Genomic DNA, 57,671 nt, shown 5'->3' with positions numbered 1-57,671 from the left:
CGCGAGCTTCTGGACGAGCAGGGCGATCTATACATCCAGTTCGGTCTGCACGCCACGAGCATCCAGGACCGCTTCGGCGATCTGGCGGACCTGGATCACCGCGTCACGATCGTCTGGGAAGACGCCGGCGCCCTGCCATATACCTACGGCGCGGAGGTGAACCCCGACGCTGTGGACGAGCCCGGCTTCCCGCGCACCCCGGAGGGCACCATCGAGTACAGCCGCAAGCTGGCGACGTTTCGCCCCGGCACGGAGTTCGCCCTGGTGCCCAAGGGCTGGACCGCCCTGCGATGGGACTGCGAGTTCGAGCACCACGGCCCGTTCATCCTGGGCCAGCGCGACGAGACGTTCGTGGCGTCGCGGCTCCAGCGCCGCCAGCGCTGGTGGGACGCCGCCAACTCGGCGTGGCTGCGGAATTATCCGCTGGCCGCGCGCTTCTACCGCGAGATGCTCGCGTGCAAACCGCCGAAGATCACAGCCACCGCACTGATCGAGGACGGCGTCTTCGAGGCCAGGATCCAATCCAGCGCTGCGCTGCTGGGACAGATCCTGTGGGACCCCCGCCGCGACGACGGCGAGATCCTCAGGCAGGCGATGAGTCCGTATTATCGATAGCTCCCAGAGGGGGAAACAACCGACGACGAGGACGAGGACGACGACGAGGACGATAGGACGCGTCGCCAGATCGTGTTGCGCCGCATTACCGGTCGAGCCCGCCACGGCGGATCTTCGACTTGCTCGACGCGGTTTCTTCCCCGAACGCGCGGGGCAAGCCCCGCCGCTAACGAGTGATGAACGACATTCTCGTCCTCGTCGTCGTCCTCGTCCTCGTCGTCGGTTTCTTCTTTCTCCCAGCGGTCACTCTTTCTTTCGAATAATCAACACCAGCAACCACAGCCCCATCACCGCGGCGGTGAGATATCCCAGCACGCCCAGCGTCTGCAAGTTGATGATGCCCAGGACCGTTCCCTCCCGCTGCGTCACCAGCAGGCTCGACCCCACCAGCAGCCCGGCGATGATCAGGGCGAAGCTGATCCGGTCCGAGCTGGTATGAACCGTGCGTACGAGTTGCTCCAGGTGCTCGTGTTGCACGTGGACCTGCAGGCGGCCGTGCTTGAGATGGCGCACGATGGCGGCCAGGTCGCTGGGCAGATCGGTGGCGAGGTTCATTGCATCGAGGGCGGCCCGGCGGGCGCGTCGCCAGAGGGACGCGCCGCTGACCTGTTCGAGCGAGACCCGCCGCGCGTACGGGCGCAAATGCTCTTCGAGGCCGAACTCGCTGTCGAGCGAGGTGGCCATCGACTCGATGGCCATAACGGCCTTGAGCATGAGCGTGAACTCGGCGGGCGGGCGCAGGCGGTGGCGGCGGAAGAGGTCGAAGGTCTGCATCATCATTTCGCCGAAGGGGATTTCTTTGACCGGCAGGGCGTGGTACATGCCCAGCATTTCGCCGGCGTCGCGGGCCAGCTCGCGCACGTCGGTGCTCTCGTCGATCATCTCGAAGCGTTCGAAGTCGTGGATGAGCCCGCTGGGGTCGTTGTCGAGGATCGACTGGACGAACTGCCCGAACAGCACGCGCTCCTGGTCGCCCAGGTGGGCGACCTGGCCGAAATCCAGCGGGGCCAGGACGTTGCCAGCCAGGATGAAGAAGTTGCCCGGGTGCGGGTCGGTATGGAAGAAGCTGAAGTCGAAGATCTGCCGCAGCACGAAGTCCACCCCGCGCTGGGCGATCACCCGCGCGTCCAGCCCCGCCTGGCGCAGCGCCGCGGCGTCGGTGGGCTTGATCCCGTCGACGTACTCCATCGTCAGGACGGCCTTGGTGCAGTACGCCGGGTAGGTTCGCAGAATGTGAACCGTCGGGTCGCTCTTGAAGAGCCGCGCGAAGCGGTCGATGTTGAGGCGCTCGCTGGCCAGGTCCACCTCGCGAGAAACCGCCCGCGTGAACTCCCGCACGATCCGAACGGGGTCGGCCCCGGCGCTGCGCCCCCAACGCGAGCGGAACATCACGGCGATCTTCTCCAGCACCTCGCACTCGCTGCGCAGGGCCGCCGCCACGCCCGGGCGGCGCACCTTGACGGCCACCACGTCCCCCTCGACCGTCACGGCGCGATGCACCTGGGCGATGCTCCCGGCGGCGATGGGCGAGCGGTCGAACTGGCGGAAGTAGTCGCCCAGGGGCTTGCCCAGCTCGCGCTCGACCTCGATGCGAATGGTCTCGAAATCCACCGCCGCCACCTGGTCCTGGAGGCGTTCGAACTCGACGGCGTACTCGACGGGGATCAGGTCCGGCCGCCCGCTGAGCAGTTGCCCCAGCTTGATGAAGGTCGGACCCAGCTCTTCCAGCGCCAGGCGGGCCCGCTGGGGGCGCGAGAGGCTGTGCGCGGTTGGCTTGCGGCGTCGCAGGCGGTCGCCGGCGGTGGAGATCTCACCCAGCCCATACTTGGCCAGCACCGCCAGGATGTGGCGGTACAGCCGCAGGTGCTCGACCGTGCGGGTCAGGCTGAAGGAGAATAATGCCATACACGTTTATCGCGCGAGGGCGGTCTTTCGGCGTCGCGGGGCGGCGGTTTTCCGTGCCGATTGCGGCGAGTGGTTCTGCCGCAGGTTCAGTTGGTCGATCTTGCGCTCGATGCGGGCCAGGTCCTTGCGGGTGGCCAGGTCGAGGCGCTCGGCGGCGGCGTCCACCTGCCGCTGCACCATCGTGCTCAGGTCTCTTCGGGCGTCATCGGCGGCGTTCACCATCGTGTTGACAAATCCCTCGCGGCTGCTTTTGGCCGCTTCGCCGCGCCGGACGAGGTCGTCGAAGACCTCCTCGGCTTTCTCGCGAGTCATGGATAACATCCCCAGCCCCGCCGCCATCAGTTTCTCCACCGATTCGAGCATGGTCACTCTCCCTTTGTTGTGAGAACGGACCGTCTGGTCTACTGGTGAAGTATAGAGGGGGTGGCCATGTGAGAATAACGGGAGCCCCTTGTTCGGCGTCCCAGAGGGACGCCGGGACTCTAGCCGGGGGCAAGTCCTGAGCGAGCGGAGCGAGTCGAAGGCGCAGCCCCCGGTCGGCTTTTCTCTGCTATGCCGCCCCAACGGGGCGGCGGGGCTTATCTCGCGCTACAGCCCGCCCGCCGCTTCGCGGCGGGATCGAAAGAAACCGACCTGCTCCGGGTGCTTCGCCCCCGGCTAGACCCCAAGCGTCCCGTTGGGACGCAGCCGAACTTGTGCCCGGTAGACGGTGGGCAGCGCGGAGCAGCGTTGTTTTGACGGGCTACCGGGTACTGGCTACTGTTTCAAGGCACGGCGCGTTGCACTTGGGAGCGCGTTGGGCGCGGCCGCAGCGGAAGGGTTTGTTGCTCAGGAATATCATCGAGCAGACCAGGCCCAGCAGCAGAAACGAGCCGGCGATGATGTAGGAATACCACGAGGCCGAGGCTCGTCCGGCCGCGTCGTCGCTGAAGCTGTCTTTGACGGCCGCGAAGAGCATCGGTCCGACGATGCCGGCGGCAGACCAGGCCGTCAGGATCACGCCGTAGACGACGGCCATCATTTTGGGTCCGAAGACGTCGGTCACGAAGGAGGGCATCGTGCCGAATCCGCCGCCGTAGCAGAGCAGCACGTAGCAGATCAAGGCCCCGAAGATCCAGGGGTTGCCGGTGAACATCAGGGCGGCGAAGGCGGCAATCTGCGTGACGAGCATGATGCGGAAGGTCTGCACGCGCCCGATGCGGTCGGACAGCCCACCCCAGAAAAACCGCCCGGCGCCGTTGAAGAGCGAACTGATCGCCACCAGCGTGGCGCCGTACCCGGCCAGGAGCGTGGTGGCGTCCGCCTCGGCCAGCCCCGCCAGCGTCGAGGCCATCGTCTTGCGATACAGGTCCTGGATCAGCGGCGATTGCAGGCTGATGATCGAGATGCCCGCGGCGATGTTGCAGAAGAACACCGCCCACATGGCGCCGAACCGCCCCGAAAAGACGCACCACAGAGATTCGTGCTTGATGTCCGAAAGCGAGTTGGCCGCCGAAGCCGAGGCCGACGGCGCATAACCGGCCGGCACATATCCGGCCGGCGGATTCTTCAGGAACGACGCCACGATCAGCGTCACGACCAGGAAGATTCCGCCCAGCATCGCAAAGAGCAGGTCGTAGTGCCCGGCAGAGTCGCCGGTGATCTTGACGGTCAACTCAAACAGCGCCGGCGCCAGAACCTTGCTCATCAGCAACGCGCCCAGACCGAAACCCATGATCACCATTCCGGTGATGAGCCCCTTCTTGTCGGGGAACCACTTGGCAGCCGTGGCCACGGGCGTGACGTATCCCAGGCCAAGGCCCGCGCCACCGATGGCGCCGTAACCGATCCAGAGAATCCACAGGCTATGCCAGTACAGCCCGGCGGCGCCCAGGAGATATCCCAGGCCGAACAGCGCCCCGCCGATCATCGCCAGCTTGCGCGGGCCGTACTTGGCCAGGTTGATCCCGCCCCAGGCCGCCGCCAGTCCCAAAAAGCAGATCGCCACGCTGAAGGCGATCATGACCTCGGTGTTGCTCCATCCGTAAGCCTTGGCCAGGGGCTTCTGAAAATAGCTCCAGGCGTAGACGGTGCCCAGGCACAATTGCAGAAGCGTACCCATGATGGCGATCAGCCAGCGGTTGCCCACAGGGGGCGCAATACGTGCATCACTCATCAAAGCAGACCTCCTTTTAGGCGCGTCACGCGCCAGGTCCTTTTGAGAAACTTCAGCTTAGAACTGCCCGCGGGAGATTTCCAGCAGATTATGCGCCGCCTGCTGTATCAGCGCAGTCGAACATGAACCTTCGGCCGATACATAAGCCGCTGAGGTCGCAGAGGACGCTGAGGATGTTGGAAGATAAAACACACTCTTGCCTCAGCGACCTCAGCGACCTCAGCGGCTGATAGGATCCCTGGACCAACTGGTGCAAAGGCCTGCGCCTCAAAACGCGTTTCGCTGCCAGGACCAGTTGGCCACCTCGGGAAGGTCCACGCCGTTGTCGAGGATGTACTGCTGATGCTCGCGCAGCTTGTTGTCGTACTTGCGGATGAGCGCATCGGCCAGCGCCGCCGTGCCGGGGTGGGCGGCAGCGATCTTGCGGGCCGTCTGCACCACCAGGTGGTAGCGGCTGGTGCGGTTATGCACGTGCATGTCGAAGGGCGTGGTCGTGGTGCCCTCCTCGCGATAGCCGTTGATGTCGAAGCGGTCGTTGCCGGGGCGCTCCCAGAGCAGTTGCTTGAGACCGGCGGTGTACCCGTGATAGTTGATGATCGTCGGGCACCCGATCGGGAAGAGCCGCTGGAAGGACTGCTCGTCGATCCCGGGCGGGTATTTCTGCGGAATGCCTAGCACCATCAGGCGCGTGACGTTGACCACGCGGATGCGCCACTGCGGCGCCTCCTCGCGCAGGAGCTGCGCCGCGGCCATCACTTCCATCGTGAGGTTGTCGCCGATCCCGCACAGCAGCACCTGGGGGTCTTCGCCGTCGTTGGCCGAGGCCCACCGCCAGATCGACGCGCCGGCGCGGCAGTGGTCGATGGCGTCGTCCATCGACAGCCACTGCGGCATCGGCTGTTTTCCGGCGATGATCAGGTGGATCTCGTCGCACTTGCCCAGGCAGTGGTCGACGGTGCTGATGGTGCAGTTGGCGTCGGGGGGCAGGTGGATGCGGTAGATGTGCCCCTTCTTGGTCAGCACGTTGTTGATGAACCCGGGCCCCTGGTGCGAATAGCCGTTGTGGTCCTGGCGCCACGTCTCGCTGGTCAGGATGTAGATCAGCGAGGAGATCGGCTTGCGCCAGGGCACCTCCAGCGCGCCTTTGAGGAACTTGGCGTACTGATTCATCATCCCGTCGACGATGGGCAGAAAGGCCTCGTAGCACGGGAACAACCCGTGGCGCCCCGTCAGAAGGTACCCCTGCAGCCAGCCCTGGCAGTTGTGCTCGCTGAGGACCTCCATCACGCGCCCGTCGCGGGCGATGTGGTCGGCGGGCCCGCTGATCGGCCAGGTGTACTGGCGGTCGGTGGCGTCGAGGACGGCGCCGAGGCGGTTAGACTCCAGCTCGTCGGGGCAGACGATGCGGAAATTGCGCTGGTCCCGATTGAGCTCGATGACGTCGCGCAGGTAGCCGCCCAGGCGGATCATCGAACTGTCTTTGGCCGCTCCGGCGTCGTCGACGTTCACGGCATGGTCGTGGATATCGGGGCGCTTAAGTGCCACGCGCAGGCGCCCGCCGAAGGCGTGGGGGTTCATGCTCATGCGCAGGTCGCCGTGCGGGCACAGCGACAGGATGTCGCACGCCACGCAGCCGTTCTTGTCGAACAGCTCCTGCGGACGATACGAGCGCAGCCACTGCTCGAGCTCTCTCAGGTGCATCGGGTTGGTCTTGGCGTCCTTGGAGGGCACCTGGTGCGAGCGGAAGGAGCCTTCGACGGCGTGGCCGTCCTGCTCCTTGATGCCGCCCATGCCCTTGGGCGTGCGCAGGATGATCATCGGCCAGGCGGGGCGGACGGGCGGGCGGCCCGCGCGGGCCTGGTCCTGGATCGAGCGGATCGTCTCGTAAGCCCAGTCCATCGCCTCCTGGACGTCCCGGTCGAGGCTCGGGCCGTAATCGACCAGGCGCGGATGGTATCCGTAGCCGCGGAACAGGGCGTGGAGTTCGTCGTCGGTCATCGTGGCGAAGATCGTCGCTTGGGCGATCTTGAACCCGTTGAGGTGCAGGATCGGAAGGACTGCCCCGTCGGTGGCGGGGTTGAGAAACTTCGTCGAGTGCCACGCCCCGGCCGTGGGGCCGGTCTCGGCTTCGCCGTCGCCGACGATGCAGACGGTGATGAGGCCGGGATTGTCCAGCACGCTGCCAAAGGCCGTCGCCAGGGCGTAACCCAACTCCCCGCCTTCATGGATGACGCCCGGATAGCCCGGGAACAGATGGCTGGGGAAGCGGTCGGGCCAACTGAACCACCGCACGAACGTCGCCAGACCCTGGCGGTCCCGCGTCAGTTCCGGAAAGAACTCGCTCAGCGCGCCCTCGAGGTACATGTTGGCCAGGTTCGCCGCCGCGCCGTGCCCGGGGCCGGTGATCAACAGGATGCTCGCCGACGTGCGGGTGATCAGCATGTTGAGGTGCGCGTAGATCAGGTTGATGCCCGGGGCGGTGCCCCAGTGCCCCAGCAGGCGGTCCTTGATGTGCTCGCTGCGCAGCGGCTTTTCCAGCAGCACGTTGTCCTTGAGGTAGATCTGGGCCGCGGCCAGGTAGTCCACCGCGCGGCGATAGCGCTCGACGGCCTGGGGCGAAAGCAGTTCGGGCGCGGAGGCTTTGGTTTCAGGTTTTCCAGTCAACGTGCTCATGATGTCTCCCATCTGATGGTTGAGGTCTATAATTCTACCGCTCTGACCGGGGCGAGTTCAGCCGGCACGGCCGATTTGTGATGGCGGACGCCGGAGGTCTGTACAACCAGGGGCCGCGAAGATGGATCATGTATCCCGTCGTATGTTTCTTCACATGGCTGGCGGCGCTGCCGCCGGCGGAGCGGCGGCCTGGGGTCTCAAGTCCTTCGACCACCTGCTCTCGCCGGCTGAGCCGATCCCCCACAGCCGCCCGGGAGAAGTCACCGTCTACGCCACCACCTGCCGCGAGTGCCCCGCCGGGTGCGGAATGCACATCTGGCACCGCGAGGGGCGCATCAACAAGGCCGAAGGCAATCCCGATCACCCCGTCAACCGCGGCGGTCTCTGCGCGCGGGGGCAGTCGTCGCTCCAGGGGCACTACGACCCGGACCGCGTGCGGCAGGTTATTCAGCGCGGCGGCGCTGGTCAGCCGCAGTGGACCGACGCCCTGGCCGACATCGCCGCCCGACTCCGCGGCGGCGCCAAGGTGCTGCTCATCAGCGACCTGCAGACCGGAACGCTGTCCGCTACGATGAACTCCTTCGCCCGGGCCTTCGGCGGGCGGGCGATGTTCTACGAAGCCGTACACTATCACCCCCTGGCGGCGGCCTGCACGTCGCTGGGCCTGGGCGGTATCCCGCGATACCGCCTGGACCGGGCCGACTTCATCATCAGCTTCGCCGTGGACTTTCTGGAGACGTGGCTCTCGCCGGTGGAGTTCACGCATGACTTCGCCCAGATGCGGGCCCTTCGCGACGGTCGCATGGGCGGGTTTGTCTACGTCGGCCCTCGCCAGTCGATGACCGCCGCCAACGCCGACTCGCTGCTGCTGACGCCGCCGGGCGCCGAGGCCGGCGTGGCCTGGGCGATGTTGCACGAGCTGATCCGCACCGGCCGCGCCAAGGGGGACGTTGCGCAGCTTCGTGCGCTGGCGGAGCAGCGCCCCCGCCAGGCCGCCGGCGTCAGCGCCGATCAGATCGCCGTCCTGGCGCGGCGCTTCGCCGACGCCCAAGGCAGCCTCGCGCTGGGCGGAGCGGCCGCCAACGAAAGCCCCGCCGCCGGCGACGCCGCCCTGGCGGCGATGCTGCTTAACATAGCCGCGGGCCGGCTGGGGCAGACCGTCGACACGTCCCGCCGCCATGCCCTCAGCGATTGCGCCGCCCCCAGTGCGGTGCTGGCGGCATTGGAGGACCTCACGCCCAAGGACGTGCTGATCATTCACAGCACCAACCCCGCCTTCAGCCTCGTCGGCGCTCAGGCGGCGATCGCCCGTGCGGGCCTGGTGGTTTGCCTGGGAACGATGATGGACGAGACGGCCAGCCTGGCGCACTGGGTTCTGCCGATCGACTCGCCGCTGGAAACCTGGGGCGACTACGAGCCCTGGTCGGGCATCACCGGACTGCTCCAGCCGACGATGGGCCGCCTCTTCGACACGCGCGCCGCCGGCGAGGTGCTCAGGGAGATCGCCCAACAGGCGGGACGGGAACTTCAGGATGGCCCCGCGGCAACGCAGGCCTCCGCACCCGCCCCGGCAACGCAGAGCGCCGCCGACCACGCCGACCCGCTCGTGCGAGGATTCATCGTCAGGGACGGCGCCGGGGAAACGCCTGTCGATGTCTCGAAGGTTCGCCTGGCGCCCCAGGCCCCCGCCGCCTCGGCGCCGCAGGGGCAGGCGCTGTTGTGGCTGTACCCCTCGATCATGCTCTTCGACGGCCGCACCGCTAACCGCGGCTGGCTCCAGGAGTCGCCCGACCCCATCAGCTACGCGACGTGGAGCAGTTGGGTCGACATGCACCCGACGCTGGCGGGGCGTTTGGGGCTGGGCAATAACGACGTGGTCGAGCTTTCGACCCCCGCCGGCAAGGCCGCCGCGCCCGTGCGGCTGACGGAGGAGATCGATCCGCAGACGGTGGCCATTGCGTTTGGGCAAGGGCATACCGCCCTGGGCGTCAACGCCGCCGGTCTGGGCGCCAACGCCTTTGGGTTGCTGGCGGCGTCGCCGCAGGCGGGGCTTTTCGGCATCGCGGCGATCGCCGGCACGGGGCGCAGCGAAGAGCCCACGTACACCTCGCCCACGCAGGACCAGCACCATCGCGAGATCCTGCAGTGGGTCGAGCGTTCGACGGTGGCGGCCATGCGCCCGGGCCAGGGCGACGATCTGATCCTGCCCCTGCCGGAGGGGTACGACCCCAAGCGCGACATGTACCCGCCGCACGCGCACGTCAAGCACCGCTGGGCAATGGTGGCCGATCTGCATCGCTGCATCGGCTGCGGCGCCTGCGCGGTGGCGTGCTACGCCGAGAATAATATCCCCGTGATGGGCAAGGCCCGCGTCGCGCGCGGCCGCGAGATGGCCTGGCTCAAAGTGGTGCCCTACCGCCATGAGAGCGACCGCCGCCGACTGGGGTGGCTGCCCATGCTCTGCCAGCACTGCGACGCCGCCCCGTGCGAACCGGTCTGCCCGGTGTACGCGGCTGTACACAACGAGGAAGGGCTCAACGCCCAGGTCTACAATCGCTGTATCGGCACGCGGTACTGCTCGAACAACTGCCCGTACAAAGTGCGGCGGTTCGGGTGGTTTGACCCGAAGTGGCCTTACCCGCTGGACCTCCAGCTCAACCCCGACGTCACCGTGCGCTGCCGCGGCGTGATGGAAAAATGCACCTTCTGCATCCAGCGCATCAAGTCGGTCGAGCTGCGGGCGACGCGCGAGGGGCGGGCGGTGCGCGACGGGGAGATTCAGCCCGCCTGCGTGCAGTCGTGCCCGGCGGGGGTGTACACCTTCGGCGACCTGCTCGATCCGGACTCTCGGGTCTCGAACCTGACGCGGCGAGACCCGCGGCGCTACCACGTGCTGGAAGAGCTCAACACCAAGCCCGCCGTCACATACCTGCGGCGCGTCAGTCAGGAAGGGCCTGCTTGACATGGCGGACACTGAAGCGGCCAACCTGACCTATGCCCAGATCGACGACGATGTGCTGGGGGCGATGAAGAAACCGCCGGCGGCGTACTTCGCCTTCCTGGCGGTGCTGGCGACGGGTGTCGGCGTGTTCTTCATCACTTGGCAATACCAGATCCAGGTGGGCATGGGGGTGGCCGGCGTGAGCCATCCTGTCGGCTGGGGGGCGTACATCGGCAATTTCGTCTTCTGGGTGGGGATCGCCCACAGCGGGACGTTCATCTCGGCGATCCTGCACCTGCTGCGCAGCAAGTGGCGCGACGCGGTCAGTCGCGCCAGCGAGGCGATGACGATCTTCGCGGTCATGACGGCGGGGCTTTTCCCCCTGATCCACCTGGGGCGGTTCTGGACGTTCTATTACATCCTGCCCTATCCTTCGCAGAGGCAGATCTGGCCGGACTTCCTCAGTCCGCTGGTGCTGGACGTGCTGGCCATCACCACGTACCTGATCGTCAGCATGATCTTCTTCTACGTGGGGATGATCCCCGATCTGGCGTCGGCGCGCGATCGGATCGCCGCCACGTCCGGGGCCAACCACTGGCGGGCGCGTCTCTACCGGATCATGGCGCTGGGCTGGTGCGGGGCCGCCAGCCAGTGGAACCACTACGGCAGGGCGTATCTGTATTTCGCCGCCTTGGCCACGCCGCTGGTGATCTCGGTACACTCGGTGGTGTCGTGGGATTTCGCCGTGGGAATTCTGCCCGGCTGGCACGAGACGATCTTCCCGCCGTACTTCGTCGCCGGGGCCATCCATTCGGGCCTGGCGATGGTCCTGACGCTGATGATCCCGCTGCGGCGGCTGCTCAGGCTGGGGCGCCTCGTGAAGGTCGAGCACTTTGAGTCCGTAGCCAAAACCATGATCGTTACGACGCTGATCGTCGGCTACGCGTACGTCATCGAGCCGTTCATCGCCTGGTACGGCGGCAACGTGTTCGAGAAGCAGTGGTTCTGGTGGGTGTCCACGGGGGAGCGGGCGCCGCTGTATTACCTGATGATCGCCCTGAACGTGCTGGCGCCGCTGACGCTGGTGTTTCGCGCCGCGCGGCGGAACGTCCTGTGGCTGTTCATCCTCTCGCTGCTGGTCAACGCCGGCATGTGGATCGAGCGCTACCAGATCATCTCCGCCGCCACGGCGCACGACTTTCTGCCGCACAACTGGGGCTGGTACTCGATGACCTGGGTCGAGATCGCCATCACCGCCGGCGCCTTCACGCTGTTCCTGCTGTTCTTCACGGCCTTCGCCAAGCTGCTTCCGGTGCTGCCGATGACTGAACTCAAGGAGAGCGTCGGCCATCACAAGGACCGTGCTCTCGGTCAACCGCTGCCGCGCGACCCGGGCGGCAGAATCGCCGCCTCGGCCTGCGGCGTGATGGCGGTCTTCAGCCGCCCCGACGCGCTGCTCGAGGCCCTCAAGCACGTGCGGCGAAACTCCACCCTCAAAGAGCTGGAGGTCTTTTCGCCGCTCAAGCTGGGCGAACTCTCGCACGCGCTGGGCCTGCCGCACGGGCCGGTGCGCTTCTGGACGCTCGCCGGAGCGCTGCTGGGCCTGGGCGGCGGGTTCGCCCTGGCGATGGGTTCGGCGGCCGTCAATAACCTCATCGCCGGCGGCAAACCGCCGGTGATGTCGATCGTGCCGTATTGCGTCGTGGCCTTCGAGGGCATGATTCTCTTGGGGGCGATCTTCAATCTCCTGGGCATGCTCTTTCACGCGCGGCTCAAGCCCGGCGGCCGCCTGCCGCAGGTCTACGACGCCCGGTTCAGCCGCGACAGGTTCGGCCTGTTCATCGCCTGCGAGCTGGAGCGCATCAACCAGGCGCGGTCGGATCTGGCCGCCACGGCGCCGGAGGAACTCCATGTCATCCGATGACGCCCATCCTTCGCCGCCGCGGCCGGTCCAGCGCCACCTGCTGCGCCAAGCTATCTGGCTGGCGGTGCTGATCGCTGGCGTTATCGTGTGGCTGATCAGTTTCGGCGGCGGCGGCGGCGCGGCGCGGGCGTGGCGCGGGCTGCTGATCAGCTTCATATTTTTCACGCCGCTGTCGGCGGGTCTGGTGGTCTGGTCGGCGGCGGTGCTGCTGTCCAACGGGCGGTGGATCGGGCGGCTGGAACGGGCGGCGTTGTCGGGGTTTTCCTTTGCGGTTCCCTCTCTGGTGGTGCTGGCGCTGCTGTGGATGGGCAGCGGCACGTGGCTGCCCTGGTCGGGCAAGGAGCTTTCGCAGGGCGTCTGGCTCAACCGCCATTTCGTTTTCGCCCGCGACCTGGGGGCGCTGATTGTGCTGTGGGCGCTGGCGGCATGGTACGTGCGGCGCCGCACAAGCGGCGACGGGCGCGTCGCCGGCGGATGGCTCATCGTGACGTATTGCCTGGTCATGTCGCTGCTGGGGTTCGACCTGGTGATGGCGCTGGACCCCAAGTGGTACAGCACGCTCTGGGGCGGGTACTTCTTCATCTCGGGCCTGTACGCCGCGGTGACGGTCTGGACGCTGCTGGCGATCTGGTCGCCCGGCGGCACGCGCGACCGCATGCACGACCTGGCCAAGCTGATCGTGGCGTTTTCGATTTTGACGGCCTACCTGGCATACGCGCATGTGCTGGTGCAGTGGTACGGCAACATTCCGCACGAGACGCGGTTCCTCGTGCCGCGGATGAACTTCGAGCCCTGGCGGTCGGTCAGCGTGGCGATCGTGGCGGCGGCGTACCTGGGACCGCTGGTGCTGCTGCTGACGATCCGGGCCAAGCGCACGCGGTGGTTTCTGGCGGCCGTGGCGCTGCTGGTGCTGTCGGCGATGTGGCTTGAACGATGCTGGCTGGTGACGCCCACGGTCCAGTGGACCGCTCCGCCGGCGATGCAGCCGGACCAACTGCGCCTGGCGATCGGGCTGGCTGAACTGGGTCCGCTGGCGGCCCTGGGGGGGGTGTTGGCGCTGGGGATCGAGGTTTTCACCGCCCTGGTGCCGCCGCGCATCGGACAGGGGGCCCAAGACCTGTGAACGCGTATCCCGAGGACATCCCGGCCCGTCCGCAAGAGAAGCACTCCGGCCGCCCGGGGGCGCTGATCAGCCTGGCGCTGGCGACGGCGGCCATCGCGGCGATGATGTTCATCGGGGTCTATTTTGCCCTGACGGCCCAGGCGCCCGGTCCGGAGCAGCCGGTGTCGTTCAGCCATCACGTCCACGCCGCGGTCAAGGGGATCAGTTGCTATGTCTGCCACGAGGGCGCCCAGGACACGGCGCGGGCGGGCATGCCCCCGCTGCAGACGTGCATGCTCTGCCACGAGCACATCATCATTACGCACCCGCAGGTTCTCCGCGTGCGCCAGGCGCATGCGGCCAGCCGGCCCATCGCCTGGGAGCGGGTGACCAATCTGCCCGAGTACGTGCAGTTCAACCACCAGGCGCACCTGAGGCGCGGGGTCGACTGCAGCCGCTGCCATGGAGACGTCAAGAGCATGGACCGCGTGTTCATGCCCTGGGACCTGAAGATGGGTTTTTGCGTCCAGTGCCACCGCGACAACAACGCCACGATCGATTGCATGGTCTGCCACCACTGAGGAGCACATGATCGCGTTTATCCGAAAACCTTCCAGCGCCGCGTTGGTCTTCCTGGTCGCCGGGGCCGGTTGGTTCGTCCTGGGCACGCTGTACGGCATGACCTCTGCGATCCATCTGGTCTGGCCCGAGGCGTTCAACAACATCCCGGCGCTGGTATTCGGGCGCACCCGGCCCATCCACGTCAACGCGGTGTTGTTCGGGTTCGCCACCACCACGCTGATCGGGGCGGGCCTGTATTACGTGCCGGCCGTCCTGCGCACGCGGTTGTGGTCCGAACCGCTGGGGCACCTCAGCGCGGTGCTGTGGAACGTGGCGCTGCTGAGCGGGCCGGTCTTCTTTTCCGTCGGCGTCAGCCAGGGGCGCGAGTACTGCGAGTTCCCCTGGTGGGCCGACGTGGCGCTGACGGCGTCGGTGGCGGTGATGGCCGTCAACCTGGTGATGACCATCGCCGTGCGGCGCGAGCGGCAGTTGTACATCTCGGTGTGGTATTTCATGGGCACGTTTTTGTGGACGGCGACGTTTTACCCCATCGGCAACGTCATGTGGCGCCCGTCCACCGGGGCCATGCCCGGGCTGATCGACTCGCTGTTCCTGTGGTTCTACGGGCACAACCTGCCCGGACTGCTGCTGACGCCGCTGTCGTCGGGGGCGGCGTTCTTCGTCATCCCGCGTGTGACGCGCACGCCGCTGTACTCGCATACGCTGTCGCTGATAGGGTTCTGGACGCTGGTGACGCTGTACTCCCACATCGGCGGGCACCACCTGCTCCAGGCCCCGATCCCCGCATGGCTCAAGGCCATCTCGGTGGTCGACTCGATGGCGATGCTGATCCCGGTCTTCACGGTGATCGCCAACCTGTGGTTGACGTCGCGCGGGCGGGGTGGGCGCCTGCTGGCCGACCCGGCGGGGCGTCTGGTCGCAGTCGGCATCATCTGGTATCTGCTGGTGACGGTGCAGGGGTCGATCCAGTCGCTGCCGATGATCCAGCGCGTGACGCACTTCAACAACTGGACGATCGGCCACTCGCACATCGCGGTGCTGGGCTTTTCGGGCTTCATCGCCCTGGGGGCGCTGTGGCACGTGTTGCCATACGTGACGCGGCGGCAGGTGTGGTCGCAGCGCCTGGTGAACCTGCAGTTCCTGCTGGTGACCTTCGGCCTGACGGGCTTCCTGATCGTGCTGACCATCGCCGGGCTGATCCAGGGGCAGGGATGGAACAACGGCGAGACGGTCTACCGCATGCTGCCGACGATCACCTCGTACATGGTGTTGCGGGCGGTGCTGGGCGTGCTGATCGTCACCGGGGCGATCGTCGGATTCGTCAACCTCATCCTGACCCTGACGCGCGGGCAACGCTTCACGCCCAGGCCCATCGAAGAACCCGACCTGGAGGAACTCGAATGAAGATGACCCCCGCGCTGCTGATCGTCGGCGGGCTGCTGGTCTTCTGGTCGGCCGTCTTCGTCATGGTTATCCTGCCCATCGCCACGATGCCCCAGACGCCCTCGGAGATCTGGCGCCCCTGGACGACGCAGGAACAGGAAGGCAACGACTTGTGGGTCAGCAACGGCTGTCACTACTGCCACAGCCTCTTCATCCGCGTCAACGACTGGGGCCTGGGCGCCGAACGCATTGCCCAGGCCGGCGACTACCACCAGCAGCGCGTGGCGATCCTGGGCACCGAACGCACCGGACCGGACCTCTCGCAGGCCGGCGGCGAGCACCCCGACGACTGGCACATCGCCCACTTCAACAACCCCCGCTGGACGCGCCCCCTGTCGCTGATGCCCTCGTGGGCGTTCCTGGGCGAAAGCGACCTGCGCAAGCTCACCGCGTTCATCCAGGCTCAGGGCCTCAAGGCCGCCGACGAGCGAATGCAGCGGCAACTGCGCTACGGCCCGGAGGCCCGGGCGGCGTATCGCCGCGGGTTCGACGCCAACGTCGAGTGGCTCCACGCGCAGGTTCCGCCGGTCTGGCGGGCCATGCCCAATCCCTACCCGCCCCTGGAGGCGGCGCTGCTGCGCGGGCACAAGATCTACCAGGACAACTGCCTGGGCTGCCACGGGGCCATCGGTGACGGGCAAGGTCCGGCCGTACCCTACCTCGACCCGCCGCCGCTGAACTTCACGATCCTCCGCAAGCACCTCGTCGAGGGGCGGTACATCGGAGGGCTGCTCTACTACCAGATCATGAACGGCGTCACCGGCACGTCCATGCCGTACTTCAAGCGCGACCTCGAGAGCGAGAAGATCTGGGACGTGTCCAACTATATCGCCGTCTACTTCATCGGATACACCGACGCCAACAAGGAACCGCGCGGGATCGATGCGGCTTTCGAGCCGCCGTGGCCTCACACCGACACGCCGCCGACGACCCAAAGGAGCCGCCCATGATCGCCGTGTCGCTGCTGTACATCTGGATCGTGATGGCCGCACTGGCGCTGATAGCAATCGCGGCGGCGCTGGTCTGGGCCATCCGTCACAAGCAGTTTTCGCGTCAGGACCGGGCGGCGCGCCTGCCCCTGCGCAGCGGAATTCCCGACGACGACGAACCCGCGCCCCGCCCCAAGGAAGACAAACCATGATTCCCCAGATGACCCGATACGCCCAGTGGCTGATCATCGCCGTGGCCGCCGGCCTGGGCCTGGTGGCGGTGACGTGCCTGACGTTCTACATGCTCAAGCACCCGCGCGTGAAGCGCCAGGGCCGGGTCGAGACGCAGGTCGGCTGGCGCAACGTGATCGGCTACATGCCCTGGGTGCTGATCCTGACGTATGTGGGCATGCTCGTCTACGGGCTGATCTACGCCGTGGTGCGGTTCATCGACCCGCCCAACTGGTGAGGGACCCATGCTCAACAAATACGAACAATATCATCATACCCGGCCGGTCTGGGGATGGCTGCTGGCGGCGGGGCTGACGCTGGGCGTGGTGACCTGGTGCATGATCTTCCACATGTTCATGCCCGACGTCCCCCGCCTGTGGGACTTCGGCGCCATGCCCGATGTGCCCGCTCAGTCGGTCTATTCTTCCAGCCGCCCCAGCAATGAGCAAAACCGTCACGCCCCGCGGCAGATCGAGACGCTGCCCGCGGCTCACGATATCGCTGACAAAGGAACGCCGCCATGAAATGGCTGATCCGAACTCTGGCTGGCGCCGTCCTGGCGGGCATGTTCACCTGGGGCGTTCTGGCATTTCTGCCAGGCCCACGGATGCGAACCCAGCCCGCCGTGCAGGCCTTCCAGGCGCAGATGCCGCCCATGCCCGCCGCCGCGCGACCCCAGCACGAGGCCTTCGCGCCGGCCCCGACCACGCAAGAGGCGGCCACCCAGCGCAACCCTCTGCCCGCGACGGGCGAGCAGCTCCGACGCGGAAGAACGTACTACGACTACTACTGCACGTTCTGCCACGGGAGCGACGGCGGCGGGTCCGGACCCGTCGGCGAAAGTTACGTGCCCACCCCGGCGGACCTTCGCCGCCCGTCCGTGCAGCAACTCGGCGATGGCGAACTCCTGCGCCGCATGCTTACAGGAACTGGTCACCAGCCCGTGCTCGAACGCGTCGTGCCGGCCGAGCACCGCTGGCCGCTGGTCCTGTACGTTCGCAGCTTCGCTACCGCCACGAGACCCGCGAGGGAACCGAATCCCGGGCGGTGACTATAATTTCACGCCCATGAAAGGAGCATCGCACATGACCGAGACTGCCGCAGCCCCGCGGACGCTGGACCTGGTCGTCGCCACCCGCGCGACGGTCGTCCATCAGCTCAAGCTGGCGCTGACGCCGCTGGCGGCTGAGGCCAACTGGCAGTGCCTCCTGCCGGGCAAGATGCTCCGCACGCGCCTGGTGGCGCGGCTGAGTGAAACGCTCGACACCGCTTCAGCGGCGCTTCAGCCGGCCTGCGCGGCGGTGGAACTCGTCCACACCGCCAGCCTCTGCCACGACGACGTGATCGACGCCGGCGTGATCCGCCGCTCCATGCCCACGCTGTGGCAGCAGAGCGGCTGCTCTGCCGCCGTGCTCATCGGCGACCTGCTGCTGTGCCGGGCGATCGCCCTGATCGCCGCCATCGACGGCGGGCGGCTGGTCGGACCCTTCATTGACGCGGTGGCCGAAACCTGCGCCGCCGAAGCCCGGCAGGAACTGCTCTGCCGCAATAGATCCGGCGACGTGCAGACGTGCCTGCACCTGGCCCGGGGCAAGAGCGGGGCGTTCTTCGCTTTTGCCGCCTCGCTCGCCGGCGGCGGCGACCCTGCGCTCTCGGCGGCGCTGACCGAAGTGGGCTACTGCCTGGGCACCGCCTATCAGCTCGGCGACGACCTGCTGGACATCACCGGCAGCGAGCGGCAATGCGGCAAGACCCTGGGCACCGACGCCGCACGCAAGAAACCCACCCTGGCCGCCATCGATCCCGGCCTGGCCCGGCGCTATCTCGACCAGACGCTGCGCGATGCATTTGCGGCTGTCGCTCCATGGCCGGCCGCTGCAGTGGCCCTGGCCGAGTTCCTGGAAAAAGACATCGCCCCGCTGATAAGCGGTCAGGGCGCGTCTCACGGCCGCCCCTCCGGGGCTCATTGAACCTTTGCATCATCCCCAGGGCTTGGGCTCGCTTCGCTCCCCCCGCGCCCTTGGCTAAGCACGAAGGCCCCTCCGGGGCCAAAACTCCTGAAGGATGAATAGTGCAAATTGTTCAGACACAGGGCTCACAGAGTCGGGAGAAGTTAAGGGCACCATCAACTTCTTTGACGTATCTTTGCCGCTTGGTGCCATCGCCGTCAATTGAAGTCGAACTGCAATCGCCGCCCATCGTAAGAAACCTATGCCCGGCCGCCGCTGCTGATGGGGATGCACAATGCCGCGTCAATATCCCAAGCAGGTGCATAGAATGCCTTCAGTTGCCGATAAGAAGGGAGGCAAGGCGGGTGGTTTGTGTGTACAATGACTATGTATAGGAGAATTCGGGGCCTCAACGGCGCCGGAAACATACGAAATGTTTGAACGGTTCACTGAACGCGCAAGAAAAGTGATGGCCTTGGCCAACCAGGAAGCCCAGCGCTTCAACCACGAGTACATCGGCACCGAGCACATCCTGCTGGGCTTGGTCAAGGAAGGCCAGGGCGTCGGGGCTAACGTGCTCAAGAACCTCGGCGTCGACTTGGCCAAGGTCCGCATGGAAGTCGAGAAGCTCGTCAAGACCGGGCCGGACATGGTCACCATGGGCAAGCTCCCCCAGACGCCCAAGGCCAAGAAGGTCATCGAGTACGCCATTGAAGAGGCCCACAACCTCAACCATAACTACGTCGGCACCGAGCACGTGCTGCTGGGCCTCCTGCGAGAGCAGGAAGGCGTGGCCGCCCAGGTGCTGCTGAACCTCGGGCTCAAGCTCGAGGAAGTGCGCGACGAAGTGCTGCACCTGCTGGGCGCGGGCATGGAGCCCGAAGAGGAAGCTCAGGCCCAGGCGCCCCAGGGCGCCGCCGGCGAGGGCGGAACACGCCCCCGCGGCGGAAAGAGCAAAACCCCCGCGCTGGACAGCTTCGGCCGCGACCTGACCGAACTGGCCGTCGAGGGCAAGCTCGACCCGGTCATTGGGCGCAGCGATGAGATCGAACGCGTCATCCAGGTGCTCTGCCGCCGCACCAAGAATAACCCCGTGCTGCTGGGCGAAGCGGGCGTGGGCAAAACCGCCATCGTCGAAGGACTCGCCCAGCGCATCGTCAGCCGCGACATCCCGGACATCCTGGCCGACCGACGCATCGTCGCCCTCGACCTGGCGATGATGGTCGCTGGCACCAAGTACCGCGGGCAGTTCGAGGAGCGCATCAAGGCTGTCATGAACGAGGTGCGCCGCGCGCACAACGTCATCCTGTTCATCGACGAGATGCACACGCTCGTCGGGGCCGGCGGCGCCGAAGGCGCCATCGACGCGGCCAACGTGCTCAAGCCCTCCCTGTCGCGCGGCGAGATCCAGTGCGTCGGGGCCACCACGATGGACGAGTACCGCAAGCATATCGAGAAGGACGGCGCTCTCGAGCGGCGGTTCCAGACCATCATCGTCAACCCGCCGAATAAGGACCAGACCCTCGAGATCCTCAAGGGCCTGCGCGACCGATACCAGAAGCACCACCGCGTCGAGTTCACCACCCGCGCGCTCGAGCAGGCCGTCGAACTGTCCGGCCGCTATATCACCGGACGCGTCCAGCCCGACAAGGCCATCGACGTCATCGACGAGGCCGGCGCCCGCGTGCGACTCAAGACCATGACCAAGCCGCCGGATCTCAAGGGTCTCGAAGAGCAGATCGGCAACCTGCAGCGCGCCAAAGACGAGGCCGTCAAGAGCGCCGACTATGAGCGGGCGGCTGAACTGCGCGACGAGGCCGAAAAGCTCCGCGAGACCGTCGAACGCACGCAGAGCGAATGGGAACACCGCGCCAGCCAGACGGCCGGCGTCGTCGACGAAGAAGTCGTCGCCGAGGTTGTCTCGAAAATGACCGGCGTGCCCCTGACGCGCCTGGAAAAAGAAGAGGCCCAGCGCCTGCTCGAACTGGAAAACGAACTGCACAAGCGCGTCGTCAGCCAGGACGAGGCCATCAAGATCGTTTCCAAGAGCATCCGCCGCGCCCGCTCGGGCATGAAAGACCCGCGCCGGCCGATGGGCAGCTTTATCTTCGCCGGACCCTCCGGCGTGGGCAAAACGCTGCTGTCCAAGGCGCTGGCCGAGTTCATGTTCGGCGACGACGAGGCGATTGTGCAGATCGACATGTCCGAGTACATGGAGAAGCACAATATCTCGCGCCTGATCGGCGCCCCGCCCGGATACGTCGGTTACGAAGAAGGCGGGCAGCTCACCGAGCGCATCCGCCGCCGCCCGTACTCGGTGGTGCTGCTCGATGAGATCGAGAAGGCCCACCCCGACGTGTTCAACATGCTCCTGCAGATCATGGAAGAAGGCCAGCTCACCGACTCGTTCGGGCGGCGGGTCGACTTCCGCAACACGGTGCTGATCCTGACGACCAACATCGGCGCCGAGATGATCAAGAACCGCGGCGGCTTCGGCTTTGCCAAGCGCGACGAGGAAACGACGTACGAGAAGATGAAGGACATGCTCCACAAGGAAGTGGAACGCCACTTCCGCCCGGAGTTCCTCAACCGCCTCGACGACATCATCGTCTTCAAGAGCCTCAGCCGCGTGGACCTCGAGACGATCGTCGAGTACGAATTGCGCAAGGTGCGCGACCGCCTGGGCGAGCGCGGGCTCGAACTCGAGCTGACCGAGCAGGCCAAGGAGTTCCTCATCGAGAAGGGCTACAACCCCGACTTCGGCGCCCGCCCGCTGCGGCGGAGCATCGAGCAGTTCGTCGAGGACCCCATCAGCGAGGACATCCTCCGAGGCGTTTACGGTGAGAAGACCAAGATCCTCGTCACGGTGGCCGAGGGCGAAAAGCCCGAAGACAAACACCTGTACTTCGAAGGCGCCGGCCAGCGCGAGCCACAGGAAAAGCCGGTCGAGCAGCCCGCCGCTAAGTAGATCGTCCTGATTGCACAAAAGGCACGGGCCCCAGAAGCCCGTGCCTTTTTTATGGAGTGCGGCAGCCTTAGCTGGCGCTATTTGAGTTGTTGGGTTTAGAGTAACTCTTAAAGCGGCAGCTAAGGCTGCCGCACTCCATATGGCCTCCTTGCGCGGGGCGCGGTATCATGGGGCCTTGGGAGACCGCTGCATTTTCTTCGGGCGGTCCATAAGATTCCGGGAACATTGTGGCAGATCACGCGTCGGACATATTGGCCGGAAAGATTTCCGCCGAACCTCTCGCCGCGGCGAGCGACGAGGCGATCTCTTTCGAGGATGCGGACCTGGTGGCCCGCAGCCGCAAGGGCGACATGGAAGCCTTCGGCTTGCTGGTGACGAAGTACCAGCACCGTGTTTTTAACGTGATCTTTCGCATGGTTGGCCGGAGGGCCGATGCCGAGGAACTGGCCCAGGATGTGTTCCTCAAGGCGATGGAACGGCTGAGCCAATTTCGAGGGCAAAGCAAATTTTATACCTGGCTGTTTCGTATCGCGGCGAACCTGGCGATCTCCCATCGACGCCGAGACGGGCGGGTGAAGTTTCAGTCGCTGACGCGGCGAGACGATGACGGAGAGGCCGCCCAGGCCGAGGAGCTGACGGCCGCCATCGCCGGGCGGCGCGTGCTGGACCCGCACGACGGGGCCGCCGGCGACGAGATCCACCGCATCGTGGCGGCGGCGGTGGACGAGTTGGAAGACGAGTACCGCGTGGTCGTGGTGCTGCGAGATGTTGAAGACCTGGATTACGCGCAGATAGCCGAGGTGCTGGAGCTGCCGGTGGGCACGATCAAGAGCCGCCTGCACCGGGCCCGCTGCCTGCTGCGGAACCGGTTGACCTGGCTGATAGAACCATCATGAACAAGCGTGATGAAATCTCGAACGAATTGTCGGCGTACCTCGACGGCGAACTGAGCCCCTCGCGGGTGCGGCAGATCGACGAAGTGCTGGCGTACGACAAGGACCTTGCCGGCGAGCTCGAACGCCTCAAGGCCACGCGAAACCTGCTGCGGCAACTGCCCCGCGAGCGGACGGCGGACGACTTCGTCCGCCACGTGCTGGCCCGCACTGAACGCACCCACCTGCTGCCGGCGCCGGCGGCACGAGCCTACCGCTCGATGCGCTGGATCTCCTATGCCGCCGCCGCGGTGGTGCTGCTGGCCGTCGGGGCGGCCGGGGTGATGATGGTCAATGCCGTCAAATATGCCACACCGCAAGGCCCGCACAAGCTGGGCGAACTGGCCCGCGCGCCGGAACAGGCGCCGGAGAAACCCGGCGCCCCCGCGGCCACGCCGGACACAGAGCATGCCCAAACCCCTGACGGCAAAGCCCGCCGCGAGACAGAACTGGCCGGCAAGGACGGAACCGTCGAAGCCCTCAAAGCGCCTCAGGCCGCCCCCGCGCTTCCCGCTCAGGGCGGGCAGGTGAAGAACGATCTGAACCGCGATGTGGCCCATGCACGCGCCTCGGGCGAAGACAGTTCGGGCCTCCGCAAGAAGAGCGTTTCAGACGGGTACGCCGCCGCCGAATCCGCGCGACCGGCGCCCAAGAGCGTGGAGAAGGCTTCCAAAGACATGCAGCCCATCGCCAAGGCTCCCGCGCCCGCGGACACCGCGGCCGGCGCGGCGCCCGCCGGACCGGCGCGGGCCCAGGCCAAGGGCGGTCCGCGGGAAACTCCGCCGCGGCGCGCGGGCGAGAAAGCTCAAGAGCAGCAGGTCGCCGTGCTGGAAAAAAAGTCCCAGCCCCGCAGCGGCGAGAACTGGCAGGACGAGCCCTCTGTCGCCCCGCCGCAGACCGTTGCCCAGCGACATGGCGATGATGAACGCACCGCCCCCGCGCCGGGCGCCCCCGCCGAGCAGGGCGACGCCCTGACGGCCAGCAACGTTGTCATCAATACCTCGAGCCTGGCCGTGGCCCAGCGCGACATCGAGAACGCCATGGTCCGCAACGGCGTGCGGCCGCTGGTGGTCAAGGAGCAGCGCAGCCTCGGCGCCGCCACCATCGGCAACTACTACCTCACCAACGTCAACAACGACAGCCAGGTGCAATATGAGGCCTTCGTCACCGCAGACCAGCTCGGGCGCCTGCGCGGCGAGTTGAGCGTCATCCGCGCCCAGCAGGACGTGGCGCAGGTGCCCGTTGAAGCCGCCCCCGCCGCGGCCCGGGCGGCCCAGGCGTCCCAGCTGCGGCAGGATTTCAACGACCGGAACTCTTACGACTACTGGAACAACGACGCCGCGCGCGCCGCCGCCAACCGCCTCAACTCGCTCAACAACAGCGCCCAGACGCAGGCGGCCCAGGCGAAAGCCCCGGCTGGCGAACCCATCGCCGACGCCCCGCCCATGCCCCTGACGCAGGTGGCTGAGGCACAGCCGCAAGAGGATTTGAAAAAGAAAGAGCCCTCCGCGACGCAACCGGCCCCGCGCGACGCCGTCACCAAACAGCTCGACAAGATCGCCGCCCAGGAAGCCCGCGTTCTCAACCCGCTCAATCAGGCTGTCTTCAACAACGAAAAGAGCGAGCAGACCAACCTGTTCCGCCTGGTCGTGACGCTCAACGGCAAAATGCCCGCCGGCCAGGCCCAGTTCGAAGACGCCCGCGCCGCCCGACGCCAGGCCCCCGCCACCGGCGCGGCCCAGGCCGAGATGTACAAGAGCCTCAACCCCGAGATGCCCAAGACCCCTCCGCAGACGAACAAGTAGGCGGGAATCAGCCCTTGATTCTTTGCGACAGCCGCTGTCGTATCAGGGGCGAGGATCGAGGGCCTGCTGTTCTCCCCCCGGCAAGGTCATTCGGATCGTGAAGATACCGTCGTCTTCGTTGATGATCGCTTTGACGGACCCGCCTTGGGCTTCGATGCTGCGCTGGACGAGCGAGAGACCCAGGCCCGCGTGTACGCCGGTCATCGCGCGCGACTGGTCGCCGCGCCAGAACGGGACGAAGACCTGCTCGGCGGCCTCGGCGGGCAGCGTGCATCCGGTATTCGAGACGCTGATATGCACGTGACCGTTTTCGGCCAGGGCGTCGGTCCAGACGCGCCCGCCGGGGCGGTTGTACGTGATGGCGTTGTTCAGCAGGTTGGTGAAGACCATGCCCATGCAGTCGGCGTCGGCGATGCATCGCAGTTCGCCCAAGCGGTTTTCAAAAACCGGCGGCGCCGCGTCGGCCGGGGCCGATAGCAGCTTCCAGCAGTTGTCAGCCACGCCGGCCAGATCCACCTCCTGCCGCTGGAGGGCGAGGCTGCCGCTGGAGAGCCTCGCGAGCATGAGAAGGCTTTCGACCATGGCCTGCATCTGGGCGGCGATGGTCATGCAGTCTTCCATCGCCTGGACGTAGTCCTTGCCCGTGCGGCTGCGCGAGAGGGTGACTTCGAGGGTCGCGAGCATTCCCGCCAGCGGCGTTCGCAATTCGTGGGCGACATCGGAGGTGAATCCGCGTTCGCGTTTGAAGGCATCCTCCAGGCGCGACAGCAGATCGTTGAGCTTGTGCGCCACGGGCGTCATTTCGGCGGGCATGCCCGCGGCGGAGATGCGATACGTCAGGTCGTCGCTGGTGACGGCGGAGATCTCGTGGGCGATCGTGTTCAGCGGCGCCAGCCCGCGCCGCACCACGATGAGCATCACCGCCATGGCGGCCGCCAGCGTGGCGCCCCCGCCGGCCGACAGCAGCACCGCCAGCAGCGCCAGTCGGGCCTGCATGGCGGCGGTGCCTTGGGCCAGCACCAGCGTGATCATGGGAAGCGGCTTCTTCTTGGGGGCCGGGCGGCGCTGCCCGCCCAGGCGCGACTCGTCGGCCAGGGCGACGGCGCGTCCGGGTCGACCGCTGGGCAGGACGATGTTCTCGAAGATCGCTTCGCCGCTGCCGGCGTGGATGATCGGCAGGTCGCCGCTGCCCAGCGACGGCGAGCGGATCAGGGACTTGCCGTCGGTCAGCCAGGCCTGAAAATAAGCGTCTTCCTGGCCGGGGGCGAACTGGGGCAGTTTCTTGAGGTCCAGCTCCAGTTCGGTCTTCTTGCCTTCGGTTTCGATCGCCGCCATCAGCGTGCGGGCGGTACTCAGCAGCGACTGGTCGAACTCGGCCAGCAGGGCGCGGCGGAACGACTCGTACACGCCCAGGCCAAACAGCGTCAGCAGGCAGGCGACGGCCAGCAGCACTCCCACCAGCAGACGGGTTCTGAGCGATCGGATCATTCCGGATCTTCCAGGATATAGCCGGCCCCGCGGACGGTGCGGATGAGCGAGGCGCCGCCGGGATCGTCGAGTTTGCGGCGCAGATATCCGACGTAGACGTCGACGACGTTGCTGGTGGCGTCGTCGTTGAACTCGTAGAGGTGCTCCCAGATCTCGCTGCGAGAGACGACCTGTCCGGTCCGCATGGCCAGGTATTCCAGCAGGGCGAACTCGCGGGCGGTCAGGGGCACGTCCTGCCCGCGGCAGCGAACGCTGCGGGCGGTGGTGTCGATCGCCAGCGGTCCGATCTCCAGCCGCGGGTTCTTCTCCTGGTACCCGCGGCGCACCAGCGACCGCAGGCGGGCCAGCAGCTCGTCGAAGGCGAAGGGTTTGACGAGATAATCGTCGGCCCCGAGGTCCAGCCCGCGCACTCTGTCGCCCAGGCCGTCCTTGGCCGTCAGGATCAGCACGTGGGTCTTCTTGCCCGCCGCCCGCAGGCGCGTCAGCAGGCTCAGCCCGTCCAGGCCCGGCAGCATCAGGTCCAGGATGATGACGTCGTAGTCGTTGCTCGTGGCTAGCCAGAGCCCTTCCTTACCGTCGCCGGAGACGTCCAGGGCATAGCCGGCTTCGCGCAGACCCCGGGCCAGCGATTTCTGCAGCGGGGCGTAGTCTTCGATCAGGAGCAACTTCATATCCGGCGATTATACCCGCCGCGCATGAGAGTAGCATGAGAGTCCCAGTGGCATGGGCGAGACGCTCGTGCCACAGGGCAGGGAGCACGAGGCGGCTGCGCGTAAAAACCGCCGGCCGGGACATGCTCTGTCCCAGCCGGCGATGATGGTTCAAGCACTACGAGCGCGCGTTATTCTCCAGCGGCCGCGGGAGCGGCTTCTTCGGTCTTCTTGCCGGCCTTGCCCTTTTTGCCAGCCTTGGCGGGCTTGTCATCCTTCTTGATCTCTTCCTTCTTGATCACGGTTCCGTCGGCAGAGAGCTCGATCTCAGTGACCTTGCCGGCGGCGCGAACCTTCACTTCATACTCGGTCTTGGGGGCATCGAGCTTGGTGACCTTGCCCTCTTTGATCTCGGCGTGAACTTCTTCCTTTTCGGCCTTGATGATCTTGCCGTCCTTGATTTCCTTGGCGACGGCGTCCTTGACGGCCTGGGGCAGGTCGGCTTCCTTGACGACGCTTTCGATCTCGATCAGCGTGCCGTCGGCGGCGACGGAGACTTCGCACTTGGCGCCGTCCTTGGTGATGACGGCTTCGTAGACGTCCACGCCGTCTTCAGTCTCTTTCTCGACCTTGCCGACTTTGCCGCCTTCGACGGCCTTGTCCATGGTCGCCTTGACGGCTTCGGGCACTTCGACCTTGGCCTTGCCCGCCTTGGCTTTGGGGGCGGCCATCGCGTCGACGCCGAGTCCGAGCACCACCACCGCACACAGGGCCGCCGCAAACTTCAGTACGCTGTTCATAGTTCCGATTCCTTTTCCGGCGCCCGCGTATTGCCCGCCGCCTGCATCGGCAGCGGGATCGGCGTCTCGGGGCACCGCATGAGACGCCTGAATGAGAAGGAGCATACATTTCGCCATGTGAGAGAACTGTGAGAGAGACGGTTTTTCTGTCGCCACACAGGTTGAGTCCTTATTCGCCGGCAGCGGCGGGCTGCTTCCGGGCGGCCTTGCTCTTCTTGGCGGCGTTGGCGGGCTTCTGGGTCTGCTTGGACTGTTCCTTTTTGATCAGCGTGCCGTCCGGAGCGATTTCAAGAGCGATCGCCGCGCCGGCTGTAGGCCTGACTTCTGCCTCGTACCGGGTCTTTGGCTTGTCGAGCACGGTCACCTTTGCGTCTTTGATTTCGGCTGAGATTTCTGCCTTGGCGGTCTCGAGCAAGACCGCGTCCTTGGCCTGGGCGGCCAGAGTATCCTTGACCGGCTGGGGCAGGTCGGCTTCCTTGACAGGGGTCACAACGGCAATGAGTGTGCCGTCGGCGGCGACAGCTACGCGGCATTCGGCGGGGCTCTTGGTAAGCAGGGCGTGATAGACTTCAACGCCGTCACGGGTTTGCAGAGTGATACGGGTGATAGCGCTACCGGGGATGACGTTGTTCATCGAGGCCCTGACGGCGTCGGGCAACTCGATGCGCGGCGACTTGCCCTTCTTGCCTTTGGGGGCGGCCATCGCACCTGCGCCCAACGCCAAAACCGCCACCGCGCAGAATACAGCCGCTATCTTCACCATGCCGTTCATGTCCATGCTCCTGGTTATGTCGGCGAACATTCCAGCGCAGGAACGATAGCCTCTTCCCCATGAGAGGATTATGAGAACGGCGAATTTTGCTATCAAGCCCCGTCTTTTCGAATGAGCGTGCCGTCGGCGTCGATCAGCAGCACGGTGACGCCCAGGTCGCTCTGGACCATCGCCTCGTACTGCAATCGCGGCGCGTCGAGTTTCACGGTCCGCCCGTTAAGGGCCTCATGTGTCGTGCGGTACTTCAGCGCGTCCAGAACGGCGCCGGCAGGAACCTCCTTCTGGATGCAACGCTTGACCGCCTCGGGCATGGCGTCGGGCGAGATGCGCCGAGCCTCGGCCAGCATCGTCCCGTCCTCGCCGGCGACGGCCTTTATCTTCTCCCCTTCTTGGGTTGCGAAAATGATCGTGTAGACCTCAACGCCGTTACGCAGTTCCCTCTTGACGTCCACGATGACGTTGCCGGGATACGCCTTGTCGATAGCCGCCCTGACGGGCGCGGGCAACTCCTGCCGGGGCGACTGGTCGGCCTGGGCAAGTGCCCATCCTGCGCAGAAAAGGACCGTGATAACCGCAGCGCCCAAGGTCATCTTGGTATTCATGTAACTGCCCCCTTCCCTCTCAAATCATGGTAGGCGCGGGAACTGGCGGATGGGACAGGCGTATCGGCCGCTTGCGCCCCGCCAAGGGGGCCATGTTGTGTGGCATGGCCGTCTCGGCCATGCAGGAGATCGGGGAACTGGGCGCGGGACAGGTGCCACGCACAACTCCGTTGTGCGTGTCCCTGACCGTAAAGTCGGGGAGCATGGGCGAGACGCCCATGCCACACGGCAAGAGCATGGGCGGGACGCCCATGCCACACAGCGGGAGCATGGGCGGGACGCCCGTGCCACACAGCAAGAGCATGGGCGGGATGCCCATGCCACTCACGGGCGGGACGCCCGTGCTACTCTTGGACTTCCGTAGCGGGTTCTTCCGCGGCGCCTGCGGTCTGGGGCTTGAACGTGGGTGAGAGGGGCTGGCCGGCCATATCGGTGATGATCTTCTGCGGGTGGGCTTTTTCGTGCTCGACCAAGGCGGCTTCGAGGCGCTTGGCCAGGGCGGGGTCGAGGTCGGCCCAGGGGAACCGCCCGCGGCACTTGGGAAATGCCGAGCACGCCAGCCAAGGTCCGCGTTTTCCGCGGCGAAGGTTCAGCGGCGCCGAACACTTGGGGCATTTGACCTCTTCAACCACCAGCGCCGGCGGCGAAGGCTGCTTGACCAGCCCCTTGCGGTCGAGGTTCACGATGCCCTTGCAGTCGGGATAGCCCGAGCAGCTCAGGAAAGGACCGAACCGCCCCTTGCGGAACTGCATCTCCTTGCCGCACTGCGGGCAGGCCACGTCGACCATCTTCGGCCGGGCGATCTGCCCGTTCTCGTCGACGGGGTGCGTGGCTTTGCACTCGGGGTAGCCCGTGCATGCCAGGTACCGCCCGGTCTTGCTGAAGCGGTAGACCATGCCCTTGCCGCACTGATCGCAGGTGTAGTCGCTGGGCTGCGATTCGGCCTTGGCATGGACCATGCCGTCGAAGGCCTTCTTCAGCTCGCGCTGGAAGGGCTTGTAGAAATCGCGCAGGACGCGCACCCAGTCGACCTGGGCCTCTTCGACTTTGTCCAGGCGGTCTTCCATCGCCGCGGTGAATCGCACGTCGAAGATATCGGTGAAGGCCTGCACGAGCTTGTCGGTCACGACCACGCCCAGGTGCGTCGGGTAGAAGCTCCGGTCGCGCAGCTCGACGTACTGGCGGTCCTGGATGGTCCCGATGATCGCCGCGTACGTGCTGGGGCGGCCGATGCCGTCGGCTTCGAGGGCCTTGACCAGCGAGGCTTCGGTGTACCGCGGCGGACCCTGCGTGAAGTGCTGCGTCGGCAGCAGCTCGACCGGCCAGGCGCGGTTGCCCGTCTGCAGCGGGGGCAGGATCTGGTCTCCGCTCTTGGGCAGGCCGGCCACGCGCAGATATCCGTCGAAGCCCAGCCGCCGCCCCATCGCTTTGAAGACCGCCTCGCCGGCGGGCGTGGCGGCCGAGATGGCCGCCTCGGTCACCAGCCACTCCGCGGCCGACATTTGGCAGGCGACGAATCGCCGCCAGATGAGTTGATACAGGCGGTACTGCTCGGGCGTGAGACAGCCCTGCAGGTCTTCGGGGCGGCGGTTGGCGTCGGTGGGGCGGATGGCCTCGTGGGCCTCCTGCGTGCGCTTGGTCGAGCCGTAGAAGTTGGGCTTGTCGGGCAGATACCTGGGGCCGAACTTCTCGCCGACGAACTTTCGCACGTTGTCCAGCGCCTCGGCAGAGAGACTGGTGCTGTCGGTGCGCATGTAGGTGATGAGTCCGACCGAGCCCTCGCCGGGGACCTCGACGCCCTCATACAGGCCCTGGGCGATTCGCATGGTGCGGGCGGCGCCGAAGCGAAGCTGCACGCTGGCGGCCTGCTGCAGCGAGGCGGTGGTGAAGGGCCCCGGCGGTCGCGAGCGCGTCTGTCGCTGCTGGATCTCGCCGACGGTGAAGACCGGACCCTTGGCGTCGGGGGCGCCGACAACCTCCACGCGGCTGCTCGCGGGGCCTTTGCCCTGCGGGTCGGTGCTGCGGAGGATGTCTCTGACCGCCAGGCCCATCGCCCGGGCCGCTTCCAGAGCCTGCTGCTCGTTGTCGGCCGAGAATTTCTTGCCCTTCCAGGTCGCCAGTTCGGCGCGGAAGCCGCCGCGTTTGGTCAGGAACTCCTGCTGGGCGTCGCGCGTGGGGGCGTTGCCCTTTTCATCGCGCTGGGCCATGAACGCCTGCCAGTCGCGCGTCAGGGCGGCGGCCTTGGCGCCGTCGAGGCAGAAGATCGCCCCGACGCGCCAGTACTCCTCGGGCGTGAAGGCCTCGATCTGGCGCTCGCGCTCGACGATCAGCCGCACGGCCACCGTCTGCACGCGCCCGGCGGAAAGACCGGGCGAAACTTTCTTCCACAGCAGCGGCGAGACTTCGTAGCCCACCAGGCGGTCGAGGATGCGCCGGGCCTGCTGGGCGTTGACCTTGTTGATGTTGACCTCGCGCGGGTGCTCAAAGGCCGCACGAATCGCCGAGGCGGTGATCTCGTTGAATACCACGCGGCGCACCCGCTCGGGGGGCAGGTGGAACAGTTCCGACAGGTGCCAGGCGATCGCCTCGCCCTCGCGGTCTAAGTCCGTCGCCAGGTAAACCGTCGGGGCGGCCTTGACGAACTTGCGCAGTTCGGTGATGGCACGTTCCTTGCCGGCTACCGGTTCGTACGCGGGCGCGAAATCGTGGTCGACGTCGACGCCGATGTTCTTCTTGGGCAGGTCTCGGACATGGCCCATCGAGGCCTTGACCACGTACCCCGGGCCCAGATATTTGCTGATGGACTTGATCTTGGCGGGGGACTCGACGACCACCAGGTTCTTGCCCACGCCCGCGCTGCCGCCACCGGTGGACCGCGGGGCGGCCTTGCGTGGGGTTCGTTTAGTTGTCTTTTTTTGTGTCGCCATGAATACCTGAAGCACCGCTGTCATCGGCACGCCGGCCGGAGAACCTGAACCTTTATACCCTCCCGCCCCGATGCACTGTCAAGCCTCACTTGTTCCCATCATCATATACAGCCTCCCTACGGCGGCGCCGGCCTCGGTGTTCGGGGGATGTGAAATTAGCCGCTGAGGTCGCTGAGGACGCTGAGAAAATTTGAGTAAAAATCAACGGAGGCAATGTTAGCGGTCGAGCTTGCTCGACGCGGTTGTTTCCCTGATCGAACAGGCGTATCATCGTCGCCGTCGTGATATAATCCGCCCCAGACGAAGGAGCAGCAATGAAACGTACCATGCTTATCTGTATCGCCGCCGCCGTGACGCTGGGCGCCTGGGCGTGCGTGCTGACCGCCAGCGATACCGCAAAGGAAAAATCCATGCCCCAAACCCAACCCGCCGCCTCCAAACCCGCGATCGGCATCGACCCCAAGCCCGCAGTGCGAAAACTGCTGACGCACGTGATCCACCGGCCCAAGGGACCGGTCAAGATCGACGCCGACTGGAACAAGGACGTCTGGAAAGACGTCCCAGCCGTCACGCTGGAATACTACATGGGCGACAAGCCCGCCTTCGCCCCGCGCGTGCAGGCCAAGATGCTCTGGGACGACAAGAACCTCTACATCATCTGGCTCGTCGAAGACCACTACGTGCTGGCCAAGCGCGCCAAGCATCAGGAGCCCGTCTGCCTCGATAGCTGCGCCGAGTTCTTCTTCACCCCCGGCGAGGACTGGCAGCAGTACGGCTATTACAACCTGGAGATGAGCGCCACCGGCGTGATGTGGCTCTCCGCGCACCCAGCCGGCAAACCTGCAGTGATGCTGGCGGCCGACGACTTGGCGACGGTGGAGATCGCCTCGTCGCTCAAAGGCCCCATCGAAAAGGAAATGGTCGGCCCCACCGTCTGGACGCTGGAGTATCGCCTGCCCATCGAGACGATGGCTAAACACAGCAACGGGAAATTTCTGCGCCCGGCCAAGGGCGTCACCTGGCGGGCCAACTTCTACAAGTGCGCCGACGAGACCAGCCGCCCGCACTGGCTGACCTGGTCGCCGATCGTCTGGAAGGCCCCGGCGTTCCACATCCCGCGGCAGTTTGGGATATTGAAGTTCGAGGACTAACAGTTTTGTTAGCGGCGGGGCTTGCCCCGCGCGGTTGTTGGGTCAGGGAAACGCTCATGTTCGAAAACCTGGTCAACAAGGTGAAGGATCTGATCCAGCAGGCGAACCAGCCGCGCGTGGCGCCGGCGGAATTATTCAACGACCCCCTGGCCGCTCAGATCGACTGGACGCCCGCCAAAGGCGGCGGGACGAACTTCCGCACGCACAAGCTCCGGGCTGCCGGGCCTCATCGGCTGGAGTTCCGCCTGACGGCCGGGGCCAAGCTGTTCGGCGGGCTCTTCGTCACCATCGGCGCCGCCACGATGATCGGAGGAATTGCCGCTTTACTCGCGGGAGCGTTTCAAAAAGACGGAGGCACCGACTGGGCGCCGATGATCATGCTGCCGCTGTTTGGGTTGGTCTTCGGCGGCGTCGGCGGAGGCATGCTGTATTTCATGTCCATCCCGCGCGTGTTCGACAAGGACAGCGGCTTCTACTGGAAGGGCCGCATCTCGCCGTCGAACATGCTTGCCGGCGAGATGGAGATCCAGGCCGACAAGTTCACCAAGCTGACCGACATCCACGCCATTCAGCTCCTCAGCGAATACATCCACGGAAACAAGTCGAGCTATTACAGCTACGAGTTGAACCTGATCACGCACGACGGCAAGCGCATCAACGTGATCGACCACGGCAACAAAACCAAGCTCATCGAAGACGCCGAACTGATGGGCGTCTTCCTGAACGTGCCGGTGTGGAATTACATCTGAAAGAACAACAATGTGATTGGGAAAACGGAAATGGACTGCTGCCAGGCAACGCGGACAGAACCGGTTGAGGTGGAGGTTCCCTCAGGGGGGCCGGATGGGTGTTACCGACTCTCTCGCGGGGCGGCCGACAGACTGCAAGGCCTCTGTTTGCGTCCTCGAGAGTGGTACAACCTTCGGGCAATCCATGGGCCATCGGCAGACTTCATTGGAGAAAAGTTCTATTCGGATCGTGGCAATGCTCGCACGCCCAAGTCCAAAGTCGTCAATCCCCGCAGGTTCCCAGTGCCCAAGCTAACGGAGGTCGCGGCCGACCTGGATCGCCTGCTCGAATACGCCGGCGTCTTCACAGACTGGAAGGTAGCTGACGCGCTGACGGCTCATCCCCCCGAGGCTCTGCTAGCTGGTCTCATTTCCAGAAGGCAGCGAACTGCGAATGACTGGTTCATCCGCAGATACCACACGTTGTGCAACGAAGTCCTTGGGCGACGGGCAGAGGAATGGATCCGCAGCGAACTGCGTGAGGCAGTGACAGCAGAGCAGAAACTGGCGGTTCTCAAGGATGCCTGGAACTGTCTGCCAGAAACAGAGGCGTTGACGGCAGCGTTTTCTGCGCTGAAGAGTTGTCCGCTGGACAGCCGTGTTTGTAACGCCATCTTTCTTGCTAGCCTCCGGGAGCCGCGCGTTCTGGACTGGATGGAAGAGGTCGTCCCCGACCTGGGTGGTTCTACGTGGGACGATGTCGCCAGCCTGGATGATGAAACGTGGGGTGATGACCGCGGCTCAGCGGGGGCCATGTGGGGTGACCTCGCGGCCGCATCAGCCTTCGATTGGGCTCGGGCCGAGAAATGGCTTGCTGCAGGGCCGCCACTTTCACTGGTGGCGTTGTACGCCCTGAATGCCTGCCATTCGCCAAACGTGTGGCGAGTGGTCCAGGAAATTAACCCGCACTTGAGCGCCCCACCAACGTTTGAACAGGCCAAGGCGACTCTGAGGGAATACGTAACTGCGGACCCGAACCCTCGCACGGAGCGCCTGGCCAAGGACATCTTGGACAACTGGGACATTGTTACCTGGGACTCGCCAAAGCGGGTGCCCGCAGGATCACCGGGGGCATTCCGCAAGAAGCTTTCTGAACAGAAGAAGCCAACTCGCCAGATCATCGTCGGGCCTGCTAACGAGGGGTGCGAACCGGTCACCAAGATATCAGGGGCCCCGTGGTGGCCAGCCGACCTGCCGCGTCCGACGTGCGAGCACGGGCATACAATGGCATTCATGGCCCAGATTCGGCTGTCGGATGTCCCCGGGTTTGAAACGCACAAGGATTCGCTTGTATCTTTCCACTACTGCAGTCGGTGCGCCTACGATGGGAACATGTCGTGGGGCACACAAGGCTCGAATGAATCCGGCTGCGACGTGTCGGTCATTACAGAGGTCGCTGCCCGGGACCCCGATCGACGAGGCGTGGTCGCCGAAGGGACTATTGACCCGCACAGTGTGAGTTTTCGCGATGTGATGGAGGTGCCGGGATTCGAAGATACCATGGCCATGTACTCTGGGGTGCCTGACGACTACCCACAGGGGACGGATGATTTCGACGAGAACATCTATCCCGGCCTTATCCACGTTAAGGCCAGTAAGGTAGGTGGTTGGCCAAGTTGGGTCAATTCGCCAAGGCCTCCAGCCGTTGAGCCAGACGAACAACTCTACTTCATCGGGCAGTTGGATTGGATGCTTGGCGAGCAGACTGCTTGGGGCGGGGGCGGGTATGCCTACCTGTTCCTGATATCGTCCGACACTGGGGCGCTCCGGGGCGCGCTCATCGTTGACACGACGTGATGTCAACAACTCAAGTTCAAGGTGCGTTCACAGCAAATGGCTGACGCCGAGTTGTTTCGGCTGCGTCACAACCGCCCGCAAGAGTTTCCCAGCCCTCACAGACCTCCGCGGTGATCCGCAATAGCGCCAAAGCTGATAGCTGACAGCGGCTCTGTTTGCCCGTATGATCTCGCCCATGACCACCAAAGAACAACTGGTGCTTGCGTGCCCGACTGTCAGCGTCGGCGTCCTGACGGCCGACCTGCTTAACCTTGGCGGCGAACTGGCGGTGCTTGAACAGGCGGGCGTTCCGCTGGTGCACATCGACGTGATGGACGGCGTCTTCTGCCCGCAGATGACGGTGGGGCCGGGGTTCATCAAGGCCCTCAAGACGCCGCTGCTCAAGGATGTACACCTGATGATCGCCGACCCGGTCGACAAGCTCGAAAGCTTCGTCGCGGCCGGGGCCGACATCGTCACCGTCCACGCCGAAACCCCGCACGTACACCGCTCGCTGCAGGCTCTGGGCAAGATGACCAACGTCAACGACCCCGCCCGCGGGATCGTGCGCGGGCTGGGGCTCAACCCCGGCACGCCGCTGTCGGCCGTCGAGCCGGTCATCGACGAACTCGAGATGGTCGTGCTGCTGGCGGTGAATCCGGGCTTCCCCGCGCAGAGCTTTATCGACGCCACGGCCGCACGCGTGGAGCAGCTTATCGAAATAATCAACCGCAGCGGGCGCGACGTGATCGTCTGCGTCGACGGCGGGATCAAGAAAGACAACGTCAAAGCCGTCGCGGCAATGGGGGCCGACCTCGTCGTCACCGGCAGCGCCGTCTTCGATGGCAAAGCCGCCCCCGCCAACGCCGCGTTCATGCTGGAGGCCGTTCGATCATGACACTCGATATCGCGACAATCGCTCCCATGATCCGCGGCGCGCTGGCGAGGCCAAGCGGCGACGCCGACCGCCCCTGGAACCGCGTGATCCTCACCCCCGCGCCCGAGGGTGCCACGCACAACTCCGTTGTGCGTGTCTCTGACGCCGACTGCGCGGATGTGTCCAAGCTGCGGGAGGTGATCAAAGCTCAATCCGCCGCTCCGGCGGCAATTGAGGTCGAGGGCGTTGGCACGTTCGCGGTTGAGCGCCAAGAAGCTTCCGACGCCCGTCCGTTGGAGAACGAAGTGGCGCTGGTGACCGGGGCGGCCGGGGCCATCGGCGCCGGGCTGTGTACGGCGCTGCTGGACAAGGGCTCGCGGGTCGTCGTCACCGACCTGAGCGGCGAGAAGTTCCAGGCCTTCTCCGCCGACTTCTCCGCTCGATATCCCGACCGCGTGCTGGCCGTAGCGATGGACGTGACCGACGCGGCGAGCGTGGCTGCGGCGTTCGCCAAGGCCGCGGGCGTCTGGGGCGGCGTCGATATCGTCATCGTCAATGCCGGCATCGCGATGGTGTCCAAGCTCACCGAGATGGACGTCGAGAAGTACCGCCGCACGCAGGAAGTCAACGCCACCGGAACGCTGCTGACGCTGGCCGAGGCGGGGCGCCTGATGCGCCGCCAGGGCACCGGCGGCGATATCGTCCTGGTCTCGACCAAGAACGTCTTCTGCCCCGGCGCGGGCTTCGGGGCCTACAGCGCCACCAAGGCCGCCAGTCACCAACTCGGGCGCATCGCCAGCCTGGAACTGGCCGACGCCGACGTGCGGGTGAACATGGTCGCCCCCGACGCCATCTTCGGCGAAGGACCGTATCGCAGCGGACTTTGGGCGGCGGTCGGGCCCGACCGCATGAAGGCCCGAGGTCTCGACGAGGCAGGGCTGGAGGAATACTACCGCGGCCGCAACCTGCTCAAGGCCAAGGTGACCGCCCGCCACGTGGCCAACGCGGCGATGTTCTTCATCACCCGCCAGACGCCCACGACCGGCGCGACGATTCCCGTCGATGGCGGCCTGCCGGACTCCACGCCGCGATAGACAAACTCTAAGCACTAAACACTAAATTCTAAACAATATGGAAATTCAAAGTCTCAAAGCGCCAAACCATCTGCTCGGTGCTCTTGTATCGAGTCCTCGGTGGTTTTAAGCATTTGAATTTTGGATTTGTTTCGAATTTGTCTAGGATTTAGAAATTAGGATTTAGGATTTAGGTTGTGAAGATGCGCATTATCGTTCCCATCAAGCAAGTGCCCGAGACCTCCAAGGTCAGCATGGACCCGGTTACCGGGACCATGATCCGCGAGGGGCTCGAGGCCATCGTCAACCCGCTGGACCTGTACGCCATCGAGGCCGCACTGGCCCTGCGGGCCCAGTGTGGCGGCGAGGTCGTCGTCGTCTCGATGGGTCCGCCCAAAGCCGCCACCGCCCTGAAAGAAGCCGTCGCCATGGGCGCCGATGCGGCCGTCCTGCTGTCGGACAAAGCCTTCGCCGGCTCCGACACCTGGGCGACGAGCTACGTCCTCGCGGCCGCCATCAGGAAGCTGTGTGGCATGGGCGTCCCGCCCATGCTTCCCGCGTGGCATGGGCGTCTCGCCCATGCTCCCCGTGTGGCATGGGCGTCTCGCCCATGCTCCCCCTGTGGCACGGGTGTCTCGCCCATGCTCCCCGATGGCACAGGCGTCCCGCCCACAAAGGGGGCGGATTACGAACTGATCCAGCAGCGACAAGGGGCCTGTCTGCCACATTGGACTCGTGACGAAGCGGCATACGCAGTGAACTTTCGGCTGGCTGACTCGATGCCTCAATCGGTCCTGGAAGCATGGCAGAACGAACGCGAGGAGATAGTTAAACGCGCCGCTGCCAAAGGGAGACAGTTGACGCGGCAGGAACAGGAGGATTTGGACGCGCTGTATTCCGAAAAGGTCCAGGCCTATCTCGACGCGGGGCATGGGGACTGCCACCTGCGGAGGCCAGAGGTGGCGGCTATCGTTGCCGATGCTTTGAAACACTTCGACGGCATCCGCTACCAACTGCTGGCCTGGTGCATCATGCCCAATCACGTGCATTTGGTTGTCAGGCCGTCGGCGGAGTTCGAATTGTCCAAGTCGCTCCACTCCTTAAAGTCGTTTACGGCGCACAAGGCTAATGAATTGCTTGGACGAGAAGGTCCCTTCTGGCAGAGCGAGTATTACGATCATCTCATTCGCGACGAGGAGGACCTGTGGCATTCGATCGAGTATGCCTGGAAGAACCCGGACAAAGCGGGACTGCAGGAGTGGAAATGGAGAGAAAAGATCAACTGGCAGGAGTATGAGGAACAGAGCCAAGAGCATGGGCGAGACGCCCATGCCACACAGCAAGAGCATGGGCGAGACGCCCATGCCACACTGATCCTCTGCGGCGAGCGGGCGACCGATGGGGACACGGGGCAGGTGGGGCCGGCGATTGCGGCCTGGCTCGATCTGCCGGTAGTAACGTATGTCTCGTCGATAGACCCCGCCGATGGTTTCGTGCGGGTGCGGCGGCTGGTCGAGAACGGCCACGAGGTGCTCGAGGCCGACACCCCGGCGGTGCTGACGGTCGTCAAGGAGATCGGTGACCCGCGCCTTCCGACGCTGGCGGGAAAACTGCGGGCCAAGAGCCTGGAGATTCCGGTCTGGACGGCGGCGGATCTGGATGTCGATCCGGCGCGGCTGGGGCTGGCCGGCTCGCCCACGCGCGTGGTGAAAATCTTCAAGCCCAAGGTCGCCCGCCAGTGCCAGAAGCTCCCCGCCGGCGACGACGCCTCAGCCGCCAGGGCGGTCGAACAGCTCGTGCAACTGCTGCGGCAGCGAGAGTTGATTCCATGATGGCAGCCGGGGAATACAAGGGCGTGTGGATCATCGCCGAGCAGGACGGCGGACGCCTGCAGCGCGTCAGCCACGAACTGCTGACGCGCGGGCGAGCCCTGGCCGACGCGCGCGGCACGGAGTTGACGGCGGTGCTCATTGGCGCGCGCATGGCCCAGGACCCGCTGCAGGACCTCATCGCCCGCGGCGCCGACGCAGTGCTGGCCGTCGAGGCGCCCGAGCTGGAGCATTTCCTGATCGAACCTTACGCGGCGTGCCTGCTGGACCTGATCGAGCGGCGGCGGCCTGAGATTATCCTTGCCGGCGCGACAACCACCGGCCGCACGCTCATGCCGTTCGTGGCCGTCAAGGCCAACGCGGGTCTGACCGCCGACTGCACGCAACTGGAGATCGACGCGGCCACCGGCAATCTGCTCCAGACGCGCCCTGCCATCGGTGGCAACATCCTGGCGACGATCCAGACGCCCAACCACCGCCCGCAGATGGCGACCGTGCGGCCGCACAGCGGACCGGCCGCCGTAGCGGTGGCGGGGCGTTGCGGCAGGATCGAGCGCCTCGCGCCGCCGGCGGCGTCGCTGGCCAGCCGCGTGCGGCGCGTGGACTTCATCCCTCAGACTGACCGATGCGCCTTGGCCGAAGCGCAGGCGGTGGTGGCGGTGGGGCGGGGCATCAAGAAGGCCGCAAACATCCCGCTGGCGCAGTCGCTGGCCGACGCGCTGGGCGCGGCGCTGGGGGCCAGCCGCGACGTCGTCGACCGCGGGTGGCTGAGCTACTCTCACCAGGTCGGGCTTTCGGGCAAGACAGTCAGCCCGCGGCTCTACATCGCCCTGGGCATCTCCGGTTCGATCCAGCACCTGGCCGGGATGCAGACCGCCCAGACCATCGTGGCCATTAACATCGATCCCGACGCCCAGATCTTCCAGGTGGCCGACATCGGCATCGTCGGCAGCCTCTTCACCGTCGTGCCGGCACTGATCGAGGCGATTCGCCAGAGCGCCCGATCGCAACCGGCGACCACAGTTTCCCCGCCGCAAGAGGGTCTGCCGGCGGCGGGGGGCCTATGATGAAACGTGCTGCATATGGTTGACGAAACCGAACAGGAACTAGACTTGGCGCTGGCCGCCGAGTTGCAGGCGGCGCTGTTGCCCAAGGCCTGTCCTACCAACTGGCCGCACGAGGCGGCGGCGTCACTCAATCGCATGTGCGGGACGGTCGGCGGCGACTTCTACGACTTCATCCGGATCAACGACGAGCAGTTCGCCGTCGTCATCGGCGACGTCGTCGGCCACGGCGTGCGCGCGGCGTTGATGATGGCCCAGATCATGGGCTTCCTCCGCAGCGAACCGCAGCGCCGCAGCCGCCCGGTGGAGGTGGTTTCAGAGTTGAACATGATGCTCGTCGACCTGGGCAACCGCACCGGGTCGGTCATGCCCTGTTCGCTGTTCTATGCCGTCATCGACGCCCCGACGGGGATCGGGTTCTTCGTCAACGCCGGACATCCGCGCCCCTACCTCTGCAGCGACGGAGCATGCGTGCCCCTGCACCTGATGAACCGCAACATCCTGCTGGGCGTGCAGGAGTACCAGCCCGAGGAAGACTGCCACACCTTCACCACCGGCGAGCGACTGGTCCTGTTCACCGACGGACTGGTCGAGGCCGTCAACGATTCCCACGACTTCTACGGCGAGCCCCGCCTGTACGACACGATCAGCCGCTGCAAAGAGTGTACGCCTTGCCGGTGCGCTGAGGTGGTTTTTCAGGATGTCGAACAATTCCGAGGCCGCGCCCGCCAGAGCGACGACGAATCCATCGTCGTCCTGGACCGTGTCTAAGGTTTTTCCCCGCTATCAGAGCAATTCGGGAAGCGGAAAATGCCGATAATTAGATTGACCGCACCGCATATAATAGATAGGTTGAAGGAGCGGACAGCGCCTAATTTGTCTCGGAAAAGAGGACGCATCATGACCACCTCACGCCGTTATAGCATTGGATCACGTCGGGCGATGACACTTACGGAACTGCTGGTGGTGGTAGCCGTTCTGACCATTCTGGTGACGCTGCTGATCGCTCCGGTCGGAAACCTGATGCAGCGCGTCAGCAATGTGCGATGCCAGTCGAACCTCGCCCGCATCGCCCAGACGACCACCCTGCAGAACCGAGACAGCGACCCCGCGGCCAAGAAGGCTCTCGCGCAGCCGCAGGATTGGCACATCGCCGTGCTCAAAGACGTTGATAATGCCACGTCCGTTCTGCTCTGTACCGAAGGCAGCGGCGCCGACACGTATGGCCGCTCTGCCGGCTCGGGCGGCAGCGGTCCCGGTGCCGCCGACGAGACCATGCGAAACTTCCTTCGCGATTACCGCTACCGCATCGGGGCCTTCACGTGGATGTTCTGGACCAATCCCGACGGCACCAAGATCAGCGCCCAGGAGCGATGGGGTTTCAGCACGCCCTGGCAATATTTCCCGATCGACGGCAGCTACTTTGTCCGCCGCGTCTCCGAAACCGGGCGCAACACCCTCTATAACCAACCGTACCTCGATGCCAGCGGGAATGTGTTCTGGTATCGCGGCGTGTACAACACCTTCCTGCTGACGCAACTGGTGGATCAGAAGAACTCCGACGGCTCGCCCCGCTCAGACAAGAGACCCCAGCAGTGTGTGGTGATGTCGTATACGCCCGACAGCAACCCCTACCAGTATTGGATGTACAGCGAAGTCAACATCATTCCGCCCGACGCCAACATCAACCTGGCCACCAGCGACTGCCGCGGCGCCGGTTCGGGATGGGGATATTCCGGGCAGACCGCAACCTACAACATGAGCGGCGCCACCCGCGCCGGATCCGACCGCTGGTACACCTGGGAGGCCGGCGGCTACAACTTCCCCGAAAGCCCCAACCGCGACTCCTGCTTGCGCATCATTCACACGCCCGAAGCCACCACCGAGATCTCGATCCGCACCAACGAGCGAAACTACGCCTATAGCGCGGAGGTTGGCTATGACGGCTATTGCCCCACGATCGTGAAGAAGGCCTCGGTCCCAAGCGCCGACACGGTCGTTGTGGCTACAGATCAAGGCAAGGATAAGTGGACGGCCAATGATCCGGAGCTGTATGAGAGGGTCATCATCGGCACGCCCAGCGGCGGCGGTGGCGGGGCGGAAGAACCCGACGTCAAGGAATACGTCGTCAGCTACGGGATCAACCCCCTGATCACCAGCAGCGCCGGACTGCCCGCCAACCGCATCCTGGCGATCGACTACAATCACCTGGTGGTCGACAAGAACAACGCCGCCGACCAGGCCGACTGGGCCAACGCCACGGTTCCCTTCGCCCGCCATAACGGCAAGGTCAACGCTGTCTTCCGCAGCGGCGAAGTGCGGTCCTTCTATCCCGCCGACATCAACCCGACGATCCCGTCGAACTACGCGACCTTCTGGGGTCCGTGATCTGCTTAGCGTCTCACCGCAGAGATCGCAGAGACCGCAGAGGGGGAGGAAGAATGGAATAGTGGAAGGGTGGAATGAGATTGGGTGTCCGCCCATCTCCAATCTTCCCAATTCCAGCATTCCATTCTTCCAACATTCCAATCTTCCGTTTCTTCCTCGAAGCTTCCTCTGCGTTCTCTGCGACCTCTGCGGTGAATCTTCCTCGCTATTGACACGCGGCGGCGCGGTGGGCAGAATGTGGATATAGTTTATCCGCTTAATGGACATGCCCGACCCCGGAAGCGCCGACTATGGAAATCATCCCTCGCCACACCGACTACGCCATCCGTGCCCTGCTGTGCCTGGCGCAGCAACCCCAGACGGTCGTCCCTTGCGGGCAGGTCGCCCGCCAGTACGGCATCCCCGAGAGCTTCGCCTACAAGATTCTGCGGAAGCTCGTCGTCCAGGGGCTGGCCGAAAGCCGCCCCGGACGCCCGGGCGGGTTCCGCCTGGCCAAGCCCGCGGCCGACATCTCGCTGCGCCAGATCATGGAAGTGTTCCAGGGGCCCATCGCGGTCAGCCCATGCGTTCTGGACCATGATTTCTGCCAGCGCAGCGCCGCGTGCCCGGTGTGCGTCAAGTGGCGCCAACTGACGTCGCAGATATCCCAGTTCCTCACCGACGTGACGCTGCAGGAGCTGCTCGAGCAGCAGACCCTCTGCGACCCCAAAGCGGCGCGAAACAAGACCCGGAACTGATTCGATGGAAACCGCATGAGGATGACCGGAGGATATGACGTTCCCCTGGCGGGCAGACCCTCGTCGCGCGTCGAGGTGCCCGACGACCCGCCGGCGTTCTATCTGCCTCTCAAAAGCCGCCGCTTCCACTTCTCCAACATTCTCGTCAGCGACGGTCAATGCACCGCCCAGGGGCACGTGCTGGCCCGCGACGAAGACAACTACGCCGTCCCGCTCCTGGCCCCGCGAGCCGGCGTCGTCAGGCTCGGCCAGGTCCCCGGCCACATCGTTTTGGAAGATCTCCGTCGCCAGCAGGAGCAGCCCTGGGAAGTGCGCCAGGACCAGCCGCACATCCCGCACCGCAACGTCCGCGGCGCCCTGAAGCGCCAGAAGATGCTCGCCCTGGGGGCCTGGCAGTTCTTCTGCGACGCCCACAGTGGACTGCTGCCCGACCCGTTCGGCCAGGCGTCGGCCCTGATCGTCTCGACGCTGAACCTCGAACCCTTCACCGCCCGCGGGGCCATCCAGTTGCGCCGGCGTCTGACGCACGCCACGCGCGCGCTGGAGCATCTGCAGGGTCTGATGGACGACCGCCCGGTCTTCCTGGTGCTGCCCGAGATCCGGTCGGTCTTCGCCCGCGGCGTGCTCGAGAGCCTGCGCGGGCACACGTGGCTGAACCTCGTCGAGGTACCGCTGCGGTACCCCGCCGACAACTTCGCCCTGCTGGCGCGGGAACTGGGCCTGCCTCGCAGCGCCGACGGGCCCGTCTGGGGCGTGCGCATCGAGGGCCTGCTGGCTGTCGACCGCGCCTTGACCTATTCGCGACCGTCCGTGCGGCGCCTGATCAGCCTGGGCGGGCCCGGGGCTTCCAAGTGCCTCCACGTGCTGATCGAACCGGGCTACCCGCTGCGGGAGCTGCTGGCCGGGCGCCTCAAGGAAGGCCCCATGCGCGTCGTGCGCGACGGGGTGCTCACCGGCGCCGCCTGCGGCGCGGGCTACCTTGGCATCGATAGCGAATGCACGGGCTTCACCATCCTGCCCCAGTGCGACCGCCCCGGCGGATGGCTGGCCGAACTGGGCCCCGGGCGCAGCACGATCTCCTACGGGCGATCGTTCCTGGGACATCTGCGGGGCAAGCTCGTTCCTCAGGAAATGAACGACGCGCTGCACGGGCGCCCGCAGGCGTGCATCTCCTGCGGGCAGTGCAAACGCGTCTGCCCCGCCGGCATCATGCCGTACCTGATCCACCGCCACCTGCGGCGGGGCAACGCCGCCGCGGCTGCCCGCAGCCGCGTGGACCTGTGCGTCTCGTGCGGGTTGTGCAGCTACGTCTGCCCGGCCAAGATCGAGCTGATGCAGCAGTTCGTCGCCGCCCGCCGTGCCCCCGCGGCGGCGCCGCCGGAGGTGCGGCCATGAGGACGCCCTGGGCGTGGTCGATGGTGAATCCCTCGAGCGTTCTGCGCCCGACGTTGTGCGCGCCCGGCGCCCCGCACGTGCGCGATCCGGCCAGCGTTGCACGTCACATGTGGCTGACGACCATGGCGTTGGTGCCCTGCCTGCTGGCGCGGCTGTACGAGGGCGGCTGGCGGATGGCCGCCGTCGTTGCGGCGTCGTACGCGACGATGGCCGCAGTGGAAGCCGCCGATACCCTCCTGCGCCGGCGCGTGATCGACGAGAGCATCCTGGTGGCCGGATTGCTCCTGGCGTTGCTGCTGCCTCATTCCACGCCGCTGTGGATGGTGGCCCTGGCCGCGGCAGTGGCCGTCCTGCAAGGCAAGGTCCTGCTCAACGACGTGGGGCGCAACCGGCTCAACGGTCCGCTGGTGGCTTGGGCGCTGCTGGCGCTGCTGTGGCCAAAGACTCTCCAGACCCCCAGCGGGGCTCCGGATGAATTGTTCCTGATGGCTGCCGCCTTGGGCGGGGCGCTGCTGCTGGCGGCCGGCGTGACGAACTGGCGCATGGTCGCCACGTGCCTGTTCTGGGCGTTGGTGCTGTCGGGCCTGCTGCACTGGCAGCATGGCGCCGCCGCGCCACTGTGGCATCATCTGGGGGGCGGGCTGCTGCTGGGAACGCTGTTCATCGCCGCCGACCGCCTGACCAGTCCCATCACGGCCGGCGGCAAATGGATCTGCGGCACCATCGTCGGCATTTCGGTGGTCGCTCTGCGCGAGGCACTGGGGTTCCCCGACGCCGCCATGCTGGCGTTCCTGCTGGGCAACCTCCTCTCGCCCCTGCTGGACAACGCCGTCTTCGCCTGGCGCCTCAAACGCCTGCCCGCGTAGCGATCAGGTCTCAGCGATCAGCTAACAGCTTGCGCGCACTACCGAACGCTCCGCCGCTTGCGGCTTAGCAGTTGTTCAACGCGTCAGAAGCTGCCAAGCCGCAAGCGTCGCTGTTATGTGCGCTGCAACTGCCCGTCCAGAACCGCTGCCTCGCCGGCGGAAAGTGTCAGATAAACGCTCTTGCCCGTCTTCGCGCACCGCAGGTCGCACTGCCCGCCGCGGACGCTGCGGACAGTTACCTCAATCGGGGCGCCGTCGCGCCAGGCGATACTGACCTCGAATCCGCCGCGGGCCTTGAGGCCGCGCACGCAACCGTCAAGCCATGCCGATGGCAGCGCCGGCAGCAGCACGATCGTGCCGTCGTGACTTTGCACCAGCATCTCGGCGATGGCCGCCACGGCGCCGAAGTTCCCGTCGATCTGGAATGGCGGGTGCGCGTCGAACAGGTTGACGTACGTCCCGCCGGCGTTTTCGTAATCGGTGTGCGTGGCCGTCACCGGATCCAGCAGATTCTTGAGCAGGCGGTAGGCGTGGTCGCCGTCCCACAGGCGGGCCCACAGCGCGATCTTCCACGCACGCGACCAGCCCGTGCCGCCGTCGCCGCGGCCGTTGAGCGAGGTCTTCACCGCCTCGACGTAGCGCCGCGGTGGCACAGCCTTTCCAGGCTGTGCCCCACAGGCTGGAAAGCCTGTGCCACTGAACTGGCGGCCGGGATACGTGCCGAACAAATGCGAGACGTGGCGATGATGATCTTGGGGATCATCCACATCGTTGAGCCACTCCTGCAACTGCCCCCACCGGCCGATCCGGGGCACCAGCAGGCGGTCGCGCAGGTCGCTGACGGTCTTGCGATAGTCGCCGTCCACGCCCAGCGCGTCGGCGGCGGCCATGTAATTGGTGAACAGGTCCCAGACGATCGTCTGGTCGTAGCCCAGGCCGGTCGCGTCGGTGGGCCCGTGCTCGGGCGAGAACCCAGGCGGACCGATCAGCGACCCGTCCGGCAGCGGGCGCAGTTGATCCTGCCAGAACTCGACGCTCTCCTTCATCAGCGGATACGCGGTGTCGCGCAGGAACTCGACGTCGCCGGTGAAGGCGTAGTGCTCCCAGAAATGCTGGCAGTACCACCCGTTGACGGGCGTGTTCCACCACGCGCCTTGCCCGCCGAAGGGGTTGGACATGGTCCGCACCGTCCAGCCCCGCACCGGCCGACCGTCGGCGTGCTGGAACTCCGGCGCCGCCTGCGTGTTCTTGCGATAGACCGGCGCCTGCGAGCGGACAAAGTCCAGCAGCGGAATGTGGCACTCGGGCAGGTTGGTCGACTCGGCCGGCCAGTAGCACATCTCGATGTTGATGTTGGTGTGGTAGTCCGCCGTCCAGGGCGGGGAGTTGCTGTCGTTCCACACGCCCTGGAGATTCGCCGGCAACGACCCCGGCCGCGAGCATGAGATCAGCATGTAGCGCCCGAACTGGAAGTACAGCGCGACCAGGCCCGGGTCGGCGTCGTCCCTGGCGGCAGCGATCAACCGCTGGTCGGTCGGCAGATCGCTCCGCTGCGGCGGCGTGTGGCCCAAGTCGACGCTCACGCGCCCAAACAGCGCCTGGTAATCCGCCACGTGATCGGCCAGCATCGTCTCGTAAGGTTTCGCGGCCGCGGCCGCTATCTGCCGGGTGACGGCCTCGTGTGGATCGTCGCCAAACCAGCCGCGGCTGTGATCCGGTACGTAATTCGTCCCCGCCGCCAGGATCAGCGTGATCGAATCGCAGCCGCTGAATTCCACCCTATCGCCCGAGACCGTCGCTGTGCCGCCGGCGTTGAGCACCGCAAGCTGTGCTTCATACAGTTCGCCGTTGGGCAGTTTGCCGGCGAACATCAAGCCGGTTCTGCCCGCCAGCGGGCGGGGGGTGTCATCATGCTCGCCCGTCAGCTCGATCGCGCCGCTGTACGAGCCGCCCTTGTCGGCCGTGAAGCGCGCCACGATCACCTGGTCTGGATAGCTGGCAAATAGTTCCCGGCGGTACTGCACGCCGCCGGCGGCGTACCGCACGCCCGCCACAGCGGTGCCCAGGTCGAGATCGCGGCGATACTGGGTCGCATCGCCGTGGCCTTCCAACGCGATGGCGATATTGCCGAAGGCCTGGTACGCCCCGAACTCGTTATATGCTTCTGTTCCCCTGCCCGTGCCGGTCCAGAGGCTGATCTCGTTGAACTGGATCCGCTCCCGCTCGATGCCGCCAAAGACCATCGCACCCAGCCGCCCGCACCCGACAGGCAGCGCCTCGGTCATCCAAGCCTGCGCCGGTTGGGCGTACCAGAGCGTCAAGTTAGTGGAGGGGTTGTCTGTGGTGGTCATAAACGCGAAGCTCCAAATCCAGAAGTAGCATGGGCATCTTGCCCATGCAAATTGCGGGGACATGGCCGAGACGGCCATGCTACTCACGGGCGAGACGCCCGTGCTACTTCACTATCCCATGTCGATGCCCAACTCCGCCCCGATGGCGAAGAGTCTGCCGGCGGCGGCGCGGTAGTCTTCTTCGCTGCCGAGATGCTCGAGCATCAGCGGCGGCGAGTTGTCCAGGCGGTTGAGCTCGCTGAGGTACGTGCGGTAGTCGAGGTAGCCGGTGGCCGGCGGCACTTCGTCCAGGTGCATCGCCAGGGCGCCCCGCAGGACGATGTCCTTGGCGTGGCAGGAGGCGATCCACGGGCCCAGCCGCGCAACGCAGTCGCGCAGCAGCGAGGCAGTGTCGTACATCATCCGAGGCGTCAGGATGATGTTCACCGGGTCCAGGTGTACGCCGAAGGCCGGGCGGTCGACGGCCTTGATCAGGTCCAGGTACGCATCGACGCTGTCGGGCAGAACCCACTGCATCATCTCGAGGCCGAACTTCGCCCGGCGCGGCTTGACGGCGTCGATGATGGACCGCACGGTCTCGACGGCCAGATCGAACGTGGCGGCGGTCAGGTTCGCCGGGTGCGGACCGTAGTCCGAGTCCGGGTCCAGCGTGCCCAGGTAGTCCACGCAGCACCGCGCCCCGACCTCGTCGGCCAGCGTCAACTGCCGCTTGACGTTCTCCTGGTTGGCTTTGCGCTTCTGCGGGTCTGGGGCCAGCATGTTGCACCAGGCGCCAACCTCGGCGATCACGACATCCTGCGCCGCAAACTCCTTGCGGATCGCGGCGATCCGCGTGGTGTCGCTCAGATCCGTGTACGGGCAGTACGCCGCGCGGTAGCCCTGTTGGCGATGCGCACGGGCCAGCTGTTCCAGATCATCCTGCGGTAAGAATACGGGGGCGCCCAGGCGTATCATTACTCGGTCTCCAACTGGTAGTTGTCTTCGGGCAGTTCAGCCACCATGCGATCCAGCGTCGGCGCCGAGAGGTCCATCGGCAGCACGATCGTCCGCGGGTCCAGCCCGCTCTGCAGCATCGCCATCGACACCTCAAAGCCGCGGTACGCCAATTCGCCCCGGCACGGGTGCGGCTGCGACGGGTCGTCCATCCACTTCGCCAGGTCGGTGATGTACGGGGCCGTGTCGCCGCTCTCGTCGAAGCTGACGCTGTTGTCCTCGATGTATCCGCCGTCGGCCGTCACCGCGCGCCAGCCCTTGCCGACGACCACCTCAGCGTAGCCGTGCGTGCCCAGGACCGTCGCGCCGGCGTCGTACCAGAAGTGCTCGGGCATCCCGCGCGAAGGGGCCAGCGTCCCGCACTCGAAGAACCCGCGCACCGCGCCGGCGAAACCCACCTGACCCATGATGTAGTCCGGCGAGGGGTGGTTGTCGGCGACTTTCCCGCGGCCGTGAATGTGGCCGACGACCCACTGCGGCTTGGGGTAGTCCATCAACCACATCGCGTAGTCCACCAGGTGCGTGATGTAGTGGAAGAACCAGCCCTTGGAGGTGGCGTGGACGGACCGCACTTTTCCGATGCGGCCGGACTCGACGATCCGCTTGACCGCCTGCCAGTGCCCGCCGTACTTATGCTGATGGCAGATGACGTGCTTGATGCCGGCGGCGTCGCAGGCGTCGCAGATTTCCTTGGCCTCGCCCAGCGTGGTGGCCATGGGCTTCTCGTAGGCGATGGCTTTGACGCCGTGGCGAATGCCCAGCTTCACCAGCTCCAGCCGGATCGCCGGCGGCGTGACGAAGCAGAACACGTCAGGCTTCTCGCGGGCGAGCATCTCGTCGGCCGAGGCGTAGATCGGCAGCGAGACATTGATGCCCGCCAGCATCGCTTTCATGCGGTCGGTATCCAGATCGCATACGGCCGCCAGATCAAACCGGTCCGCGTTCTTCAAAAACGCCAGAGTATGCGCCCGCCCTCGCTGCCCCGCGCCCAGAACGACTGCCTTGTATCGCTTCATGATCCTTCCTCAGTTCAACAGTTTTTCGTTGGGTAGTGCTCCAGAACCGGTAGTGTACCATCTGCGAACGTTAGCGGTCGAGGCCGCTCGACGATTTCTAAAAACGGGAGGTTACGTCCACGAATGTCACGAATGACACGAATGCAGAGGACCGTTAGCGGCGGGGCTTGCCCGGCGCGTTTCGAGCATCGCAAGACCTGTCGAGCGATATGGACCGCCAACAACAACGTGCTCGATCTTCTTCCCATTTGTGTCATCCGCCTTCGCCAAGGCTACGGTGGACAGGTTCGTGACGTCCGCCTTCGCTGCGCTACGGCGGACAAGTTCGTGGGCGTAATTCTTTCGGCAGTGGTATAGTGTGCTAAGGAGCCAACGCTATGCCGACATACGAATACAAGTGCAGCAAGTGCCAGCACGTCTTTGAAGTCTTCCACAAGACCATGAACACCACGGCCGCCCAGAAATGCCCCGAGTGCGGCAGCAAGACCCAGCGGCAGCTCACGGCCGCCAAGGGCATCCACATGAAGAAGTCCGGCGGCGAGGCCCCGCCGTGCGGCCGTCAGAAGGCCTGCAAAGCCTGCCCGGCGATGGGCGGGTAACCTCTGCCCAGCCGCCTACGGCTTGGATGCTCGAATGGTGTTCAGGGCATCCTCGGCCCATGATTTGAGCATGTCGTCTGTGGTGATCCTGGCGATTTCCTGCAGGCCCGGTTCGGCGGCAGGGCCGATCTCGATCAGCACGCTGATCAGGCTTCCGGATACGGTAGCATGTCGGCTGTTGGTGCTGATCTGATTATTCTCGGCATTGGTGGCCGCGACGATAGCCTTCAGGGCCGGGGCGGCTTTGGCGCCCAGCTTTTCGAGCCCCAAGGCCGCGCACGCACGGGCGCGGCGGGAGGGGCTTTCCAGATGTTGCACCAGCGCCGTCAGCCCTGCCGGTCCCATCCGGGCCATCGACTGCCAGGCCAGCCTTCGCAGGTTGTCCTCTTCGTCGCTCATCAGCGGGTCCAGATGCTGCAGCGCCGGCTGGCCTATCCCGGCGATGGCTTCGATATAGATCTCCATGTCGCGGTCGTCCATGTAAGATCGTTTGCCCTCGATGGCCTTGATGAAGAACGGAACCGCGCCGACGGCGGCCGGACCGAGTTGCCCGCACGCGCGGATGACCATCTGACCTTGCCTGAAATCTTCCTGCTCGTCCAGGACCTTCAGAATCAACGGCATGGCCGCAGCGGCATCGGGACCAATATTCCCCAAAGCCGCGACAATTTCATACCGGCTGTACCGGTACTGGGGAAGTTGCAGCCACTTTACCATCGGCAAGACTGCGGCCTTGGCTCGGGGACCTATCAGGCCCAGTGCCCGGATCAGAAGGTCTCGGCGTCCTTGCCGGACAAGGCGACCGTGCATCTGCCGGTAGAACTCGTCTTCCTCGGCAACGGCCTGGGGCGTATCCTCGCGCTCGATGGCCTCGATAATCACGCTGACGGCCCCGCTGCCCAGGCCGCCTAGTTCCGCCACGATCACGCCGTCGGGTCTGGCCGCAGGAGGGTCCTCGCCCATCAGGCGCGACAGCGCGCCTTGTTCAGGAGGATGGCGCAGTTCGTGGATGAGCTCCGCAGCGCGGACGGCATCGCTGGTGAAGTAACAGATGGTCGCAGTTGCCACTGCGGCGATCAGTGCTATCGGCGCGAAGATCGCCACAAGCTTGCGCCGCCTTGACCACGGCTGCGGGCGCAGAGCCCAGGCAGGCGGCGGTGGGGGAGTCAAGACCGGTTGGCTTGTCATGTCATGTTCCTTTAGGGCGTTCGCACATCACGGACGTATCTTCCTGAGGGCTTCATCGAGCATGTAGCATTCTTCCTTCTGGGTCGCCTTCTTACGGCATTTTTCAAGTGCGACAAGGGCTCCTTTGGCGCGAGGGCCGATCCTGCCTAACGTGTTGGCTGCAAACGTGCGCATCCGCCAGTCCGGATCGTCCAGCAAAGCGGCCGTGCCCTTAACGGCAGAAACGCCGTTGGCGACTATCAGCTTGGCCAGATATTGCGCGCGCAGCCAGAAGATCTTGTCAGGGTCCGCGGGCTTTGAGTCCCAGTCAGAACGAATTGCTTCAGCCAGATGCGCCGGGGACTCGGTGACGCCAGCCAGAGGCGACGTCTTGGAATCCATGTATGACAGGCAGTGGGCTGCATGGAGATGAAAACTGGGATCAGGATTCCTCAGCAGCAGGATCATCCGCGGCAAAGCTGCCGGTCCGATCTTGCCTACGGTTCTGTATGCGAGATTCTGCCCTTGAAAACCCCCGTTGCACATCAGCTTGATCATGTGCGGGATGATCGGCTCGCCGAAGCCCGCCAGCACTGCCGCCAGCTTCTCCTTGTCCGAATCGAAGATTGCCACCTGGTCCTGCTGGCAGTACGCCGCCACCGCCGGCAGGGCAGGCGTTGCGGCGTCCCCCATCGCGCTGAGCGTCTCGATGACCTGCATCTTCTGGTAGTGAGCCATCGGATTGGGATCTTCCAGCACGCTCTTGAGGTAAGGCACGGCCGCCGCGGCGGCAGGACCGTTCTTCCTCAGCGCCGCGAAGATCACCTCTTGTTCCTGATCGTCGCAGCCGCCCTCGAGCGTCTGCACCAGGATCGGGACCGCCTTGGGCCCCAGCGCCTCGAAGGCCTGGCGGAAGGTTTGTCCGTTGCTGTCGTTGACGGGGATATCGCCCAGTGTGGCCGACCAGTCGTGGCGGTCGATGGTTCGCATTCTATTGACGAGGAAGGTTGCCCGGCGCTCATCAGCAGAGGGAAAAAGGCAGACGATAATCGCCACCAGCGCCGCGACGCCCGCCGCGGCAATCAACCACGGCCAGCGTTTGCGTTTCTTTGCCATCCCCGGTAGCGGCGGCGGCAGAGCCGATGGCGGCAGTGGCGGCCATACTTCTGAAGGAAGTGCAGGCGGGACAGGTGGACGAGGTGGTGGCTCATTCATAGCTTCCCTTTCGATACAAGAAGCACGCGCCCCAGAAACAAGGGTAACGATTCAACCAACCCGGCAGCTATTTCCGGATCGGGATGATCACCAGTCCGCTGGCGACGCTGACAAACGCCATCAGCGTCACGCCGGCGAGCAACCCGAAGGAATCCAGCCACCATCCCAGGAATACCCCGGCAAAGGACGCTCCGACATACATCCAGCCGTCGAGAATCCCCACGCCCGTGCCGCTGAGTTCCTTGCCCAGGATGTCGCCGGGCAAGTCGAACAGCGGCGTCTGCACGGCCTGAATCAGCCCGCCGGAGAGGAACATCGCCAGCGACAGCAGCAAGATTCCGGTGGTGATGGGCACGGGAACTTTGGCGGGTTCCGTCGCGGCAGTTCTCTCGGTCGCGGCCATGGCGGTGGCGGCAGGGGCGGTCTTGGGCGTCGCCGGCGCCGTCTGCGGCTTCCGGGCGACTGTTTTGGCTTTCTCAGGCGGCACCCAGACGGTCCAGAGCGTCGCGCCGGTGATGGTCTTGGGCCCCTGGGCGATATAGAACAAGGGAAGGGCCGCCAGAACAAATCCAATGGTGATCGTCTGCCATCGCATGCCTTTGAACACCCGGTCGGTGACCACGCCCAGGACAATCGAGAAGAAAGCCCCGCCCCAATGAGCCAGCGAGGCGATGATGCCGGCGATGATCAGAGGAATGCCGAACCCGCCCTCGCTGACATGCACCTTGAGGATCTTGACCATCCACGTGATGATCCCCCACCGCACGAAATTCGCACCGAACCCCGATACGTAAGCCAGAATCATCCTGTAATTACTGAAGGCCGCCCAGTACTCCTTCGCCCCGGTTCGCCGAACCGGTTGGTCGCCGCTGTGCGGTTGCTCCCATTCCGGCTGGAGGCCCGCGTCCTGAGGTTTGTTCTTGCCGACAATCATGAACACCAGCGTCATGACCAGCAGGAAGGCGGCTGGGATGGAAAACGCGCCGCGCCAACCGAGATAGGAAATGGCGAAACCCGCCACGATGGTCACGATGGCTCCACCGGTGTAGCACAGGGCGTTGTAGATGCCCATGTACGTTCCCCATCGCTTCTCGGGGAACCAGTTGAACAGGATGCGGGAGCCCGGCGCCCATCCGCAGGAAGAGAAATAGCCGTTCATCGCCCAGAAGAGCACAAAGAATGTCAGCGACGCCGAGATGCCGAAATACAAGTTGGCGATCACGCTGCCCAGCCCGCCCAGGATCAGGATATTCTTGGGTCCGTACCGATCGCCCAGGAACCCGTTGATGAACTGCCCGCCGGCGTAGACCAGTGTGAACGTGGTCATTACCCACCCGAACGCCGCACTGCTGATGCCGAACTCATTTTGAATGTCATCGGTGGCCGGGCCGAGGTTGTACTTGCAGAAATAATAGAACAGGTACAGGATCGCCATGCTGAAAAAGGCCAGCCCCTGTTTGGGATGAAGGCCTTTGGCTCGGAGAGTGGCGCGGGGAACGTTGTGGTTCAAAAGACGTCTCCTCTTCCTGTGCCCGCAAATGCCGCCCTACGATAGCCAGGGCGCTCGCTGCCGTAAAGGGCAATCCGACGCCGAAATCATTTGCCTGCTCAAATCTGCGCCAGTATGCTGGCACCCGTCGTCAGTCGCCCAAGACTGCTTTGGAGAGATCGCACATGCAGAGCCGGAAATCAATCTCGGGTTGGAAAGACAAAATCCTCTTCACGCCAGGACCACTGACCACCAGCCGCACCGTCAAGCAGGCGCTGCTGCGCGACCTGGGCAGCCGCGACTTCGAATTCATCAGCCTCATCAAGGACATCCGCGACGGGCTCGTCGCCGTCGGGCAGGCGTCCACCGACAAGTACACCACCGTCATTGTCCAGGGCAGCGGCACGTTCGCCCTCGAGGCCGTCGTCGGCTCGACCACCCCGCCAAACGGCAAGTTCATGGTGCTCATCAACGGCGCGTACGGCCACCGTATCGCCAAGATGGGTAAGGTCCTCAAGATCGACACGATCCCCGTCGAGTTCCCCGAGAACATTAAGGTCGACCCGGTCAAGGTCGCCGAAGCCCTCAAGGCCAACCCCGGCGTGACGAACGTGGCCGTCGTCCACTGCGAGACCACCACCGGCATCATCAACCCTATCAAGGAAATCGGCGCGGTCGTCAAGAAGGCCGGCGCGAAATACTTCGTCGACGGCATGAGCAGTTTCGGCGCCGTCCCGCTGTCGCTGGAAGAATGCCAGATCGACTACCTGGTCTCCTCGGCCAACAAGTGCATCGAAGGCGTGCCGGGCTTCTCCTTCGCCGTCTGCCGCATCGAGAGCCTGCTGGCGACCAAGGGCTACGCCCGCAGCCTGAGCCTGGACCTGCTCGACCAGTACCAGGGCTTCGAGAAGAACGGGCAATTCCGCTTCACGCCCCCGACCCACGCGATGATCGCCTTCCGGCAGGCGCTGGCCGAACTCGAAGCCGAGGGCGGCGTGCCCGGACGCGCGGCGCGGTACAAGTCCAACTACGACACGCTGGTGGCCGGCATGCGGCAGATGGGCTTCAAGGAATACCTGCCCGCCGCTGACCAGGGCTACATCATCACCTCGTTCGTGTACCCCAAGGACCCGAACTTCGACTTCGAGGCCTTCTACGAAAAGCTCAACGAGCGCGACTACGTGATTTATCCCGGCAAGGTCTCCAACGCCGACTGTTTCCGCATCGGAAATATCGGCCGCATCTTCCCCTCGGACGTACAAGACCTGCTGGGCGTGATCCGCGAGACGATCGCCCAGATGGGCGTGAAGCTGTAGAAGCGATTCACCGCAGAGATCGCAGAGAACGCAGAGGAAAGGAAAGAAGGAATGATGGAAGGATGGAATATTGGGGGGTCTGATGGACTTTCTTTCCCACCATTCCAACATTCCATTATTCCATCCTTCCGACATCTCCGCGTCCTCTGCGAACTCTGCGGTGAGATAAACAGAGAAGATATCACTGACTGAAAAGGAGCCAACAATGGACTTCGTGTACAAGAGGACATACCGCGGGCCCGTTAAGATGGTCATCTTCGACTGGGCCGGCACGACCGTCGACTACGGCTGCTACGCCCCGGCCGTAGTGTTCATCGAGGTCTTCAAGCAGTTTGGCGTCGAGATCACGATGGACCAGGCCCGCGCCCCGATGGGTCTGCAGAAGAACGAGCACATCAAGGCCATTGCGCGCATCGACGAAGTGGCCGCCCAGTGGAAGGCCGTCCACGGCAAGCCTTGCTCCGACGCTGACGTGCAGAAGATGTTCGAGGTCTTCCAGCCGCTGCAGGTCAAGTGCATCGGCGACTACGCCGACATCATCCCCGGCACGGTCGAGACGACCAACGCCCTGCGCAAGATGGGCATCAAGATCGGCTCCTCCAGCGGCTACTTCACCGAGGCGATGGAGATCAACTTCATCCGCGCCAAGGAGCAGGGTTTCGAGCCCGACACCAACTCCTGGGCCACCGCCCCCGGCGTACCGTACGGCCGCCCGGAGCCCTGGATGGTGCTGGACAACATGCGCCAGGCCCGCATCTACCCGCCCGAGGCCGTCGTGAAAGTCGGCGACACCAAGCCCGACATTTCCGAAGGCATTAACGCCGGCACGTGGACGATCGGCCTGGCCAAGACCGGCAACGAAGTCGGCCTCAACGAGAAAGAGATCAACGCCCTGCCCAAGGACGTGCTCGAGCGCAAAGTCGCCAAGGCCCGCGAAAGCCTGGCGATGATGGGCGCCCACTACGTCGTCGACGAGATCTCGCAGGTCCTGCCGCTGATCGAAGAGATCAACCTGCGCCTGAAGATGGGCGACCGGCCGTAACGATTACGGGGGGAATAGGATTGGGATTAAGAGCAGGATCGTCTTGGGATGATCCTGCTCTTATATTTAGCTGTAGATGTGCCGGTCATCAACCCTTGGGACGTTGCACATTTGTTGCACATTGTTGCACTTTTCACAGCAGATTCTCGGGTCCAAAAGACACCCGGCTCGGGTAACAATTGTCTTTTCTTGTCTGTTTTTCGTGAGATTCGGAAAACCGTATTCTTGTAAGCATCTATTTCATAAAGACTTATGTTAACAGAGTCATTGTCCGCCCTTTTGGCCAGACAATGCATCCGGCGCTCAACTGAAGGCTTCCAGATATATACCAACCGTTTCCAGATTTAGTCCATTGGCGCATTTGGGTTATGCGATTATCATACGCCGGTAATTGCCCCGTTTTGTACCCGGGAGAAGCCGTTATATTTTCGGCTGGGTCAGCAGAGGCGGAGGCGGGCATTTCTGTTTGAGAGCGATCCGTAACACCTGCTGGTACTGGAAGAAAAACGAGGATGAAAATGAAACGAGCGGCAATAAGATCGTTAGCTGCATTCTTGACTGTGGCTTTGGGACTGGCTTGCGGGGCTCAGGCCGGCAGTGCTTGGGATTTTACGCCCATCAACTGGACCGGCGCAACGAACAACGTCTGGTCGAATACGGGCAATTGGAGCGGCGGTGCCGTTCCCATAACCCGTTTCAACGCGCCGTCTTTCATCAACGGCGGCAACGGAAATACGACCATTGATCTTGGCACAGGTGCGACAGCGGAATACATCATTTTCGATACGGCCAACGCCGCTGCGTACACAATCGGCAGCGGCGGAGTTGGGGTACAGAACCTCACGTTCTATTCGGCAGGTCGCGCCAGGATCGTGATGGGCGCCGCAGTGGCCAACGATGAACTGTTTAACGCCAATGTCATCCTGGGCACAGGTAATACAGTCAGTGTTGTGCAAGATTCTGTAAACACATTAACATTTGCCGGCGGCATAATGGCAGGGGCTAGCGGTGCCAACACATTAGCCCAACTTCCGCAGTTGGCGACGTAAGTGCTTTATTATCAAGGGCAGCGCCCTGAAAGTCTTCACTACATCGCTACGAAGCAGTCAGCGGCGGGGGCATGATCTTCATCCTCGACGGCAGGTT

General features: G+C 64.9%; 48 protein-coding genes and 1 pseudogene (1 of these 49 running past the window's edge). 33 read left to right on the top strand and 16 right to left on the bottom strand.

What is annotated here, in order from left to right:
* A protein-coding gene (locus ABFD92_00550) for a hypothetical protein (GenBank protein MEN6503001.1) crosses the window boundary here: on the top strand, nt 1–615 show its end. It extends 849 nt beyond the left edge of the window; only the last 615 of its 1,464 coding nucleotides appear in the window; its start codon lies off the left edge, out of view; it ends in the stop codon at nt 613–615.
* A gap of 243 nt (nt 616–858) precedes the next feature.
* Here the strand turns inward: ABFD92_00550 and ABFD92_00545 are convergent, their stop codons facing one another.
* From ABFD92_00545 to ABFD92_00530, 4 genes are all read right to left on the bottom strand, one after another.
* Nucleotides 859–2,520 carry an AarF/UbiB family protein gene (locus ABFD92_00545; protein ID MEN6503000.1) on the bottom strand — a complete coding sequence of 554 codons (1,662 nt, stop codon included), beginning with the start codon at nt 2,518–2,520 and terminating at the stop codon, nt 859–861.
* 6 nt (nt 2,521–2,526) lie between these two features.
* Nucleotides 2,527–2,883, bottom strand: coding sequence for a phasin family protein (locus ABFD92_00540; GenBank protein MEN6502999.1), 357 nt, complete (start codon nt 2,881–2,883; stop codon nt 2,527–2,529).
* A 379-nt stretch (nt 2,884–3,262) separates the two neighbouring features.
* Nucleotides 3,263–4,675 carry an OFA family MFS transporter gene (locus tag ABFD92_00535; GenBank protein ID MEN6502998.1) on the bottom strand — a complete coding sequence of 471 codons (1,413 nt, stop codon included), beginning with the start codon at nt 4,673–4,675 and terminating at the stop codon, nt 3,263–3,265.
* 267 nt (nt 4,676–4,942) lie between these two features.
* Entirely contained in the window at nt 4,943–7,348 is a 2,406-nt protein-coding gene (locus ABFD92_00530) for a phosphoketolase family protein (GenBank protein ID MEN6502997.1), read from the bottom strand.
* 154 nt (nt 7,349–7,502) lie between these two features.
* On the opposite strand from ABFD92_00530, the gene ABFD92_00525 reads away from it, so the two are divergent.
* The 14 genes from ABFD92_00525 (at nt 7,503) to ABFD92_00460 (ending at nt 24,154) form a co-directional block, all read left to right on the top strand.
* Complete coding sequence (locus tag ABFD92_00525) at nt 7,503–10,310, top strand: 4Fe-4S dicluster domain-containing protein (GenBank protein ID MEN6502996.1); 2,808 nt, start codon at nt 7,503–7,505, stop codon at nt 10,308–10,310.
* Between the two features lies 1 nt (nt 10,311).
* On the top strand, nt 10,312–12,213 hold the full coding sequence (locus ABFD92_00520; protein ID MEN6502995.1) for a quinol:electron acceptor oxidoreductase subunit ActD: 1,902 nt from the start codon (nt 10,312–10,314) through the stop codon (nt 12,211–12,213).
* Nucleotides 12,200–13,336 (top strand): hypothetical protein, encoded by a 1,137-nt coding sequence (locus ABFD92_00515; GenBank protein MEN6502994.1) that lies wholly within the window; start codon nt 12,200–12,202, stop codon nt 13,334–13,336. Before ABFD92_00520 ends, ABFD92_00515 begins: the two co-directional genes overlap by 14 nt.
* Nucleotides 13,333–13,896 carry a cytochrome c3 family protein gene (locus ABFD92_00510; protein ID MEN6502993.1) on the top strand — a complete coding sequence of 188 codons (564 nt, stop codon included), beginning with the start codon at nt 13,333–13,335 and terminating at the stop codon, nt 13,894–13,896. Before ABFD92_00515 ends, ABFD92_00510 begins: the two co-directional genes overlap by 4 nt.
* Before the next feature lie 7 nt (nt 13,897–13,903).
* On the top strand, nt 13,904–15,301 hold the full coding sequence (locus tag ABFD92_00505) for a cbb3-type cytochrome c oxidase subunit I (protein MEN6502992.1): 1,398 nt from the start codon (nt 13,904–13,906) through the stop codon (nt 15,299–15,301).
* Nucleotides 15,298–16,290, top strand: coding sequence for a cbb3-type cytochrome c oxidase subunit II (locus ABFD92_00500; GenBank protein ID MEN6502991.1), 993 nt, complete (start codon nt 15,298–15,300; stop codon nt 16,288–16,290). Before ABFD92_00505 ends, ABFD92_00500 begins: the two co-directional genes overlap by 4 nt.
* Nucleotides 16,287–16,481, top strand: coding sequence for a cbb3-type cytochrome oxidase assembly protein CcoS (ccoS, locus tag ABFD92_00495; protein ID MEN6502990.1), 195 nt, complete (start codon nt 16,287–16,289; stop codon nt 16,479–16,481). Before ABFD92_00500 ends, ccoS begins: the two co-directional genes overlap by 4 nt.
* The gene (locus tag ABFD92_00490) at nt 16,478–16,738 is read left to right on the top strand and encodes a hypothetical protein (protein MEN6502989.1); all 261 of its coding nucleotides are present in this window, start codon (nt 16,478–16,480) and stop codon (nt 16,736–16,738) included. The genes ccoS and ABFD92_00490 overlap by 4 nt, the downstream gene beginning before the upstream one ends.
* A 7-nt stretch (nt 16,739–16,745) precedes the next feature.
* Entirely contained in the window at nt 16,746–17,024 is a 279-nt protein-coding gene (locus ABFD92_00485) for a hypothetical protein (GenBank protein ID MEN6502988.1), read from the top strand.
* On the top strand, nt 17,021–17,551 hold the full coding sequence (locus ABFD92_00480; protein ID MEN6502987.1) for a cytochrome C: 531 nt from the start codon (nt 17,021–17,023) through the stop codon (nt 17,549–17,551). Before ABFD92_00485 ends, ABFD92_00480 begins: the two co-directional genes overlap by 4 nt.
* Nucleotides 17,552–17,585: 34 nt before the next feature.
* Entirely contained in the window at nt 17,586–18,470 is an 885-nt protein-coding gene (locus ABFD92_00475; protein ID MEN6502986.1) for a polyprenyl synthetase family protein, read from the top strand.
* 412 nt (nt 18,471–18,882) lie between these two features.
* Entirely contained in the window at nt 18,883–21,417 is a 2,535-nt protein-coding gene (locus ABFD92_00470; GenBank protein MEN6502985.1) for an ATP-dependent Clp protease ATP-binding subunit, read from the top strand.
* A 227-nt stretch (nt 21,418–21,644) separates the two neighbouring features.
* A complete protein-coding gene (locus tag ABFD92_00465) occupies nt 21,645–22,313 on the top strand; it encodes a sigma-70 family RNA polymerase sigma factor (GenBank protein ID MEN6502984.1) in 669 nt (222 codons plus the stop codon).
* Complete coding sequence (locus ABFD92_00460; protein MEN6502983.1) at nt 22,310–24,154, top strand: hypothetical protein; 1,845 nt, start codon at nt 22,310–22,312, stop codon at nt 24,152–24,154. Before ABFD92_00465 ends, ABFD92_00460 begins: the two co-directional genes overlap by 4 nt.
* Nucleotides 24,155–24,196: 42 nt before the next feature.
* Here the strand turns inward: ABFD92_00460 and ABFD92_00455 are convergent, their stop codons facing one another.
* From ABFD92_00455 to topA, 6 genes are all read right to left on the bottom strand, one after another.
* Nucleotides 24,197–25,642 (bottom strand): ATP-binding protein, encoded by a 1,446-nt coding sequence (locus ABFD92_00455; protein MEN6502982.1) that lies wholly within the window; start codon nt 25,640–25,642, stop codon nt 24,197–24,199.
* Nucleotides 25,639–26,313 carry a response regulator transcription factor gene (locus ABFD92_00450; protein ID MEN6502981.1) on the bottom strand — a complete coding sequence of 225 codons (675 nt, stop codon included), beginning with the start codon at nt 26,311–26,313 and terminating at the stop codon, nt 25,639–25,641. The genes ABFD92_00455 and ABFD92_00450 overlap by 4 nt, the downstream gene beginning before the upstream one ends.
* A gap of 170 nt (nt 26,314–26,483) precedes the next feature.
* On the bottom strand, nt 26,484–27,092 hold the full coding sequence (locus tag ABFD92_00445; protein ID MEN6502980.1) for a PepSY-like domain-containing protein: 609 nt from the start codon (nt 27,090–27,092) through the stop codon (nt 26,484–26,486).
* A 169-nt stretch (nt 27,093–27,261) separates the two neighbouring features.
* A complete protein-coding gene (locus tag ABFD92_00440; GenBank protein ID MEN6502979.1) occupies nt 27,262–27,864 on the bottom strand; it encodes a hypothetical protein in 603 nt (200 codons plus the stop codon).
* A gap of 92 nt (nt 27,865–27,956) precedes the next feature.
* A complete protein-coding gene (locus ABFD92_00435; GenBank protein MEN6502978.1) occupies nt 27,957–28,466 on the bottom strand; it encodes a hypothetical protein in 510 nt (169 codons plus the stop codon).
* A gap of 344 nt (nt 28,467–28,810) precedes the next feature.
* The gene (gene topA / locus ABFD92_00430) at nt 28,811–31,393 is read right to left on the bottom strand and encodes a type I DNA topoisomerase (GenBank protein ID MEN6502977.1); all 2,583 of its coding nucleotides are present in this window, start codon (nt 31,391–31,393) and stop codon (nt 28,811–28,813) included.
* 314 nt (nt 31,394–31,707) lie between these two features.
* On the opposite strand from topA, the gene ABFD92_00425 reads away from it, so the two are divergent.
* From ABFD92_00425 to ABFD92_00365, 13 genes and pseudogenes are all read left to right on the top strand, one after another.
* Nucleotides 31,708–32,544, top strand: coding sequence for a carbohydrate-binding family 9-like protein (locus ABFD92_00425; GenBank protein ID MEN6502976.1), 837 nt, complete (start codon nt 31,708–31,710; stop codon nt 32,542–32,544).
* A 56-nt stretch (nt 32,545–32,600) separates the two neighbouring features.
* On the top strand, nt 32,601–33,293 hold the full coding sequence (locus tag ABFD92_00420) for a hypothetical protein (GenBank protein ID MEN6502975.1): 693 nt from the start codon (nt 32,601–32,603) through the stop codon (nt 33,291–33,293).
* Nucleotides 33,294–33,575: 282 nt separating this feature from the next.
* Nucleotides 33,576–35,129, top strand: coding sequence for a DUF1963 domain-containing protein (locus ABFD92_00415; protein MEN6502974.1), 1,554 nt, complete (start codon nt 33,576–33,578; stop codon nt 35,127–35,129).
* A gap of 175 nt (nt 35,130–35,304) precedes the next feature.
* The gene (locus ABFD92_00410) at nt 35,305–36,006 is read left to right on the top strand and encodes a ribulose-phosphate 3-epimerase (protein MEN6502973.1); all 702 of its coding nucleotides are present in this window, start codon (nt 35,305–35,307) and stop codon (nt 36,004–36,006) included.
* Complete coding sequence (locus ABFD92_00405) at nt 36,003–37,079, top strand: SDR family NAD(P)-dependent oxidoreductase (GenBank protein MEN6502972.1); 1,077 nt, start codon at nt 36,003–36,005, stop codon at nt 37,077–37,079. The genes ABFD92_00410 and ABFD92_00405 overlap by 4 nt, the downstream gene beginning before the upstream one ends.
* A gap of 182 nt (nt 37,080–37,261) precedes the next feature.
* A pseudogene (locus ABFD92_00400) lies at nt 37,262–37,585 on the top strand (electron transfer flavoprotein subunit beta).
* A gap of 6 nt (nt 37,586–37,591) precedes the next feature.
* Nucleotides 37,592–38,890, top strand: a complete 1,299-nt coding sequence (locus ABFD92_00395; protein MEN6502971.1) for a transposase — start codon at nt 37,592–37,594, stop codon at nt 38,888–38,890.
* The gene (locus ABFD92_00390; protein MEN6502970.1) at nt 38,887–39,954 is read left to right on the top strand and encodes an electron transfer flavoprotein subunit alpha/FixB family protein; all 1,068 of its coding nucleotides are present in this window, start codon (nt 38,887–38,889) and stop codon (nt 39,952–39,954) included. The genes ABFD92_00395 and ABFD92_00390 overlap by 4 nt, the downstream gene beginning before the upstream one ends.
* Nucleotides 39,955–39,969: 15 nt before the next feature.
* A complete protein-coding gene (locus ABFD92_00385; protein ID MEN6502969.1) occupies nt 39,970–40,722 on the top strand; it encodes a PP2C family protein-serine/threonine phosphatase in 753 nt (250 codons plus the stop codon).
* Nucleotides 40,723–40,893: 171 nt separating this feature from the next.
* On the top strand, nt 40,894–42,339 hold the full coding sequence (locus tag ABFD92_00380) for a hypothetical protein (GenBank protein MEN6502968.1): 1,446 nt from the start codon (nt 40,894–40,896) through the stop codon (nt 42,337–42,339).
* Between the two features lie 290 nt (nt 42,340–42,629).
* Nucleotides 42,630–43,076 carry an Rrf2 family transcriptional regulator gene (locus ABFD92_00375; GenBank protein ID MEN6502967.1) on the top strand — a complete coding sequence of 149 codons (447 nt, stop codon included), beginning with the start codon at nt 42,630–42,632 and terminating at the stop codon, nt 43,074–43,076.
* Nucleotides 43,077–43,091: 15 nt separating this feature from the next.
* The gene (locus tag ABFD92_00370) at nt 43,092–44,471 is read left to right on the top strand and encodes a 4Fe-4S dicluster domain-containing protein (protein MEN6502966.1); all 1,380 of its coding nucleotides are present in this window, start codon (nt 43,092–43,094) and stop codon (nt 44,469–44,471) included.
* A complete protein-coding gene (locus ABFD92_00365) occupies nt 44,468–45,337 on the top strand; it encodes an RnfABCDGE type electron transport complex subunit D (GenBank protein ID MEN6502965.1) in 870 nt (289 codons plus the stop codon). The genes ABFD92_00370 and ABFD92_00365 overlap by 4 nt, the downstream gene beginning before the upstream one ends.
* A gap of 113 nt (nt 45,338–45,450) precedes the next feature.
* Here ABFD92_00365 and ABFD92_00360 read toward each other — a convergent pair whose 3' ends face one another.
* The 3 genes from ABFD92_00360 to ABFD92_00350 form a co-directional block, all read right to left on the bottom strand.
* Nucleotides 45,451–47,688 carry a glycoside hydrolase family 95 protein gene (locus ABFD92_00360; GenBank protein ID MEN6502964.1) on the bottom strand — a complete coding sequence of 746 codons (2,238 nt, stop codon included), beginning with the start codon at nt 47,686–47,688 and terminating at the stop codon, nt 45,451–45,453.
* 111 nt (nt 47,689–47,799) lie between these two features.
* A complete protein-coding gene (locus tag ABFD92_00355; GenBank protein ID MEN6502963.1) occupies nt 47,800–48,642 on the bottom strand; it encodes a TIM barrel protein in 843 nt (280 codons plus the stop codon).
* Complete coding sequence (locus ABFD92_00350) at nt 48,642–49,697, bottom strand: Gfo/Idh/MocA family oxidoreductase (protein ID MEN6502962.1); 1,056 nt, start codon at nt 49,695–49,697, stop codon at nt 48,642–48,644. The genes ABFD92_00355 and ABFD92_00350 overlap by 1 nt, the downstream gene beginning before the upstream one ends.
* A gap of 141 nt (nt 49,698–49,838) precedes the next feature.
* Between ABFD92_00350 and ABFD92_00345 the strand changes: the two genes are divergently transcribed.
* Entirely contained in the window at nt 49,839–50,054 is a 216-nt protein-coding gene (locus ABFD92_00345; protein ID MEN6502961.1) for a hypothetical protein, read from the top strand.
* 20 nt (nt 50,055–50,074) lie between these two features.
* Nucleotides 50,075–50,296 (top strand): zinc ribbon domain-containing protein, encoded by a 222-nt coding sequence (locus tag ABFD92_00340; protein MEN6502960.1) that lies wholly within the window; start codon nt 50,075–50,077, stop codon nt 50,294–50,296.
* A gap of 15 nt (nt 50,297–50,311) precedes the next feature.
* Here the strand turns inward: ABFD92_00340 and ABFD92_00335 are convergent, their stop codons facing one another.
* The 3 genes from ABFD92_00335 to ABFD92_00325 all read right to left on the bottom strand — a co-directional run bounded on the left by ABFD92_00335 (nt 50,312) and on the right by ABFD92_00325 (nt 54,188).
* Nucleotides 50,312–51,484, bottom strand: coding sequence for a HEAT repeat domain-containing protein (locus ABFD92_00335; GenBank protein MEN6502959.1), 1,173 nt, complete (start codon nt 51,482–51,484; stop codon nt 50,312–50,314).
* 27 nt (nt 51,485–51,511) lie between these two features.
* On the bottom strand, nt 51,512–52,579 hold the full coding sequence (locus tag ABFD92_00330) for a hypothetical protein (protein ID MEN6502958.1): 1,068 nt from the start codon (nt 52,577–52,579) through the stop codon (nt 51,512–51,514).
* Nucleotides 52,580–52,745: 166 nt separating this feature from the next.
* Nucleotides 52,746–54,188 (bottom strand): MFS transporter, encoded by a 1,443-nt coding sequence (locus ABFD92_00325; protein ID MEN6502957.1) that lies wholly within the window; start codon nt 54,186–54,188, stop codon nt 52,746–52,748.
* Nucleotides 54,189–54,352: 164 nt separating this feature from the next.
* Between ABFD92_00325 and ABFD92_00320 the strand changes: the two genes are divergently transcribed.
* The 3 genes from ABFD92_00320 to ABFD92_00310 all read left to right on the top strand — a co-directional run bounded on the left by ABFD92_00320 (nt 54,353) and on the right by ABFD92_00310 (nt 57,574).
* The gene (locus tag ABFD92_00320) at nt 54,353–55,483 is read left to right on the top strand and encodes a 2-aminoethylphosphonate--pyruvate transaminase (GenBank protein ID MEN6502956.1); all 1,131 of its coding nucleotides are present in this window, start codon (nt 54,353–54,355) and stop codon (nt 55,481–55,483) included.
* Between the two features lie 205 nt (nt 55,484–55,688).
* Nucleotides 55,689–56,525, top strand: a complete 837-nt coding sequence (gene phnX, locus ABFD92_00315) for a phosphonoacetaldehyde hydrolase (GenBank protein ID MEN6502955.1) — start codon at nt 55,689–55,691, stop codon at nt 56,523–56,525.
* Between the two features lie 512 nt (nt 56,526–57,037).
* Entirely contained in the window at nt 57,038–57,574 is a 537-nt protein-coding gene (locus tag ABFD92_00310) for a hypothetical protein (protein MEN6502954.1), read from the top strand.
* Nucleotides 57,575–57,671: the final 97 nt, after the last annotated feature.

The organism is Planctomycetaceae bacterium, assembly GCA_039680605.1.
Classification (GTDB): domain Bacteria; phylum Planctomycetota; class Phycisphaerae; order SM23-33; family SM23-33; genus JAJFUU01.
The sequence above is the reverse complement of the archived record's forward strand: the minus strand, read 5'-3'. Positions and strand labels throughout refer to the sequence as shown.

Bases quoted from the DNA above. Each gene is read 5' to 3' on its own strand.
- ABFD92_00545 (MEN6503000.1), bottom strand. From the start codon at position 2,520: ATGGCATTATTCTCCTTCAGCCTGACCCGCACGGTCGAGCACCTGCGG.
- ABFD92_00540 (MEN6502999.1), bottom strand. From the start codon at position 2,883: ATGCTCGAATCGGTGGAGAAACTGATGGCGGCGGGGCTGGGGATGTTA.
- ABFD92_00535 (MEN6502998.1), bottom strand. From the start codon at position 4,675: ATGAGTGATGCACGTATTGCGCCCCCTGTGGGCAACCGCTGGCTGATC.
- ABFD92_00530 (MEN6502997.1), bottom strand. From the start codon at position 7,348: ATGAGCACGTTGACTGGAAAACCTGAAACCAAAGCCTCCGCGCCCGAA.
- ABFD92_00525 (MEN6502996.1), top strand. From the start codon at position 7,503: ATGGCTGGCGGCGCTGCCGCCGGCGGAGCGGCGGCCTGGGGTCTCAAG.
- ABFD92_00520 (MEN6502995.1), top strand. From the start codon at position 10,312: ATGGCGGACACTGAAGCGGCCAACCTGACCTATGCCCAGATCGACGAC.
- ABFD92_00515 (MEN6502994.1), top strand. From the start codon at position 12,200: ATGTCATCCGATGACGCCCATCCTTCGCCGCCGCGGCCGGTCCAGCGC.
- ABFD92_00505 (MEN6502992.1), top strand. From the start codon at position 13,904: ATGATCGCGTTTATCCGAAAACCTTCCAGCGCCGCGTTGGTCTTCCTG.
- ABFD92_00500 (MEN6502991.1), top strand. From the start codon at position 15,298: ATGAAGATGACCCCCGCGCTGCTGATCGTCGGCGGGCTGCTGGTCTTC.
- ccoS (MEN6502990.1), top strand. From the start codon at position 16,287: ATGATCGCCGTGTCGCTGCTGTACATCTGGATCGTGATGGCCGCACTG.
- ABFD92_00490 (MEN6502989.1), top strand. From the start codon at position 16,478: ATGATTCCCCAGATGACCCGATACGCCCAGTGGCTGATCATCGCCGTG.
- ABFD92_00485 (MEN6502988.1), top strand. From the start codon at position 16,746: ATGCTCAACAAATACGAACAATATCATCATACCCGGCCGGTCTGGGGA.
- ABFD92_00480 (MEN6502987.1), top strand. From the start codon at position 17,021: ATGAAATGGCTGATCCGAACTCTGGCTGGCGCCGTCCTGGCGGGCATG.
- ABFD92_00475 (MEN6502986.1), top strand. From the start codon at position 17,586: ATGACCGAGACTGCCGCAGCCCCGCGGACGCTGGACCTGGTCGTCGCC.
- ABFD92_00470 (MEN6502985.1), top strand. From the start codon at position 18,883: ATGTTTGAACGGTTCACTGAACGCGCAAGAAAAGTGATGGCCTTGGCC.
- ABFD92_00460 (MEN6502983.1), top strand. From the start codon at position 22,310: ATGAACAAGCGTGATGAAATCTCGAACGAATTGTCGGCGTACCTCGAC.
- ABFD92_00455 (MEN6502982.1), bottom strand. From the start codon at position 25,642: ATGATCCGATCGCTCAGAACCCGTCTGCTGGTGGGAGTGCTGCTGGCC.
- ABFD92_00450 (MEN6502981.1), bottom strand. From the start codon at position 26,313: ATGAAGTTGCTCCTGATCGAAGACTACGCCCCGCTGCAGAAATCGCTG.
- ABFD92_00445 (MEN6502980.1), bottom strand. From the start codon at position 27,092: ATGAACAGCGTACTGAAGTTTGCGGCGGCCCTGTGTGCGGTGGTGGTG.
- ABFD92_00440 (MEN6502979.1), bottom strand. From the start codon at position 27,864: ATGAACGGCATGGTGAAGATAGCGGCTGTATTCTGCGCGGTGGCGGTT.
- ABFD92_00435 (MEN6502978.1), bottom strand. From the start codon at position 28,466: ATGAATACCAAGATGACCTTGGGCGCTGCGGTTATCACGGTCCTTTTC.
- topA (MEN6502977.1), bottom strand. From the start codon at position 31,393: ATGGCGACACAAAAAAAGACAACTAAACGAACCCCACGCAAGGCCGCC.
- ABFD92_00425 (MEN6502976.1), top strand. From the start codon at position 31,708: ATGAAACGTACCATGCTTATCTGTATCGCCGCCGCCGTGACGCTGGGC.
- ABFD92_00420 (MEN6502975.1), top strand. From the start codon at position 32,601: ATGTTCGAAAACCTGGTCAACAAGGTGAAGGATCTGATCCAGCAGGCG.
- ABFD92_00410 (MEN6502973.1), top strand. From the start codon at position 35,305: ATGACCACCAAAGAACAACTGGTGCTTGCGTGCCCGACTGTCAGCGTC.
- ABFD92_00405 (MEN6502972.1), top strand. From the start codon at position 36,003: ATGACACTCGATATCGCGACAATCGCTCCCATGATCCGCGGCGCGCTG.
- ABFD92_00395 (MEN6502971.1), top strand. From the start codon at position 37,592: ATGGGCGTCCCGCCCATGCTTCCCGCGTGGCATGGGCGTCTCGCCCAT.
- ABFD92_00390 (MEN6502970.1), top strand. From the start codon at position 38,887: ATGATGGCAGCCGGGGAATACAAGGGCGTGTGGATCATCGCCGAGCAG.
- ABFD92_00385 (MEN6502969.1), top strand. From the start codon at position 39,970: ATGGTTGACGAAACCGAACAGGAACTAGACTTGGCGCTGGCCGCCGAG.
- ABFD92_00380 (MEN6502968.1), top strand. From the start codon at position 40,894: ATGACACTTACGGAACTGCTGGTGGTGGTAGCCGTTCTGACCATTCTG.
- ABFD92_00375 (MEN6502967.1), top strand. From the start codon at position 42,630: ATGGAAATCATCCCTCGCCACACCGACTACGCCATCCGTGCCCTGCTG.
- ABFD92_00370 (MEN6502966.1), top strand. From the start codon at position 43,092: ATGAGGATGACCGGAGGATATGACGTTCCCCTGGCGGGCAGACCCTCG.
- ABFD92_00365 (MEN6502965.1), top strand. From the start codon at position 44,468: ATGAGGACGCCCTGGGCGTGGTCGATGGTGAATCCCTCGAGCGTTCTG.
- ABFD92_00360 (MEN6502964.1), bottom strand. From the start codon at position 47,688: ATGACCACCACAGACAACCCCTCCACTAACTTGACGCTCTGGTACGCC.
- ABFD92_00355 (MEN6502963.1), bottom strand. From the start codon at position 48,642: ATGATACGCCTGGGCGCCCCCGTATTCTTACCGCAGGATGATCTGGAA.
- ABFD92_00350 (MEN6502962.1), bottom strand. From the start codon at position 49,697: ATGAAGCGATACAAGGCAGTCGTTCTGGGCGCGGGGCAGCGAGGGCGG.
- ABFD92_00345 (MEN6502961.1), top strand. From the start codon at position 49,839: ATGCAGAGGACCGTTAGCGGCGGGGCTTGCCCGGCGCGTTTCGAGCAT.
- ABFD92_00340 (MEN6502960.1), top strand. From the start codon at position 50,075: ATGCCGACATACGAATACAAGTGCAGCAAGTGCCAGCACGTCTTTGAA.
- ABFD92_00335 (MEN6502959.1), bottom strand. From the start codon at position 51,484: ATGACAAGCCAACCGGTCTTGACTCCCCCACCGCCGCCTGCCTGGGCT.
- ABFD92_00330 (MEN6502958.1), bottom strand. From the start codon at position 52,579: ATGGCAAAGAAACGCAAACGCTGGCCGTGGTTGATTGCCGCGGCGGGC.
- ABFD92_00320 (MEN6502956.1), top strand. From the start codon at position 54,353: ATGCAGAGCCGGAAATCAATCTCGGGTTGGAAAGACAAAATCCTCTTC.
- phnX (MEN6502955.1), top strand. From the start codon at position 55,689: ATGGACTTCGTGTACAAGAGGACATACCGCGGGCCCGTTAAGATGGTC.
- ABFD92_00310 (MEN6502954.1), top strand. From the start codon at position 57,038: ATGAAAATGAAACGAGCGGCAATAAGATCGTTAGCTGCATTCTTGACT.